The organism is Brevibacterium sp. NPDC056726 (genome assembly GCF_042790515.1).
In the GTDB taxonomy this organism is placed as follows: Bacteria; Actinomycetota; Actinomycetes; order Actinomycetales; family Brevibacteriaceae; genus Brevibacterium; species Brevibacterium sanguinis.
On record NZ_JBHTYZ010000004.1, the window covers coordinates 369,218 to 409,728 of the forward strand.

The window sequence follows — 40,511 nt, forward strand, 5'->3', positions numbered from 1 at the left end:
CAGCCGTCTTCCTCGAGCCCGTGCAGAACTCCGGTGGCTGCTTCCCGCCGCCTCCCGGATACTTCGAGCGGGTGCGCGAGATCTGCGACGAGAACGACGTCCTCCTCGTCTCCGACGAGACGATCTGCGCCTACGGCCGCATCGGCGACATGTTCGCGTGCAACGACTTCGGCTACGTCCCCGACATCATCACCTCGGCGAAGGGCATCACCTCCGGGTACGCCCCGCTCGGTGCGATGATCGCCTCGGACCGTCTCTTCGAGCCCTTCGGCCCCGACGGCGACGCGACGTTCTACCACGGCTACACCTTCGGCGGACACCCCGTCGCCTGTGCCGCCGCGATGGCGAACTTCGACGTGTTCGAGAAGGAGAAGCTCAACGACCACGTGCACGAGAACGCCGGTGCGTTCAAGTTCACGCTCGAGAAGCTCAAGGACCTCCCGATCGTCGGCGACGTCCGCGGTGAGGGCTTCTTCTACGGCATCGAACTCGTCAAGGACAAGGACACGAAGGAGTCCTTCACCGAAGAGGAGTCCGAGCGCATCCTCAAGAACTTCGTCTCGGCGAAGATGTACGAGAACGGCCTCTACTGCCGTGCCGACGACCGCGGCGACCCGGTCATCCAGCTCTCGCCCCCGCTGACCGTCGGTCAGAAGGAGTTCGACGAGATGGAATCGATCATCCGCAGCGTCCTCAAGGAAGCGTGGACGATGTTCTGATCGCCCACCTCGGCGCGTGACGCAGCGACAGCGGCCCCGACACCATGACCAGGTGTCGGGGCCGCTGTCGCTGCCGGTGGGGCGGGTGAGATCATCGATCGCCGAGGCGGACGGGCAGGGGCCTGGGACCGTGCCCGTCCGCTGACGCTGAAGTCTCAGTCGCCGTTGGGTCTCAGACGCCGATGGGTCTCAGACGCCGAGGTGCTCAGCGAGGTAGGCCTCGACCTGGTCGAGGCTCACGCGCTCCTGGCTCATGTCGTCGCGTTTGCGGATCGTCACCGCGCCGTCGTCGAGGGAGTCGAAGTCGTACGTGATGCACAGGGGCGTGCCGATCTCGTCCTGGCGACGGTAGCGGCGGCCGATGGCCCCGGCGTCGTCGAAGTCGATGTTCCAGCGCTTGCGCAGCTGTGCGGCGAGCTCCTTGGCCTGCGGGGTGAGCTTCTCGTTGCGGCTCAGCGGCAGCACCGCCGCCTTGACCGGGGCCAGGCGCGGGTCGAGGCGGAGGACGATGCGGGTGTCCGTGCCGCCCTTCGTGTTCGGCGCCTCGTCCTCGGTGTAGGCGTCGACGAGGAACGCCATCATCGACCGGGTGAGACCGAACGCGGGTTCGATGACGTACGGGGTGTAGCGCTCCCCGCTGGCCTGATCGAAGTACTGCAGCTTCGCGCCCGAGGCCTCGGAATGGGTGCCGAGGTCGTAGTCGGTGCGGTTGGCCACGCCCATGAGCTCGCCCCATTCCGACCCCTGGAAGCCGAAGCGGTACTCGATGTCGATCGTGCCCGCCGAGTAGTGGGCGCGCTCGTCCTCGGGGACGTCGAACCGGCGCATGTTCGCCTCGTCGATGCCGAGCCCGATGAACCAGTTCCAGCAGTCCTCGACCCAGGTGGAGAAGAACGAGTCGGCCTCGTCGGGGTGGACGAAGTACTCGAGTTCCATCTGCTCGAACTCGCGGGTGCGGAAGATGAAGTTGCCGGGCGTGATCTCGTTGCGGAAGGACTTGCCGATCTGGCCGATGCCGAACGGCGGCTTCTTCCGGGCAGCGGTGACGACGTTGTTGAAGTTGACGAAGATGCCCTGCGCGGTCTCCGGGCGCAGGTAGTGGAGGCCCGCCTCGGACTCGACGGGACCGAGGTAGGTCTTGACGAGCCCGGAGAACTGCTGCGGCTCGGTCCACTGACCGCGGGTGCCGCAGTCGGGGCAGACGATGTCGGCCATGCCGTTGGCCGGTGCCTTGCCGTGTTTGGCCTCGTAGGCCTCGACGAGGTGGTCCTCCCGGTGCCGGTGGTGGCAGTGGAGGCATTCGACGAGGGGGTCGACGAAGGTCTCGACGTGGCCCGAGGCCTCCCACACGCGCTTGGGCAGGATGATCGAGGAGTCGAGGCCGACGACGTCCTCACGTCCGCGGACGAAGGTCTGCCACCACTGCGACTTGATGTTGTCCTTGAGTTCGACACCGAGCGGACCGTAGTCCCATGACGACCGGGTACCGCCGTAGATCTCTCCGGCTTGGAAGACGAAGCCCCGGCGCTTGGCGAGGGCGATGACGGCATCCAGCTTGGACTGTGCCACGATTGACTCTCCTTGGTCTCCTTGCCGCCGACGGCCGGCTGCCGTGGCGCACGACTCCCCAGCCTATCGGTTCGCGCCCCGCCGCGGACACAGGCCGCTGGCGATGGAACTCACACTTTCTCTGCCCACTGGGGACCGCCTCGGCGCGGGACGGCAAGGTAGACTGGGGGCACACCCAAACCTATCTTCCGTACCGACGGCTGTGCATCGGCACAAGCCCTGGAGAATGACGCGTACGGTTCCGGCCCGGATTGCCAGACATGATCGCACAAGCGGCCGCAGGGTAGATCGCCACTTCAGTCATCTGCGATCAAGTGTGTGCCGCAAGTGAGAGTGAGACCTCATGTCCGAACAGTCCGCCGAATCCACCCCGACCTTCTCCGAACTCGGCCTCCACCCGGAGGTGCTGCGCGCCGTCGATGCGCTCGGCTACGAGTCCCCCTCCCCCATCCAGGCCGCGACCATCCCCGCCCTCGTCGACGGCCGCGACGTCATCGGCCTCGCCCAGACCGGAACGGGCAAGACCGCGGCGTTCGCGCTGCCGGTCCTCTCCCACCTCGCCGAGGCGGGGCGCGCCGAGGACGGCCCGTTCGCCCTCGTGCTCACCCCCACCCGTGAGCTCGCGCTCCAGGTCGCCGAGGCGTTCACCTCGTATGCGACGAACCTCGACGACTTCTCCGTGCTCCCGATCTACGGCGGGCAGTCCTACGGCCCCCAGCTGGCCGGGCTCAAGCGCGGTGCGCAGGTCGTCGTCGGCACGCCCGGGCGCGTCATCGACCACCTCAAGCGGGGTTCCCTCAAGCTCCAGAACCTCCAGCACCTCGTGCTCGACGAGGCCGATGAGATGCTCAAGATGGGCTTCGCCGAGGACATCGAGGAGATCTTCAACGCCACCGGCGACTCCCGCCAGGTCGCCCTCTTCTCCGCGACGATGCCGACCTCGATCCACCGCCTCACCGGCAAGTACCTCAACGATCCCGAAGAAGTCAGGGTCGCGGCGAAGTCGCAGACCGGGTCGAACATCCGCCAGCGCTACCTCATGGTCCAGCACTCCCACAAGCTCGACGCCCTCACCCGGATCCTCGAGGTCGAGGAGTACGACGGCATCATCATGTTCGTGCGCACGAAGCAGGCCACCGAGGAGCTCGCGGAGAAGCTGCGGGCCCGCGGGTTCAAGGCCTCGGCGATCAACGGCGACATCCCGCAACAGGCGCGTGAGCGCACCGTCGAGATGCTGCGCGAGGGCAAGATCGACATCCTCGTCGCCACCGACGTCGCCGCGCGCGGTCTCGACGTCGAGCGCATCTCGCTCGTCGTCAACTACGACATCCCGCACGACACGGAGTCCTACGTCCACCGCATCGGCCGCACCGGTCGTGCCGGCCGCTCCGGCGAGGCGATCCTCTTCATCACCCCGCGTGAGCAGCGTCTGCTCGGTTCGATCGAGCGCGCGACGAAGCAGAAGGTCGAACCGCTGACGCTGCCAAGCGTCGAGGAGCTGACGAACACGCGCGTCGAGAAGTTCACCAAGCGCATCGACGACGCCCTGGCGACGACCGAGCTCAGCGAGCTCGCGACCGTCATCGAGCAGTACGAGCTCAGCCGCAACGTGCCGGCCACGGACATCGCGGCCGCGCTGGCCGCGCTCCTCCTCGAGTCGAACTCGCTCAAGGCCGAGCCGATGCCCGAGCCCACCCGCGGCAAGCAGGGCCGTGACCGCGATCGCGACGGCAAGCCCGGCCGGGAGCGCGGGGCGCGCAGCCGCGAGGGCATGGTCACCTACCGTCTCGCAGTCGGGCGCAACGAGCGCGTGCAGCCGGGGTCGATCGTCGGTGCGATCGCGAACGAGGGCGGCATCACCTCGAAGCAGATCGGCCACATCGACATCCGGTCGAACCACACGCTCGTCGACCTGCCGCAGGATCTCGATCCGGGCGTGCTCAAGAAGCTCGCGCACACCGAGATCCAGGGTCGGCCGATCGACATCCGTCCCGATTCGGGTCGTCCGGGCCGCCCGTTCAAGAAGCGCAACTTCGACAAGCAGCCCGGCGACAACCGCAACTTCCGCGGCGACCGTCGTGGCGGCGGCAAGAAGTTCGGCGGGCGTGACCGCGATCGTTCGCGCGACCGCTACTGAGATTCGACCTCGAAGGGCCCGCAGCAACTGTGCTGCGGGCCCTTCGGGCATTCTGGAGGCGATTGCCTCGTCGACCGTCCGTTCGACATTCCGGCCCAACCGCCGTCCGTCCGACGCTCCGGCCCGAACGCCGTCCTCGCACTATCGGTTGCAGCACAGGTGAGTTTCGGGGGCTCAGTTCGTGAACAGGGCCCTCGACACCAGGGTGAGCCCGAACGGCCGGCCGGCAGCGAGCACCGGCCCGAGTCGACTCCCAGCACCGTCCCGACCGGGTTTGCGCCAGTCTGATCCGAGATGGCCAATGCAGGAACTGGCCATCTCGGCTCGAACTGGCGCAAAACGCAGAACCGCTGGTCTATGACGCGCCGGGTGCCTCGTAGCACCTCGGCCCGAACGCCGTCCGCGCACTATTGGTTGCGGCTCAGGTGAGTTTCGAGGGCTCAGCTCGTAAACAGAGCCGTGGAAACCAGGGTGAGCCCGAAACGTCGGCCGGCAGCGAGCACCTGCCCGAGTCGACTGTTCGAGTCCCCACAACGCCCTCCAAGCAGGATACGCCCCGCCCTCAGGCTCCCGCGGCCCCTCCTGGGCGGTCGATGGCGCCGCCGAAGCGCCGGTCGCGTCGTGCGTACTCCTCGATCGCCGTCCACAGGGTGCGCCGGTCGACATCAGGCCAGAGCACGTCCTGGAACACCATCTCGGCGTAGGCGGACTGCCAGAGGAGGAAGTTCGAGGTCCGCTGCTCCCCCGACGACCGGACGAAGAGGTCGACGTCGGGCACCTGCGGCGCGTAGAGCCGGGCGCGCAGGGTCTTCTCGCTCACCTTGCCGGGCTTGAGCCGGCCGGCGGCCACCTCGGCGGTGATCTCGTTGACGGCGTCGACGATCTCCGAGCGTCCGCCGTAATTCACGCAGAACTGGAGGGTCAGGCCCGTGTTGTGCTTCGTCATCTCGGCGGCGGTCTCGAGTTCGTCGATGACCGAGCGCCACAGACGCCCCCGCCGCCCCGACCACACGATGCGCACGCCCAGGGCGTTGAGCTCGTCCCGGCGCCGGCGGATGACATCGCGGTTGAAGCCCATGAGGAAGCGCACCTCCTCGGGTGAGCGCTTCCAGTTCTCCGTCGAGAACGCGTACGCCGACAGGTAGTCGACGCCGATCTCGATGGCGCCGTGGATGACGTCGAGGAGGGACGCCTCGCCGGCCTTGTGTCCCTCGGTCCGCGGCAGTCCGCGCTCGTTGGCCCAACGGCCGTTGCCGTCCATGACGACGGCGACGTGGCGGGGAACGAACTTCTCGTCGAGGCGCGGCGGCGTCGCCCCGCTCGGATGGGCGGGTGGGGCGGGATAGCTCACGTGCGCTCCAGGACTCTCAAGGATCGGATGTTGCGTTCGAGGTGCCACGACACCCAGTCGGAGACGAGCTTCGACCCGTCCATCTGGTCGTGGAGGTCTGAGGCCTCGGCGTGCGCCCAGTCCCCGGTGAGGAGGGCCGCGAGGTGGTCGAGGGCGTCGGTGTCGGGCAGCGCGGCACCGCTGGGCCGGCAGCCCGAGCAGACGGCCCCGCCGAGGGCCGCGGAGAACGCCCGGTGCGGTCCGGGCGCCCCGCACTGGGCGCAGTCGGCGAGGCTCGGGGCCCACCCGGCCACCGACATCGCCCGCAGCAGGTAGGCGTCGAGGGCCAGGCGCGGCGGGTGCTCGCCCTTGCACAGGGAGCGGATCGCTGCGACGAGGAGGAGGAACTGCGCCCGGGAGACGGGTTCGGCTTCCGTGATCCTGCTCGCCGTCTCCGCCATCACCGAGGCGGCCGAATAGGCATCGTAGTCCGCGCCGATGCCGCGGGCGAAGGGTTCGATGAGCTCGACCTGGGTGACGATGTCGAGGTTGCGCCCGACGTGGCATTGGACGTCGATGAGCATGAACGGCTCGAGGCGGGAGCCGAACCGGGACTTCGTGCGCCGCACCCCCTTGGCCACCGCGCGGACGAGTCCGTGGCTGCGGGTGAGCACGGTGACGATGCGGTCGGCTTCACCGAGCTTGTGGCCCGAGAGGACGATGCCCTCATCACGATAGTTGTGCACCGCACCATTATCGCAGAGCGCACCGTCAACCGCGCCGAGGCGGCCCGTGTCGCCCGCACTCCCGTGCCCGAGGCGGCCCGTGTCGCCCGTACTCCCGTGCCCGAGGCGGCCCGGCCGAATGCGAGGGGCACAGCCCACCACGCCCCACCGACCGGCCTGACCAGCCGGTCGACTGACGGTCAGTCGACCGGCTGACGGTCAGCAGATCGGCGAGAGGGTCAGCGGTCGGACTCGGCGTCGCGCGCGGCGCGGTTGACCGCGGAGATGACGGCCTTGAGCGAGGCCTTTGTGATGTTCGGGTGGAGACCTGCGCCCCAGCGCACCCGGTCCTCGATGGCGAGTTCGACGTAGGCGGCGGCCATCGTGTCCGCGCCCGAGCCGATCGCGTGCTCCGTGTAGTCCTGGAGACGCATGTCGATGTCGAAGTTGTCGTTGAGGACGCGGACGAGGGCGTCGATCGGGCCCTTGCCGCGGCCTTCGTAGGTCCGCTCCTGACCGTCCACGATGAGGTCGACCTCGATGCGCTCGGAGGCGCTCGTGTCGTCGACGGCGCCGGATTCGGTGCGCAGGCCCACGATCTGGAAGCGACCCCACGTGGCGTCGGGGTCGTCGCTCGGCAGGTACTCGTGGTTGAAGATGCGGCGGATCTCCTCGGCGGTGACCTCACCGCCGGCCTCAGTGTGCTGCTGGACGGCCTTGGAGAACTCCACCTGCATGCGGCGCGGCAGATCGAGACCGTACTCGCTCTTGAGCAGGTACGTCACTCCGCCCTTTCCCGACTGCGAGTTGACGCGGATGATCGCCTCGTACGAGCGTCCCAGGTCCTTCGGGTCGACGGGCAGGTAGGGCATGTCCCATTCCATGAGGTCGACGGGCACGCCGTCGGCCTTGGCGTTGCGCTCCCGGTCGGCGAAGGCCTTGTTGATCGCATCCTGATGCGACCCGGAAAACGAGGTGAACACGAGGTCACCGCCGTAGGGGTGACGCTCGTGGACGCCGATCTGGTTGCACTCGGTGACGGTGTGGATGACCTCGTCGATGTCGGAGAAGTCGAGTTCGGGGTCGACGCCCTGGGTGTAGAGGTTGAGGGCGACGGTGACGAGGTCGAGATTGCCGGTGCGCTCACCGTTGCCGAAGAGGCAGCCCTCGATCCGGTCGGCCCCGGCCATGATGCCGAGTTCGGCGGCCGCGACGCCGGTGCCGCGGTCGTTGTGCGGGTGGAGGGAGACGGCCACCTCGTCGCGGTAGGGCATGTTGCGGCAGAACCATTCGATCTGGTCCGCGTACGTGTTCGGGGTGCCGCGCTCGACGGTGGCGGGGAGGTTGACGACGGTTTCGCGACCCGCGCCGGGCTGCCACATGTCGAGGACGCTGCCGACGATGTCGAGGGCGAACTCCGGTTCGGTGTCGACGAAGATCTCCGGCGAGTACTGGTACCCGAAGTCCGAGCCGGACAGCAGCGTCTCGGCGTGCTTCATCACCGCCTGCGTGCCCTGCAGGGCGATGTCGCGGGTCTGGTCGAAGCCGTCGCCGTCGAACCCGAAGACGACCTTGCGGAAGACGGGGGCTGTCGCGTTGTAGAGGTGGACGGTCGGCATCTTCGCCCCGACGAGGGACTCGACGGTCCGCTCGATGAGATCCTCACGGGCCTGCGTGAGCACGGAGATGCGCACGTCGTCGGGGATCGCGTCGTCCTCGATGATCGAGCGCACGAAGTCGAAGTCGACCTGGCTGGCGGCGGGGAAGCCCACCTCGATCTCCTTGAAGCCGAGCTTGACGAGGAGATCGAACATCCGCCGCTTGCGGTCGGGGGTCATCGGGTCGATGAGCGCCTGGTTGCCGTCGCGCAGGTCGGTGCTCAGCCAGCGCGGGGCCTTCCGGATGACCTGGTCAGGCCAGGTGCGATCGTGCATGTCGAGCACGATCCGATCCTGGAACGACTTGTACTTCGTGAATGGCATGGGGGTCGGCTGCTGCAGGTTCATCATTCCTCATCATCTGTCGTCGGGGTTTACAGCATGAGAGCCTCCGCGACGAGGGCGCTGTCCGAATCAGGACTCGTCGCGGCACGGAAGGAGGAGGAACCTGTGAGCCACGCCTCCACCGTAGACCGTGATGAGCCGCAGGCGGACACGTTGTCCACATCTCAAGACAGGGACCCGGCGGTCGCAGACAGCGGAGACCACCCCGCGCAGGCGGTGGTCTCAATCGCCGAGGCGGTGCGCTCAATCGCCGAGGAAGTCGACCGAGGCCCGTCGCATCGTGAAGCCGACACCGGTGTCGTCGGCGGTGCACGTCATGCCGTCCTCGGCCGAGGTGCACGTCATCCCCGATGCGGAGATCGACTCACCGTAGCCGAGCACGCGCGCCGGGCCCGAGCTCGCCGGGGCCTCCCGGCACGAGAAGCCCGCGCCCTCGCCGTTGGCGACGACGACGGAGCCCCAGTTGTCCATCTGACAGTCCTCGGGCCTCTCCGGGGGCGTGTAGTCGAACGAGGCGATGACGCACCGCGCCCGGTCGGCGTCGATCGTGCATTCGATGTTGCCCGACGGCGACGCGAACGTCTCCACGGCCGCCGGCGGGCTCGAGGTCTCCGACCCCTGGCTCTCCGTCGGCGCGGGCGTGGGCTGGAGGGAGGGTGATTCCGGCGCCGAGGCGGTCTCCTCCGTGCTCTGCATCGAATCCCAGACGATGTAGCCGACGATCCCGATCGCGAGCACGAGGGCGATCGACGCGAGCACCCACAGCCAGGCGGGGACCTTCGCCGTCTCCGGTTCGCGCCGGTACGGTCCGCCCGGCCCGCCCGCGGAACCGGGCCCGCCGGGTCCTCCCGGTCCGGTCGGCCCGCCGGGCCCCGCCGGTCCACCGGGTCCCGGGTATCCGCCGTTCTGGTATCCCGCGGCGTACGCGGCTCCGGCCGGTGCCGGAGTCCCCCCGCGCGGAGTCCCACCGCGCGGTTGCCCCTGCTGGCTCACCTGCGGGGAGAACTGGCCGGGCGCCGCGGCGCCGAAGCCCTCAGCAGGTCGCGTTACGCCTTCGGAACCGCCGTAGTGCGGGGTGCCCTGCGGGTTCCACTGGCGGGGTGCCGCCGCTGCCTCGGCTTCGGCGAGGTCCGAGGAGTTGACCTTCCGGGGTGCCGCTGCGGGCTCATCGACCTCCGGGTCACCGCCTTCGGCGGCCGCGATGGCGCGGAGCTCCTCGAGACTGAGGACCTCGGTCGCCGCGGCGCCGTCGGCGGAGACCATCGACTTCAACCGGTCGATCTCCTCGGCGCTGAGCGCCTGCGTCGAGCCGTCGGCCTGCGGCGACTTGTCCTGGCCGATGAAGAGCTGCGTGGTGATCGAATCCGGAGTCTCCTCGGCCGGTTTCCGGCGCCCGGGGCGCGGAGGATGATTCGGCACGGGTGGAATACTCATGAGCGCCATTTTCTCACAGCCCCCGGCCTCCCCCTTTTCAGGTTCGTGAGAGGATGACCTCATGTTCAGTCGTCGCACCCGCGCAGGCGCGGGCCTCGTCGGACTCGCCGTCACCGTCTCCCTGGCGTCGTGCGGGCCCGCAGACGACTCCCCCGACCGCGCGATCGCGGCACCCGCTCAACAGGGTCCGACCGGTGACTTCGCCGTTCCGGTCCAGCACGACCCCGGGACCGCCTCGGCGACGAGATCCGGGGAACGGGAAGGGGAGGCATCCGGACAGGACCCGGCTCCGGCGCTGCCGGGACTCGGACCGGAGACCTCGGCCCAGATCCCGGCCGAAACGACTCAGGCGCTCGTCGTCGCCAGCCCGTACGCGGACTCCGAGTCCGGGGAGCTGCGCGTCTACCGGCGCACCGGCGACGAATGGGAGAAGGTGAAGACCTTCGCCACGCACAACGGGTCGGCGGGATGGCTGGCCGACCGCCGCGAAGGGGACAAGACGAGCCCGATCGGCGTCTTCACCCTCAGCGATGCCGGCGGCTATGCCGAGAATCCCGGCACCAAGCTGCCGTACACGCGGGACAAGGGCCTCTCCGCCTCGGCGAGCGTCGCGTACGGACCCGAGTACGAACGGGTCTTCGACTACGTCATCGCCATCGACTACAACCGCACGCCCGGCACTCCCCCGACCGATCGCACGCGTCCGCTGGGCAAGGACCGGGGCGGCGGGATCTGGCTCCATCTCGACCATGATTCGGGGACGAACGGCTGCGTCACCCTGAAGAAGGACGATCTCGTGTGGCTGCTGGAGAACCTCGACCCGGAGGCGCATCCGCGGATCGCGATGGGTCCGGCCGCAGAACTGGCGAAATAGGAGGCGAGCGCATGCGAGAGGTCATCATCTCCCTCGTGCAGTCGATCAACGGCGCATATGCCCAGGACGGGTGGTCGACGGGGGTGTCGACGCCCACGGACTTCACCTACTTCGTCGGCCTGCGGAGGCGGGCCGGGGCGATCCTCATCGATCGCCGCACGGCGCTCAACCCGCAGCTGCCGATGATCAACGCGCCCGGCAAGGTGCTCGAGCACACCCCCGTCTACGTGCTCACGGAATCCGACGCTGAGGTCCTGTCCCAGCAGCTCGCGGAGCGCGGCCTCGACTACCGTGCCGTCCACTTCACCCCCGACACCCTGCCCGAGGTGATCGCGGGACTCGAGACGACCGGCGACATGCTCCTCTGCGAATCCGGCCCCAACCTCGCCTACCGTCTCCTCGACCACGGCCCGGGCGTCGAACTGCATCTGAGCATCTCCCCGCGCTACCTCAAGGATGCCGGCACGCACTTCTCCGCCCTCGACGCCGACATCCCGCTGCGAGTCCGCGGCGTCGAACAGCGCGACGACCAGGTCATCATCCGCTACGTGCGCGCGTGACCTCGGCGTCGTCCATGGAGTGACCCCGCCGAGGCGGTCGGTCGTCCCGTCCGCGCCGACGCAGTCGACACACGCCACCGGGCGCGCGATCACCGCCCCGGTGAGAGGAAGGTGACGATCTCCTCGCCACCCGACGAATCCGCGCTTGCCGACGAGCCCTCTCCTCCCGGCGAACCCGTGCGCCCGGACTCATCGGAGGCGATCCCGCCACGCTCGAGGATCGCTGCCGCGGCGGCGCTCACCTCGGCGATGTCGATCGTCTCCACTCCCCCGGTGAGGTCGTTGCGGTCATCACCGGAGACGGGGGCGAGGATCGTCAGCTCCCGGAACCGGACGTCGGCGGTCTCGGCATCGGCGACGCGGATGAGCATCGACTGGGCGGCGCCGAAGACGCTGATCGCCCCCGATCCGCTCAGGGCCTCGATGCTCGCGACCCCGTTGAGGGCGAGATGCGTCCCCACGCCCAGGTCGGCCGAGATCTTCGCAGCGGTGAAGTGTCCGCGCAGGTGAGAGGCATAATCCTCGTCGAACGCGGCCAGCCCGCGGGCGAGCACCGGGTCACCGACGGACCAGCCGCCGATCGCCGCGATCACGGCGTCCGCCTCAGCGCCGAGGTCGGCCAGCCCCGCCTTGACGGTCTCGGGATGATCGACCCAGTCCGGGCACACGAGCGGGGTGTAGGCGACGGGACCGTCGGGCAGCGAGCGGACGACGCCGATGATTTCGTGCGCGGCGCCGAGGTGGGCGGACAGATGCGTGCCGACCCAACCGGAGGCACCGAAGAGGAGGATGCGCATCGGCCCAGTCTATGACCCCGGCGCACCGAGACGACTGCGCGGACACGACCGCCCAGACACGACTGTCCAGCGACGATCGCGCAGGCCGCGCCGAATCGGAGACCCGACCGCGCCCCGCTCAGTTCGAGTAGAAGACGCGCACGCCCTCGCTCGCGGTGAACGTCATGTACCCGCCTTCGAAGTTCTGGCGGGTCTTGCCGCCGGAGGAGAACTCGCCGGTCGTCGGCAGTCCGAGCCGGCTGCGCTCCCACCCGAGTTCCTTCCACTTGCTCAGCATCCCGTAGCTGAGCGGCTGGCCCTTCGTCGCCGCCGAGTACGTGATGATGCCGTGCTCGAACCCCTGGTAGACGGCATCGGAGCGGTACGTGAACGTCACCTCGTCGGTCGTGGGGAATCCGAGCAGCCCCTTCTCGTACTTCAGCGCCGCGTACGCGGAGCGGATGCCGCCCTTGTTGAGGTGGGCGCCGGTCGACTTCGACCAGTAGACGACGCCCTTCTGGAAGAACTGGTACGCCCCGTCGGGGTTCGACAGGGACCGCTCGGGGCCCGTGGGCTCACCGGTGGCGGCCTTGTTGGCGCGGTAGTACGACCCGATCGCCCCGCCGACGGAGTAGCCGAGGTCGTCCTGGAGCGCCGCGGCATTCGTTCTCATCGCCCCGAGCCGGGAGTAGAACGCCCCGCCCGGACAGTCCGTGTAGCTCGTGTCCCGATGCCCGGAGACGGTCTTGAGCGTGACCTTCTGCCCTGCCGGGTACTTGGCCGTCCCGCCTCCGCCGGAGGTCAGGGTCATCGATCCGGTCGGGGAGAATCCGTACGTGTTCGCCTTCCACGCGATGACGCGCTCGACGGCCTTCTGCGCGGCCGAGCTCGGCGCCGATCCCGTGTACGTGCCGAGCACGCTCACCCCGATCGTCGAGGAGTTGAACCCGGACGCGTGCGCTCCGGTGATCGCCTTGTCGATGCTGCCGGCCCGGCCTTCGTAGATGTTGCCGAACCGGTCGACGAGGAAGTTGTAGCCGATGTCGCACCAGCCCCGCGACTGCGTGTGGTAGGCGAGATAGCCGCGGATGATGCCCGGCGCCTCGGCCTCGGAGTACGAGTTCGACCCGGCGGTGTGGTGGACGAAGACGCCCTTCGCGCTCGACGTCTGATCCGACTGGCAGCGCACGAGGCTCTCATCCGCACCCCATTCGGCGCGGGTGATGATGTTGGCCTTGAGCCCCTCGTTGTACTTCTGCGGGGACAGGCCCGACGGCGATCCCGGATCGGGTCGCTTCGCCAGCGATTCGTCGGCGTCGGTGACCGGGGTCGCGGCGGTCGTGATCGTCAGATCCGTCGTCGCCGCACCGGCGGCGGAGGCGCGGACCTCGACCGCGGTCGAGTCGAGGACGGGAACGGCCTCGGACTCCCCGGCCGCGTCGGTGGACTGTGCGGCCTCCGGCGAGGACTCATCGGGGCCCGGGTCATCTGCGGCCGGCAGGTCCTCCCAGCCGGTCCAGGCTCCGTTCGTCTCCGAACGGAACTCGAGTCCGGGGTCCTCACCGTTCCAGCGGGCGCCGAGGATCGTCACCTCGGCGGGGTCGAGGGCGATCCGTTCGACGTCGCTGACGGCAGCGGAGTACGTGTCGACGGCCGTTCCCCCGCCTGCCGTGGAGCCGGTGGAGGAGTCCGGGGAGGATGCATCCGGCGCCGAGGCGGGCGCCGAGGACGGCGCGGATGTGGGGTCGGGAGATGGCGCGGAGTCGTCCTCGCCGCCCGCCGGAGCACTGCTCGGCGGCGCACTGCTCGACGGCGCGGAGCCGAGTCCGGGATCGGGGGCGTCGGCGGCGAGCGCCGGCACGCCGATCGACGCGGCGATGAGGGTGGTGGTCACGGCGGTCACGGTCAGGGAGAGAGCTCTCATGGGCATCCTGCTTCCTCGCTCGGTCACGGCTGCGACGATACCTCAGCTGAGAGTGACTTGTGAACCCTCTCACACCGAATCCGCGCAGGTTCGCCGCCCGAAATGACCGCGCGGTAGGCTTCTGTGGTCCCCTCCCGCCCGATCCGTGAGAGTCCTCCATGCCCCAGCCCAGCGACCCTCAGCGCAGTCGTGAGCTCACGCGGCTCGAAGCGCTCCTCGACACCGTCGCCAATCGCTGGCTCATCCGTGTCCCCGCGGGGCTGCGCGAGTTCCTCGCCTTCGGGATCAAGCAGGCCTGGGCGTGTCTCTTCGGGGCGCTCATGCTGACCGCCATCATCCTCACCTCGTGGTGGTATCCCGCCGATGCGCCGGTCGCCCGCAACGACGTCCTCGTCATCATCGCCGTGCTCATCCAGATCGGGATGCTCGCCTTCCGGCTCGAGACCGGTCGCGAGTTCCTCGTCATCGTCCTCTTCCACATCTTCGGCACGGTCATGGAGCTCTTCAAGACCGCGGTGGGCTCGTGGAACTACGCCCCCGGCGGCGTCCTCCACATCGGCGCGGTGCCGCTGTTCACGGGGTTCATGTACGCGGCCGTCGGCTCCTACATCGTCCGCGTGTACCGGCTCTTCGACCTCCGGTTCAGCCACTACCCGCCGAGGTGGATCACCGCTCTCATCGCCGTGGCCATCTACGTCAACTTCTTCGCCCACCACTTCGTCATCGACATCCGCCTGTTCCTCGTCGCGGCCACCGTCATCGTCTACTTCCGCTGCGTCATGCACTTCCGCGTCCACACCCGCACCCTGCGCATGCCGATCCTCCTCGCCTTCGTCCTCGTCGCGTTCTTCATCTGGATCGCGGAGAACATCGGCACCGCGGCCGGCGCGTGGCTCTACCCCTCGCAGGCCGAGGGCTGGGAGCTCGTGCCCGTGACGAAGCTCGTCGCGTGGTTCCTCCTCATGATGATCTCCGTCGTCCTCGTCACGTTCGTCTACCCGCCCCGGCCCCCGGAGACGACGGCGCACCGCGGTTCCGCCGACCGCCCCTCCTGATCAGCGCCGCCGGCCCGGTGAGCACCTATACTCGGGACCAACGACGTCGAAGGGGACTTCATGGCTGCCGCGGAACCGGACGCGCCGAGCGCACTCGAATCGGCCATGCGCCCGCCGTCGGGCACCTATCTTCACCTGAGCAGGAGAATCGTCCTCCGCGTCCTCGCCGGTCTCGTCGTCCTCGCCCTCCTCGCCGTCCTCCTCGGCATCGTCGTCGTCCGCCGTTCCTTTCCCACGACCGACGGTGAGATCAGCCTGCCGGGTCTCGACGCGCAGGTCACCGTGACCCGCGACGGCAGCGGCATCCCGACGATCGAGGCCTCGACCTCCCACGACCTCTTCCTCGCCCAGGGATTCGTCCACGCCCAGGACCGGTTCTGGGAGATGGACTTCCGTCGCAAGGTCACGGCGGGGCGGCTCTCGGAGTACTTCGGTCCCTCGCAGTACGGCACGGATGCCTTCATCCGCACGCTCGGCTGGCGCAAGGTCGCCGAGGAGGAGGTCGCCCAGCTCGATGCGACGACGCTCGGCTATTACGAGGCCTACGCCGAGGGGGTCAACGCCTACCTCAAGGATCGCTCCCCCACCGAGGTCTCCCTCGAATACGGGATCCTCGGTCTCCAGGCCGGACCGATCGAGATCGAGGAGTGGACCCCGGCCGACAGCGTCGCCTGGCTCAAGGCGATGGCGTGGGACCTGCGGTCGAACCTCGAGGACGAGATCGACCGGGCGATCACCAGCGCGGCGCTCACCGAGGAGCAGATGGCCGACATCTACCCTGACTACCCGTACGACGAGCGACCGACGATCATCGACGGCCCGCCCGGTGACGCCCCGGCGGCCCCCGCCGACGATCCCCCCGACGGCCAGTCCGCAACCGGCGGGACCACAGACTCCGGCGACGACCCAGCCACCACCTCGGCGGGACGATCCGGGGACCCGACCACCACCTCGGCGGGACGATCCGGGGACCCGACCACCACCTCGGCGGGACGATCCGGGGACCCGACCACCACCTCGGCGGGGAGATCCGACGACCCGGCCACCACCTCGGCGGGAAACGACAGCGCCCCGAAGGCCGGCGGGTCCCTCACCCCTGACAGCGGGCCCAACGCCGGCCCCGCGTCCAACGGCCCCGCGTCCAACGGCACCCTGCCGGAGGACCTCGGCGAACTCGATGCCCGCCTGCGGGAGATCCCGGGCCTGCTGGGGATGAACAGCCGCGACATCGGATCGAACTCGTGGGTGGTCTCCGGTGCGCTCACGGACACGGGTGCGCCCCTGCTCGCCAACGATCCGCACCTGTCCCCGGCGATGCCCTCGGTCTGGTACCAGGTCGGGCTGAGGTGCTCCCAGGTCACGCCCGCGTGCCCGTTCGACGTCTCGGGATTCTCGTTCTCGGGTCTGCCCGGGGTCGTCATCGGGCACAATCAGTCGATCGCGTGGGGCATGACGAATCTCGGCCCCGATGTCACGGACCTCGTCGTCGAGAAGATCGACGACGCCGACGCGATCTACGACGATGAGAGGGAGCGCGTCGTCACGCGACAGGAGACGATCCGGATCGCGAAGGAGGAGCCGCGGACGATGACGATCTGGGAGACGAAGCACGGCCCGATCGTCTCCGGCCTCGACGACACTTATCGCACGGTCCTCGACTCGACGACCGGAGCGGAGTCCCCGTCGGCCGACAGCGGGTTGGCCGGTGCCCGCTACCAGCTCGCCCTCGAATGGACGGCGCTCACCCCCGGCCGCACCGCCTCGGCGATCTTCGCGCTCAACAAGGCGACGAACTGGGAGGAGTTCCGGGCCGCCGCCGAACTCTTCGACGTGCCCTCCCAGAACCTCGTCTACGCCGACGTCGAAGGCAACATCGGTTACCAGGCGCCGGGGAAGATCCCCCGCCGCGGCACCGCCGACGGCATGCTCCCCCGCCAGGGGTGGGACTCGGACCAGGACTGGCAGGGCTGGATCGGCTTCGACGAGCTGCCCTCGGCCCTCAACCCCGAGCGCGGGTGGATCGTCACCGCGAACAACCCCGTCACCCGACCGGGCGAATCCGTGCGCCTCGGCGACGACTACGACGACGGGGACCGGGCGACCCGGATCACCGATCTCCTCACCGAGGCGATCGCGGCGGGCCCGGTGAGCGCCGACGACTTCGCGGCGATCCAGGGCGATGATCGCAATCCCCTCGCCGACACGCTCGTGCCCCGGCTGCTCGCGCTCGAGGCGAACGGCGACCCCGACATCGAAGCCGCCCAGGAGATGCTGCGGACCTGGGACGGCCGGGATTCCGCAGACAGCGCGGGGGCCGCGTACTTCAACGTCGTCGTCTCGACGATCCTCGCCGAGGTGTTCGCCCCAAAGCTGCCGGCGGAGGTCCGTCCCTCCGGGGGCAGCCGCTGGTATCTCGTCATCGACGATCTGCTCGCCGAACCGGAGTCGCCGTGGTGGACGGACGCCGACGTCACCGGCCGGGACGAAGCGCTCACCCGGGCGCTCGGGTCGGCGTGGACCCGGACCGCCGACCTCCTCGGGCCCGAACCGGTGACCTGGCGATGGGGCACCCTGCACGAGCTGACGATCAAGAACGCCAGCCTCGGCGAATCGGGGATCACCGCGGTGGAGAAGCTCTTCAACCGCGGGCCCTTCGAGGTCTCCGGCGGCTCGGGCGTCGTCAACGCCACCGGGTGGGACGCCGCGGTCGGCTTCGAGACGGACTGGGTGCCGTCGATGCGGCAGATCATCGACGTCGGGGACTTCGACCGCTCGCGGTGGATCAATCTCACCGGGGCCTCGGGTCATGCCTTCAACCCGAACTACGCCGATCAGACGGAGGACTGGGCGGCGAATCGGACCCGGCGGTGGGCGTACTCACCGGCGGCGGTGGCCGCAGCCGCGGAGGACACGCTCGTCCTCACGCCGTGACGGGTGCCGGTGAGGTGCCCCCAGTCGTGGCCCTCAGTCGTGCGGGAGGACCTTCGTCTCGAGGAAGTTCGCGACATCGTCCTCCCAGCGGACGGGGTCGACGTTCCATTCCTTCGTGTGCCGGGCCTTGACGTACGGGGGCATCGTCACGAGGTCGCGCCGGACGGAGGCGAGGGCGTGCGAGGGTGAGGACGGAACGAACTCGTCGTCGTCGGAGTGGATGAGGAGGACGGGCACATCGAGTTCCGCGGCCCGGGTCACCCAGTCCATCCGCCCGAGGTCGAGCGGAGTCTCGAGGCCGGTGATCGGGCGCGCCCACGGCTGAGTGATCATCTCGAGCGTGAGCTTCGCGACCGGGGTCGGGAGCATGTTCTTCTTCGCCTGGCCGTCGAGGACGTTGATCCAGTCGACGACGGGACCGTCGAGGACGAGGGCGGCGATGTGCTCGCGGTTGCGTCCGCGCGAGGCCGCCTGGAAGGCGATCGCCCCGCCCATCGACCAGCCGAAGAGGACGACGTTGCGGGCGCCGTGGGCGAGCGCGAAGTCGATCGCGGCGTCGACGTCGATCCATTCGGTGTCGCCGAGGCCGTAGCGCGAGGAGGACTCGATGCGCACCTCGGCGTCGTTGCGGTAGGACATCGCGATCGCCGGCACGCCGAGCGTGTTGAGCACGGGGGCCGCCCGCAGGCCCTCGGCGCGCGTGCTTGCGCGCCCGTGGATGAGGATCGCCCACGTGTCGCGGGGTTCGGGATGGTCGGTGGGAAGGTGCCAGGCCGGCAGCGTCCCGGCGTCGGATTCGAGGTCGATGTCCTCGAACTTCACCCCCGCCGCGAGCGGGTCCGGGTAGACGACGCCCGTCCAGCGGCCGTGCCGGGCGCGGCGGATGTCGCCCTTGGTCACGCTGACGACCTCACGGGAGACGGTGCGCGAGCGCGGATCGTATTCGACGATGTCGCCGATCACCGCGTGCCCGGCCCCCTGGTTGAAGTAGAGGCCGTAGAGGCCCGGCACCGTCGTCTCCTCGTCGGCCGGGAGGTGGATGCGCATGTTCGGGGAGAAGCCGTCGATGTGGAGGATGTCGAGCTCTTCGGGGGCGTTCTCGGGAACGACGATGCGACGGGCGAAGTACGCGGCGAGTCCCGAGGAAGCCACTGAGATCACAGCGCCGATGCCGGCGCCGACGCCGACTGCGGCCAGCAGCAGGCGCGTGGGGAACTGAGAGTCGCGTGCCATGGTGTCATTCTCTCCCACGGAATGAGATCTCTCCAAACGCTGTTGACCTCATGGAAGAGTCGTGGGCGCCGCAGCGTCGGGCCCGGACCGTCCCGGTGGTGGGACAATGGACACCACCGCACCGAGCAATGAGACCGGAGGTCACCATGAGCCACACTCCCACCCCCGCCGCTGACGGCACCGAGGAGGTCCGCTGGCAGGACGTGCTCACCCCCGAGGAGTTCGCCGTCCTCCGTCAGGGTGCCACGGAGCGTCCGTTCACCGGCGAGTACAACGACACGACGACGGTGGGCATGTACCAGTGTCGGGCGTGCGGGGCCGACCTGTTCCCCTCGGACACGAAGTTCGCCTCGCACTGCGGGTGGCCCTCGTTCTACGCTCCGCTCGCCGAGGATCGGGTCCGCTACATCAGGGACACCTCGATGGGCATGGAGCGCGTCGAGGTCCGCTGCGCGAACTGCGACTCCCACTTGGGCCACGTGTTCTCCGGTGAGGGCTACGACACCCCCACCGATCAGCGCTACTGCATCAACTCGATCTCGCTGCGGCTCAACGAGGACGCGCAGGACGCGTAAGTGAGCGGGCTCGTCATCAAGCCGTTCGCGGAGCTGACGACGGCCGAGCTCTACGGCATCCTCCAGCTGCGCTCCCAGGTCTTCGTCGTCGAGCAGGACTGCGTGTTCCTCGACCTCGACGGGGTCGACACCCTGCCGGGCACGCTCCATGCGTTCCATCCCGGCGACGGCGGGACGGTCCCCGACTCCCACGGCGCCGAGGCGGGGGTGAGCCTGATGCCGCGCGCGTACGCCCGCATCCTCCCGGAGGGATTCGCCGACGGGCCGGCCGCGGTGCCGGGGGCGCGCAGCATCGGCCGGGTCGTCACGGATCCGGCCGCCCGCGGTCAGGGGTGGGGCAGGCGGCTCATCGCCGAGGTGGTCGCCGAGTTCGCGCATCTGCCGCTCACGCTCAACGCCCAGTCCCATCTCGAGGGGTTCTACACCGAGTTCGGCTTCGCCCCGAACGGTCCCCGCTTCGACGAGGACGGCATCGAGCACACGCCGATGTCGCGGCCTCAGACCCCGGCTCACTGACGGTTCGTCGCCCTGGGGCCCTGGACCGCCCGGGCCGGAAGTCTACGAGGCCGCTGAGGAATCCCTCGCGTTCGAGGCGTCGACGGCGGCGATGATCCGGGTCATCGTCGCATGGAGATCGCGCACCCCCGCCTCGTCGATGTCGAGCTTGGCCATCATCTGGCCGGGAATCGCCTCGGCGGCCCGGCGCAGATCGGCACCGGTCGGGGTGAGCGTGACCTCGACGACGCGCTCGTCGCTGGCGCTGCGCGCACGCGTGACGTAGTCGAGGGCCTCGAGTCGCTTGACGAGCGGTGAGACCGTCGCCGGTTCGAGGCGGAGCAGCTCGGCGATGCGGCGGACCGGCAAGCTGCCGTGCTGCCAGAGGGCGAGCATGACGAGGTACTGCGGGTGGGTGAGGCGCAGCGGCTCGAGCACCGACCGATACGCGGAGATCACCCCGCGCGAGGCGACGGCGAGTGCGAAGCAGATCTGGCTCTCGAGAGCCAGCGGATCGTCCAGGTCCATGAGTGTCCTCCCACAATTAGTTAGCGCACTAATCTTCAGTGTACTATTGAGTTATCAGTTTCGTCGCATCCACCGGGACCGTCCCGGCGCGATCCTGTCGAGGAGGACCTCCATGACCGAGCACCACGATCCCCAGCGCCGCGTCGCCTGGCTCAACTCCTTCTTCCGCCGCATCGTCGGCCCTGCGCAGGTCGACAGCTCGCGCCCCGGCGGGTACTTCGAGGACGAGCACCTGCGCCATGAGCGCCTCGACGCCCTCGGCCTCGAGATGCGCACCGACGCCGCCGGTCACTCCTACGTCGTCGCGAAGACCCCGCAGCCGCCGACCGACGACTGAGGCCCGGCTCCCCCGCCAGCCCGGCGCGCACACGGCGCCGCTCCCCGCCTGCCCCCGCGCCAACGCTCCCCCGCACCGACGCGCATAAGCGCTCAAGCAAACAAGCGCACAAACACCGACGCGCATGAGGCCGACACTCCTATCGAGTGTCGGCCTCATGCGCGTCTGCGGTGCTCAGCGCCAGTCGGTGATGATGTCGACGAGCTCGCGGCGCGGTCCCGTGTAGAACGGGATCTCCTCGCGCACGTGCCGCCGCGCCTCGGTGTTGCGCAGGTCGCGCATGAGGTCGACGATGCGGTGGAGCTCCTCGGCCTCGAAGGAGAGCAGCCATTCGTAGTCGCCGAGGGCGAAGGCCGAGATCGTGTTCGCCTTGATGTCCTTGTAGCCGGCCGCCGCGATCCCGTGGTCGCGCAGCATCGTCGACCGCTCGCCCGGGTCGAGGAGGTACCAGTCGTAGGACCGGACGAACGGGTAGACGCAGATGTAGGAGCCGGGCTGGTCGTCGGTGAGGAGGGCCGGCAGGTGGGCCTTGTTGAACTCGGCGGGACGGTGGAGTCCGACGACCGACCACACGGGTTCGAGGATCCCGCCGAGCAGGGTCCGGCGGATCGCCGAGTACGCGGCCTGGATGAGCTCGATCGTCGGGGCGTGGTACCAGAACATGACGTCGGCGTCGGCGCGCAGGGCGGAGACGTCGTAGACGCCGCGGACGACGAGCCCCTGCTCGATGAGCGGGGCGAGCGCCTCGTCGACCTCGGCGGCCAGCGGCGCCCGGTCGGCGTCGCCGAGCTCACCGGCGGCGGCGAAGACCGAGTACGCGATGTAGCGGATCTCCTGGTTGGCCTGCTCGATCTGTTCCTCGGTGGGTTGCGTGTAGTCGCTCACAGCGTCTCCTTCGTCTCGGTTGGGTGGTGGTCTGCTGGCCGGCTCAGCCTCTGCGCGACGGTCTCGGCGCGGGCGAGGCAGGCGGGGATGCCGACTCCGGCGTACGTCGAGCCGACGACTTCGAGGCCGGGGATCGTCCCGATATCGGCGTCGAGGTCCGCCATCGCGCCGAGGTGGCCCGGCAGGTACTGCGGCAGCGCATCGTCCCAGCGCTGCACCTGGCTGACGATGATCCGATCGCCGGAGCGTCCGGTGATCTCCTGCCAGTCGGCGAAGGCGCGGTCGCGCAGCGCCGTGTCGTCGAGCTCCTGCCACGTGCCGGGGGCGTCGCCGAAGCGTCCGACGCTCATCCGGATGAGCGCGGTGCCCTCGGGGAGGCGGTCGGCGAGCCACGGCCATTTGTTCGACGCGAACGTCGAGGCCTTGATGAACGTGTCCGCCGCCGCCGGCACGAGGAATCCCGAGCCCGTCAGCGGTCCGTCGCCGAGGTCGAGGAGGGCGACGACGAGCGCGGTCGAGGCGTAGGGCACCGCACGGAGCCGGCGGGCGGGACCGGGGGCCGCCTCGGCGAGCAGTCCGGCCGTGACCGGCGCGGGCGTGGCGAGGACGACGGTGTCGGCGGTGTGTGCACCGTCCGGTGTCGTCACCGTCCAGGTCCCGTCGTCGCGGCGCTCCACGGCGGTGACCGGGGAGTGCGTGCGGATCCGCCCGCCGGCCGCGGTGATCGCAGACTCGAGGGCGGGGATGAGGCGGCTGATGCCGCCGACGAGGGACATGAACACCGGTGCGGCGGCGTCGGACGCCGCGGCCTGCTCGTCGCGGGCGGCAAGCAGGGCGGTGACGAGATCGAGCACCGAGGTGCCCGCGGCGGCCGCGGGCAGGAGCGCGGGCACCGTGGCGGCCAGCGACAGGTCGCGGCACCGGCCGGCATAGACCCCGCTGAGCAGCGGATCGACGAGCGTGTCGACGAGGTCGTCGCCGAGGCGGGCGGCGAGGAACTCCCCCACCGAGGTGTCGGGGTCGGCCAGCGCGGGGGTGAGAACTTCGGCGGCGATGCGCGCGGTGGCGGCGTCGCCGAGGAGGTCGCGGACGACCTCGGGGTCACCGGGCACGCCCATGATCGTGCGCTTCGGGATCGCCTGGAGGCGACCGGCGGCGAGCACCTGCGAGGAGTGGTGGGGCGAGGGGAACTCGAGGTCGAGGCCGAGTTCGGCGGCGAGCTCCCGGGTCTCGGGACGGCGGACGAGGCTCGCCTCGGCGCCGAGGTCGAGACCGACCCCGACGTGGCCGCCGAGCGTCGTCGACTTCAGGCATCCGCCGAGGCGGTCGCCGGCCTCGAGCACGGTGACCTCATGTGCGGCGGCAAGGCGGTGAGCGACGGCGAGCCCGGAGATGCCCCCGCCGACGATCGTCATCCTGCTCATCGGGTGCCTGCCGCCTCCTCGGCGATGAGCTGCTGCGAGAGACGGTGCACCTCGGCGACGATCCGACCGGGCACCTCCGGGTCGGTGTCGGGCAGGACCCCGTGCCCGAGGTTGAAGACGAAGCCCGCATCGTGGGCGAGACCGGCGCGGACGATGTCCTCGACCCGCGGGGCCAGGGCCTCCCACGGAGCGAAGAGCAGCGCCGGGTCGAGGTTGCCCTGGAGGGCCTGGCCGGGACGCACCCGGGTCGCGGCATCGGCGAGGTCGACGCGGAAGTCGACGCCCATCGCACTCGACCCGGCCTCGGCCATCGAGGAGAGCAGCTCACCGGTCTGGACGCCGAAGTGGATGCTCGGGACCTCGTGGGCGGCCAGGGCGGAGAACACTGCGGTCGAGTGCTCGAGGACGTGGTCGACGTAGTCGCGGCGGCTGAGGTAGCCCGCCCACGAGTCGAAGAGCTGGAAGGCACTGGCCCCGGCGGACAGCTGGACGTCGATGAACGTCGCGGAGATGCGGGCGAGCTTCTCCAGCAGCCGGGAGAACGTCTCCGGGTCGGAGATCATCAGCGACTTCGTCTTCTCATGGTTCTTGCTCGGGCCGCCCTCGATGAGATAGCTCGCGAGAGTGAAGGGGGCGCCGGCGAAACCGATGAGCGGCGTCGCCTCCCCGAGTTCGGCGGTGATGCGCCCGATCGATTCGGCGATGTCGGGAATGTCGGCCGGATCGAGCTCCGGCAGCGCGTCGACATCGGCGCGCGAACGGATCGGCGAGGCGAGGACGGGCCCGCGCCCGGCGACGATCTCGACGTCGACGCCGGCGGCCTGGAGCGGCACGACGATGTCGGAGAAGAAGATCGCGGCGTCGACTCCGTGCCGGCGCACCGGCTGCAGCGTGATCTCCGTGACGAGTTCCGGGTCGCGGCACGAGGCGAGCATCGAGGTGCCCTGGCGCAGCTCACGGTACTCGGGCAGCGACCGCCCGGCCTGACGCATGAACCAGACGGGGGTGTGGTCGACAGGCTCTCCCCGGAGAGCGGCGAGCAAGGTTGAGGTCATGGGCCCATCCTCCCATTCCCGTGCCCCGCACGCCCAACCGGGAACGGTTTCAAGACGGCGCGTCTTGCGGATTCTTCGCCGCCTGCGCGGCGTGGATGATTCCCCCACAGCATCCGCTGTTCTATCGTGACCAGTGTGGTCAACACCTCACCTCTCAACCGGATTCCGGCGGAGTTCTCCGCCGTGACAGCGGTCCTGCGCGAAGCGCGGAACACGAACAACGTCTCGATCTCGGAGATCCCCGCGCCGGCGAAGCTCGCGCCGTACTCGTACGCCCTCGGCGCCGAGGTCACCGCCGATGAGACCTTCCTCTCCGCGAGCGGGGAGTCCATCGAGGAGCTTGCGACCGGACGCATCGTCGTCCTCTTCGATCCCGAGTCCCCCGCGGAATGGGAAGGCAAGTTCCGGATCGTGTCCTACATCCGGGCGGAGCTCGAACACGAACTCGGCAATGAGACGATGCTCGGCCATGTCGCCTGGTCATGGCTCGAGGACGCGCTCGATTCCAATGACTGCGAGGTCGTCGCGGCGGGCGGGACGACGACGCGAGTGCTCTCGGAGAGCTTCGGCACCCTGGCGACGAGGCCGGCGACGATAGACTTGGAGCTGCGCGCCTCGTGGACCCCGATCATCGGCCGCCCCGATGAGATCGGCAACCACCTCGAGGCGTGGATCGATCTGCTGTGCACAGTCGCCGGACTGCCGCCTCTGCCTGAAGGAGTATCAGCCCTGCCCGGGCGCCGTCGATGACTACCGAACCACCGCTCCTGACCGCCCCCGCCCACGGGGTCCCCCCGCTCACCGACACCGCCGCGGGACTCGCCGATGCCGCGACCGCGCTGTCAGCGGTGACCGGGCCGATCGCCATCGACGCCGAACGCGCCTCGGGGATCCGCTATGGCCAGCGCGCCTTCCTCGTCCAGCTGCGCCGCGAGGGTGCGGGCACGTTCCTCCTCGACTCCGAGGTCCTCGGCGACCTCTCCTCGCTCAACCCCGCGCTCGGATCCGATGAGTGGGTCATCCACTCCGTCACCCAGGATCTGCCGTGCCTCCAGGAGCGGGGCATGGTGCCCGCCGCCCTCTTCGACACCGAGCTCGCCGCCCGTCTCCTCGGGTGGGAGAAGTTCGGCCTCGCCGCGGTCGCCGAGGCCACCCTGGGGATCCGGTTGGCCAAGGAGCACTCCGCGGCGGACTGGTCGACGCGCCCTTTGCCGGAGGAATGGCTCAACTACGCCGCCCTCGATGTCGAGGTGCTCGTGCCGATCCGCGACATCCTCGCCGAGGAGCTGCGGCAGGCGGGCAAGTGGGAGTTCGCGCAGCAGGAGTTCGCACACCTGCTGTCGTTCACGCCGAAGGTCCACGCCGAGCCGTGGCGGCGCACGAGCGGCGTCGCGAAGCTGGGGTCCCGGGCGGAGCTCGCGAAGGTGCGCGCCCTCTGGGAGGCCCGGGACGCGATGGCCGCCGAGACCGATCTCGCCCCGTCGAAGGTGCTCCGCGACCGTGAGCTCATCGATCTCGCACGGGCGCGGGTGCGCTCGAGCGATGACATCCTCGACCGCTGGCCGCGCCTGTCCCGCACGGAGTCGGTGCGCCTCTTCCGCGCGCTGCGCCGGGCCGGACAGCTGACCCCGGAGGAGCTGCCGCCGAAGCGGGAGCGGAGCAGCCTGCCGCGTTCGCCGTTCAGCCACACGGAGCTCAAGGAGCGCACCGCCGCCCTGCGGACCGCTGTCGCCGAGGTGGCCGCGGCACACACGATGCCCCACGAGGTGCTCCTCCAGCCGGCGATCGTCAAGTCGCTCGCGGCCTCGGGCCGCACCGACGTCGCGGAGTTCCTCACGGAGCACGGGGCGCGGCCGTGGCAGGTCGAGCTGACGACTCCCGCGCTGAGCGCGGCGCTCGCAGCGCTTCCGCTGCCGTGAGCGCACCCGAGCTCGTCCTCATGGTCGGGCAGGTCGGGGCCGGGAAGACGACACGGGCCAAGGAGCTCGCGGCGGCGCTGCCGGCGGTGCGGCTGACCCCCGATGAGTGGATGCGACCGCTCTTCGGCGACCCGGAGGCCGACGGGATGCGCACCGTCGTCGAAGGCCGACTCATCACCACGGCCGTCGAGATCCTGCGCGCCGGGGCCTCCGTCGTCCTCGACTTCGGACTGTGGACCCGTGACGAGCGGATCGCGCTGAGCTGGCTTGCCGGCACCGTCGGGGCACGGACTCGCACGGAGTACCTCGCCATCGATCCCGCGCAGCAGGCGGCCCGCGTCGCGGAGCGCGGCAGGAGCGACAGCACCGCGTGGCCGGTCACGCAGGACGCGCTCGATGAGTGGCGGACTCTGCTCGAGGAGCCCACCCCGGCCGAGGCCGCCGGCGATTTCGGACCGCGGGCGACAGCGGACTGGGGCGACTGGATCGCCCGGAAGTGGCCGAGCGCCCTCGCCGAGGTCTAGCGGGTCGGCTCACGCGCCTCGGCGGGTGCCCCGTTCTGCCCGACTGCGCACCTCGGCGGGGAGGATGTTGACGATCTCGGCGACCATCGAATCGACGTCGAGGCCGACGTATTCGAGGATCTCGTCGCGGGTGCCCTGCGGCAGGAATTCGTCCGGGGCCCCGAGTTCGACGACGCCGATCCGGGAGTCCGCAGCCCGCAGGTCGCTGCGGATGCGGGAGCCGATGCCGCCGAGGCGCACTCCGTCCTCGATGACGGCGACCTGGGAGTGCTCCATCGCGAGGTCGATGACGTCGGTGGGCACCGGCAGGACCCAGCGGGGGTCGATGATCGTCGCGGTGATGCCCTCGGCGGCCAGCGCCTCGGCGACCTCATGGGCGCGGGAGGCGAAGGGGCCGACGGAGACGATGAGGACGTCCTTGGGCTCGCCCTCGGGGATCTCGCGGAGGACGTCGACGCCGCCTGTGGTCCGGCGCACCGCGGGCACGTCGGCGCCGACGCTGCCGCGGGGGAAGCGGATGACGGTCGGTGCGTCGGAGACGGCGACGGCTTCGCGCAGCTCCTCGGTCAGCCGGGCGCCGTCGCGGGGGGCGGCGAGCTGGAGGCCGGGGACGATGCGCAGCATCGCCATGTCCCACACCCCGTGGTGGCTCGCCCCGTCGGGTCCGGTGATGCCGGCCCGGTCGAGGACAAAGGTCACGCCCTGTCCGTGGAGGGCGACGTCCATGAGGATCTGGTCGAAGGCGCGGTTGAGGAACGTCGCGTAGATGCAGACGATGGGGTGGAGTCCGCCGTACGCGAGTCCCGCCGCCGAGGTGACGGCGTGCTGTTCGGCGATCCCGACGTCGAAGACGCGCTCGGGGTAGGTTTCGGCGAACTTCGCGAGTCCCACCGGCAGGAGCATCGCGGCGGTGACGGCGACGACGTCGTCGCGGTCGCGGGCGATCTCGAGGACCTCGTCACCGAAGACGGAGGTCCACGAGGTCTGCTTCGACGGGGTCGAGCGGCCGGTCACGGGATCGATGACCCCGACGGAGTGGAACTGGTCGGCGTCGTCGTTGACGGCCGGGTCGTAGCCCTGCCCCTTCTGCGTGATCATATGGACGATGACGGGACCGCCCTCGTACTGCTTGGCCCGGGCCAGGGCCTTCTCGACGCCGGCGAGGTCGTGACCGTCGACGGGGCCGAGGTATTTGATGCCGAGTTCGTCGAACATGCCCGTCTGCTCGGCGCTGACCATGTCCTTGAGGCCGCGCTTGACGCCGTGGATCGCGGAGTAGGCGGCGCGGCCGGGTGCACCGGACTGCTGGAGCGTCGACTTGCCCCACGAGAGGAGCTTCTCGTAGCTCGTCATCGTCCGCAGGTCGTCGAGGTGGGCGGCGAATCCGCCGACGGTCGGGGCGTAGGAGCGCCCGTTGTCGTTGACGACGATGATGAGCTTGCGCGGCGGCGTCGAGGTGTCGGCGGCGATCGTGTTGAGCGCCTCCCAGGCCATGCCGCCGGTCAGGGCCCCGTCGCCGATGACGGCGACGACGTGGCGGTCGCTCTCCCCCTTGAGCTGGTGGGCCTTGGCGATGCCGTCGGCCCACGACAGGGACGCCGAGGCGTGGGAGTTCTCGATGACGTCGTGGTCGCTCTCGGCACGGCTCGGGTACCCGGAGAGGCCGTGCCGCTGGCGCAGCGTGCCGAAGTCGGCCATCCGGCCGGTGAGCAGCTTGTGGACGTACGTCTGGTGGCCGACGTCGAAGAGGATCGTGTCGCGCGGGGAGTCGAAGACCCGGTGCAGTCCCATCGTGAGTTCGACGACGCCGAGGTTGGGGCCGAGATGGCCTCCCGTGCCGGCGACCGTGGTGACGAGGAAGTCCCGGATCTCCTTCGCGAGCACCTCGCACTCGGCCGCATCGAGTCCGCGCAGATCCGCAGGACTCTCGATCGACTCAAGGAATGTCATGCGGCCTCGCTTTTGGGATGTGACGACGGACGATGCGCATCGTCCGCCGAGGGTACGGCTGTTTCCACTCGGAACATTTTAGCGCGTTCCCAAGCCGCAACCCAGCTTGTGGGTGAGGATGTTCCGTCGGTCACAGCTCTCGACGCGAACGTCCCCCGTCACGACTCCGGGAAGGAGTCGGGACGGGGGACGCTGCCAGCGGACAGATCAGGCCGTCGCGAGCTGCCGCAGCACGTACTGCAGGATGCCGCCGTTGCGGTAGTAGTCGGCCTCACCCGGGGTGTCGATGCGGACCACGGCGTCGAAGTCGACGGTCGTGCCGTCGTCCTTCGTCGCGGTGACCTTGACTGTCTTCGGGGTGGTGCCCTCGTTGAGCTCGGTGACACCGGAGATCGAGAACGTCTCGGTGCCGTCGAGGCCCAGCGAGTCCGCGGACTCTCCGGCGGGGAACTGGAGCGGGAGGACGCCCATGCCGATGAGGTTCGAGCGGTGGATGCGTTCGAAGCTCTCGGCGATGACCGCGCGGACGCCGAGCAGCTTCGTGCCCTTGGCCGCCCAGTCGCGCGAGGATCCCGAACCGTACTCCTTGCCGCCGAGGACGACGAGCGGAATGCCGGCATTCTGGTAGTTGACCGACGCGTCGTAGATCGTCGTCTGCGGGGCGCCCTCCTGCGTGAAGTCACGCGTGAAGCCGCCCTGGACGCCGTCGAGGAGCTGGTTGGCCAGGCGGATGTTCGCGAACGTGCCGCGGATCATCACCTCGTGGTTGCCGCGGCGCGAGCCGTAGGAGTTGAAGTCCTTGCGCTCGACGCCGTGGTCGATGAGGTACTTGCCGGCCGGGGTGTCGGCCTTGAAGGAGCCGGCGGGCGAGATGTGGTCGGTCGTCACCGAGTCGCCGAGCTTCGCGAGCACCCGGGCGCCCTCGATGTCGGTGACCGGCACGGTCTCGAGCGTCATGCCGTCGAAGTAGTTCGGCTTGCGCACGTAGGTCGACTTCTCGTCCCATTCGAAGATCGCGCCCTCGGGCGTCTGCAGCGCCTGCCAGCGCTCGTCGCCGTCGAAGATCCGCCCGTACTCGGTGTCGAACATATCGGTCGAGATCGAGGAGTCGATGACCGCCTGGACCTCTTCCGGCGAGGGCCAGAGATCCTTGAGGTAGACGTCGACGCCGTCCTTGTCTTGGCCCAGGGGCTGGTTCTCGAAGTCGAAGTCCATCGTCCCGGCCAGCGCGTAGGCGATGACGAGCGGCGGCGAGGCGAGGTAGTTCATCTTCACATCGGGGCTGATGCGGCCCTCGAAGTTGCGGTTGCCCGAGAGCACCGCGGTGACGGCGAGGTCGTTGTCCTGGATGCTCTCGGAGATCTCGGCATCGAGGGGGCCCGAGTTGCCGATGCACGTCGTGCAGCCGTAGCCGACGACGAAGAAGTTGAGCGCCTCGAGGTCCTCGATGAGCCCGGCCTTCGTGTAGTAGTCGGTGACGACCTTCGAGCCCGGGGCGATCGACGTCTTCACCCACGGCTTCGAGTTGAGTCCGCGCTCCCGGGCGTTGCGGGCGAGCAGACCCGCGGCGAGCATGACCGAGGGGTTCGAGGTGTTCGTGCACGAGGTGATCGAGGCGATCGCCACGGCGCCGTTGGCAAGTTCGAAGTTCCGTCCGTCGCCGGTCGACACGGGAGCCGACTTCGACTCCTCGCCGGGAGCGGCGTAGTTGTGGATGTCCTTGGCGAACTGGCTCTTGGCGTCGGAGAGCTCGATGCGGTCCTGCGGGCGCTTCGGACCCGAGATCGAGGGCACGACGGTGGAGAGGTCGAGCTCGAGGTACTCGGAGTAGGCGACCTCGTTGGCCGGATCGTGCCAGAGTCCCTGGGTCTTCGCGTAGTCCTCGACGAGCTGGATCTGCTCGGGCGAGCGACCCGTGAGCTTGAGGTAGTCGATCGTCACGTCGTCGATCGGGAAGATCGCGGCGGTTGAGCCGAACTCGGGGCTCATGTTGCCGATCGTCGCACGGTTGGCCAGCGGCACCGAGGCCACGCCCTCACCGTAGAACTCGACGAACTTGCCGACGACACCGTGCTGGCGGAGCATGTCGGTGATCGTGAGGACGACGTCGGTGGCGGTCACGCCCGAGGGGATCTCCCCGGTGAGCTTGAAGCCGACGACGCGGGGGATGAGCATCGAGACGGGCTGGCCGAGCATGGCCGCCTCGGCCTCGATGCCGCCGACGCCCCAGCCGAGGACGCCGAGGCCGTTGACCATCGTCGTGTGCGAGTCGGTGCCGACGAGCGTGTCGGGGTAGGCGCGCAGCACCCCGCCGACCTCACGCGGCATGACGACGCGGGCGAGGTATTCGATGTTGACCTGGTGGACGATGCCCATGCCGGGGGGAACGACCTTGAAGTCGTCGAACGCGGTCTGGCCCCAGCGGAGGAACTGGTAGCGCTCGCCGTTGCGCTGGTATTCGATGTCCATGTTGCGCTCGATCGAATCGGCGGTGCCGAACGAGTCGATCTGGACGGAGTGGTCGATGACGAGTTCGGCCGGGGCGAGCGGGTTGACCTTGTCCGGGTCTCCGCCGAGCTCGGCGACCTTCTCGCGCATCGTGGCGAGGTCGACGATGCAGGGCACACCGGTGAAGTCCTGCATGACGACGCGGGCGGGGGTGAACTGGATCTCCGTGCTCGGATCGGCGCCCGGATCCCAGCTCGCGAGGGCCTTGATGTGGTCCTCGGTGATGTTGGCACCGTCTTCGGTGCGCAGCAGGTTCTCGAGCAGCACCTTGAGGCTGAAGGGAAGCTTCTCCGAGCCCTCGACCTGATCGAGGCGATAGATCTCGTAGTCCGTATCGCCCACGGTCAGGGTGCTCTTCGATTTGAACGTATCGACGTTGCTCATCGTGATTCTCCTGTTTCATTCGACACTCATCCAAGAAACCGGGCGTTCGGCCCTGCGCGCGCACCGATTTACGCGACACAAATGTTTCCAAAAGTATCTTGACGTCAAGATAAATTCTAGCGCATTCGACCGCGCTTGACCACCACCGCGACACCCCACCGCCTCGGGTTTTCCACCCGTCGGTCTCCGGTTGGCACCACAGCGCCGCGGACGTCCGCGATCCTATTCTGGAGGCGGACATCACCCATCTCCGCGCCTGTCGCGGACCACGTCAAGGAGTCCCCATGGACCCGTTCACACTGGGCGCCGGCTTCGGCTTCGGCGCGCTCCTCGTCGGCATCATCTTCGCCGTCATCTGCAATGCGCTGGCGAAGGAGAAGGGCCGCTCCGCCGGCTGGTGGGGCCTGCTCGGCTTCCTCACGACCTTCCTCGCCCTCATCGTCCTCGTCCTCCTGCCCGCGAGGACCCGGATCGCCTGAACCGCGCCGAGGCGGTCGCTCGGTGCCGCTGTGAGCACCGTCTGCTCAGCGCCGGAGCACCGTGACGGTCTCGACGTGCGCGGTGAGCGGGAAGAGGTCGTGACCGACGAGGCTCTCGATCGCGTAGCCGCCGGCGCTCAGCTGCCCGAGATCGCGGGCGAGCGTCCCGGCATCGCACGAGACGTAGACGATCGTCTCGGGACCGTCGGCGATGAGCCGGTCGGTCACCGCCTTCCCGGCGCCGGCGCGCGGCGGGTCGAGGAGGAGGACATCGGAGCTCGGGAAGTCGGCCGTATCGACGCGACCGGCGACGAACTGCGCGTCGATGCCGGCGGCGTTGATCCGGGCGTTCTCGATAGCCGGACCGACTCCTTCGACGCCGAAGAGCCTCGCCCCGGTCGCCTCGGCGGCCGTGATGCCGAGCAGCCCGACCCCGCAGTAGAGGTCGGTGAGCGTGCGCGCATCGGCCGGCACGGCCGCCCGCACCGCCTCGGTGAGGACGTCCGGCGCGTGAGCGTGCACCTGCCAGAAGCCGTCGGCGGCGACGCGGAAGTCCCGTCCCGCCGCGGTCTGGAGAAGATGGTCGGTCCCCCGGATGACCTCGAGCACCGGCGCCGAGGCGGTCGACCGTCCCGCACCCCGGTGACGGCGGCCTCCCCTCCCCTGGCCCCGGCCGTTTCCACCGCGACCGGCACCGGACCGACCCGTGGGGCGGGCAGGTGCAGCGGGGCCGGCGAGGATCGACCACTGCTCGGGCAGGGACTCGGCGAGTGCGTCGAGTCCGGCTCGGTCGGTCTCCCCGCGGACGATGACCGCGCCGGTGCTGCCCGCCCACGCGAACTCCACCCGTTCGGCACCGGGCAGGCGCAGGGACCTCAGGTCCGCCTCGGCGATCGCGGGCACGGCGAGCGGGGCACGGGTGACGGGGATGACGTCGTGGCTGCGGGAGCGCAGCATCCCGAGCTCGCCGGTGCCGCTCACCGCGAGCTGGATGCGGGTGCGCCACTCGAGCCCGGTCTCCTCCCCCGGTGCGGCGGTGACGGCGACGTCCCGGTCGATGCGGCCGATGCGGGAGAGCTGATCGGCGATGACCTCGGCCTTGAGTTCGCGGCAGTGGGCGAGGTCGACGTGGGCGTACTCCATGCCGCCGAAGAGCCCGTCGTCCGTTTCGGCGAGGAAGCCGGTGCGCCGGTCGGGCACGCGGTGCACCGACGGCTCGAGCACCTCGGTGACTTCGGCGCGCAGGACCTTCCCGGTCTCGGTGAGCCGGGCGCGGACCAGCTCACCGGGCAGGGCGCCGGCGACGAAGACGACGCGACCGTCGAGGCGGGCCACGAAGGTCCCACCCGCGGCCGGTCCGGCGATGCGCAGCTCGACCGAGTCACCGGGGGCGAGCGAACCGGACGTCATGGCTTCGGCACCTGACCGTAGAGCGGGGCCTCCGAGTCCGGGCCGTCACCGCTGTGGGCGCGCGAGTACGAGCGCAGCCGCCACGGGACGGAGACGACGACGACGTTGGGAACGAGGAGCAGGCGGGTGCGCAGCTTGATCGCGATCTGATTGTGGAGAAGGTGCTCCCACCAGCGTCCGACGATGTACTGCGGGATGTAGACGATGACGAGGTCGCGCGGTGAGCGCCGCCGGATCGCGAGGACGTGGGCGATGAGCGGGCGGACGAGTTCGCGGTAGGGCGAGGCGAGGACCGTGAGCGGGACGGGCAGCTCCATCTCGTTCCACCGCTTCTGCAGCTTCTCCGCCGCCTCCTCGTCGACGGCGACGGTGACGGCTTCGAGCTGGGTCGACCGGGCCACCCGCGCATACGACAGCGCCCGCAGGGTCGGCTTGTTGATCTCGTTGACGACGACGATCGCGTGCGTGTTCGACGGGATCGTCCGCGAGTCGACGTTGGCCTCGGGGGCGAGTTCGCTCGCGACCCGCGAATAGTGGCGGTGGATGGCACCCATGACGAGGAAGAGCCCGGCCATCGCCGTCACCGCGATCCACGCCCCGGCGAGGAACTTCGAGACGATGACGACGATGAGGACACCGGCGGCGATGACGCAGCCGACGGTGTTGACCGCCCGGTTGAAGCGCATCCGCATCCGCGCCTTGGGGTCGATGACGAGCCGCAGGCGCTTGTTCCAGTGGAGCACCATGCCGAGCTGGCCGACGACGAAGCTCGCGAAGACGCCGACGAGGTAGAGCTGGATGAGGGTCGTCGCCGAGGCGTTCGTCGCGACGACGAGGACGATCGCGGCGACGGCGAGGAGGAGGATGCCGTTGGAGAACGTCAGCCTGTCGCCCTTCGTCGCGAGCTGCCGGGGCAGGAAGCCGTCGCGGGCGAGCCGGGAGGCGAGTCCCGGGAAGCCCTCGACCGCGGTGTTCGCGGCGACGATGAGGACGAGGGCGGCGACGAGGACGACGAGGAAGAACATCAGGGGCGTGTCGGCGAAGATCGTGTGGGCGAGCTGCCCGAGGACCGGCTCCTGCTCGTATTCGGCCGAGACGGGACTGCCGTCGGGGCGGACGAGGTAGAGGTGCGGGTCGTCGACGTACTTCACTCCGGTCACCGAGGCGAGATACGTCAGTCCGGTGAGCATGACGGCGGCGAGCAGTCCGGAGAGGACGAGCGTGTTGCCGGCGTTCTTCCCGCGCGGCTTCTTGAAGGCCGGCACCGCGGTGGCCACGGTCTGGACGCCGGCGAGGGCAACCGACCCGGAGGAGAACGCGCGGAGGACGATGAGCACGGTCGCGAGCCCGAGCGTCGCCTGATCCGTCACCGCATCGTGGACGATCGTGTAGTTCGCGGTCTCCGCCTGCGGGATGTCCCCGAGTCCGACCTGGACGAGGCCGACGATCATCGTGAGGAACACCGCGCCGAGGAAGAGGTACGTCGGGATCGCCAGGAGCACCGGGGTGGCCCGGGACCCGCGCAGACCCGCGAGGCAGATGACGAGGATGCCGACGATCGCAACAGGCACCCGGTAGGGCGCGAGCAGGGGGAACGCCGTCGTGATGTAGGCGGCGAAGACCGTCATCGACACGGCCAGAGTCAGGACGTAGTCGACGAGGAGGGCGGCGGCGACGATGAGGCCGGCACGAGGGCCGAGGTTCTTCGACGCGACCTCGTAGTCGCCGCCTCCGGATGGGTAGGCGCGCACGTTGAGGCGGTAGCACGCGACGATGACGAGGATGACCGCGCCGACGGCCGCGCCGATCCACGGGGCGGCGGTGATCGAGACGAGAGTCGTCAGGGACAGGGCCAGGAGGATCTCGTCCGGGGCGTACGCCACGGAGGAGAGCATGTCCGAGGCGAACACGGGCATCGCGATGCGCTTCTTCAGCGCAGGGGCACGCCTGTCCTCACTGCGGAACGGCCGTCCAACGAGTAGTCTTTTGACGGCATCAGAAAAACTGCTGGCCACGAGCACCAATGGTAGAGCAAATGTCGGAAGGGATGACCATGCACTTCGTCATCATGGGCTGCGGCCGAGTCGGAGCGACCCTGGCCAGGGCACTTGATGCCAACGGCCATTCCGTCGCCGTCGTCGACCGGGACCCCGATGCCTTCCTCAAGCTCGGGCCGGACTTCACCGGATCGACGATCACCGGCCTCGGATTCGACCGGGAGACCCTCACGCAGGCCCGCACCGCCGACGCGTTCGCGTTCGCCGCGGTCTCGAGCGGAGACAATTCCAACATCCTCGCCGCGCGTGTCGCCCGGGAGACCTTCGGTGTGCCCAATGTCGCGGCCCGCATCTACGATCCCGATCGGGCGCAGGTCTTCGAGCGCCTCGGCATTCCGACGGTGCCGACCGTGCGGTGGACGGCCGAGCAGGTGATGCGCAAACTCGTCCCGCAGGGGTCGATCACGGAGTACCGGGAGCCCTCGGGCAACCTCGTCCTCGCCGAGGTGCACCTCGATCCCAGCTGGGTGGCCCGTCCGATCGCGGAGATCGAGGAGGCCACGCAGGCCCGCGTCGCGTATGTCACGCGACTCTCGGAGGGCATCGTCGCCACCGACGACCTCCTCCTCCAGGACGGCGACCTCGTCCACCTCATGTGCCCCGTCGACCGCCTCGACGAGATCGCGCGCATCCTCGACAAGCCCGTGACCTCCAGGGAGGAAGAAGAATGAGAGTCGTCATCGCCGGAGCCGGGTCCGTGGGCCGTTCGGTGGCCAGGGAGCTGCTCGACAAGAACCACTCCGTCCTCCTCATCGACCAGAGCAAGGAGGCGCTCGCGCACGAGAAGATCCCCGGCGCCCAGTGGCTGCTCTCCGATGCGTGCGAACTCGCCGGCCTCGGAGAGGCGAAGCTCGAGGAGGCCGACGTCGTCGTCGCCGCCACCGGCGACGACAAGACGAACCTCGTCCTCTCCCTCCTTGCGAAGACGGAGTTCGGGGTGCCCCGCACGGTCTCGCGGGTCAACAATCCGAAGAACGAATGGCTCTTCGACGACAACTGGGGCGTCGACGTCGCGGTGTCGACGCCGCGGCTGATGACCGCGCTCGTCGAGGAGGCCGTCGAGGTCGGCGGTCTCGTCCACCTCATGAGCTTCGAACGCGGTCAGGCCGGGCTCATGGAGTTCACCGTCAACGAGTCCTCGGACCTCGTGGCGTCCCGGATCGGGAACATCGCGTTCCCCGTCGACACCGTGCTCGTCGCGATCATCCGCAACGCCCGCGCCTTCGCGCCGAGCGCCGATGACGTCATCGAGGGCGGGGACGAGCTCTTCTTCCTCTCCTCCCCCGATCAGGAGGGGGCGCTGCTCAGCCTGCTCCAGGCCGCGGCCAAGGCCGACAGCGCGGACTGAGCGCTCTCACGCGGTGGAAACCGAGCGCTTACGACCAGTGCGCGCTCACTCGCGGTGGCGCAGATCGCTCACTCGTGCTCGTCCTTGGGGGCGACGAGTTCGTAGACGGGGTTGTGGGCGGCGAGCACACCGTCGCGGTCGCAGAACCGGCCTTCGAGGACGAGAAGCGCGCCGGGTCTGATGCCGCTGATCTCGCGGCGGCCGAGGAACTGCGCCTCGACGTCGCCGGTGCCGTCGGAGACGGTGATCGTCAGGCGCGGGTTGTCAGCGTTCGTCGACCGCGTCACGGCGCTGACGACCCCGGCGATGCGGACCATCGCCCGCGGGGCGACGTCGCCGATGCTCACGACGCCGGGAATCCGGCTGGCCATCCGCAGGTCCTCGCGGGCGTCGTCGTCGCGGGAGCCGAGGCTCTGCGTGAGCCGGCTGAGAAGATCGAGCATGGCGATCAGCGGACCTCGGTGATCTCGGGTCCGCGGGCGAACGGGTTGATGTCCTCGGTCTCGTCCTCGGGCTCGGGAGCCGCATCGACCTCGGGGGCGGTGAGGGCGATGAGCTCGCGAGGAGCCATCGCCTCGTCGCCGCGGTCGACGACGACACCGCGCACGAGCGCACTGAGCTCTGCGCGCACCTCGGCGTCGGTGACGGCCTTGCCGGAGAACACGGCGCGGACGAACCAGCGCGGACCGTCGACGCCGGCGAACCGCATCGCGCGCTTGCCGGGACGTCCGTCTTCGGTCTTCGCGGGCACCTCGACGGCGAGCTCGCGGCCGAGCCCGGTGTGGAGCTCGGTGCACTCCCCGCCCTGGGATTCGACGGATTCGGTGAGCTGCCGGCGCACCGTGTTCCACAGCCCCTCGGATCGCGGGGTGGCGAACGCCTGGAGCTGGACTCCCCCACCGTCGTGGATGAGGGTCACGGCGAGCACGCGCTGCGAGTCGTCGTCGGTGTCGAGGCGGATCTGCATGCCGTCGACGACGGGCACCTTGAGCGCACCGAGGTCGAGGCGGTTGAGCTCGGGGTAGTCCTCGGCCGCGTCGAAAGGGCCCTTCTCCGCCCGGTCGAGCGGTGCGGACTTCTCCAGGACCGCTTCGTCGTCGAGGTCCTCGGTCTCCGCCTCGGTCTCGGCGACCGCCTCGGCGTCGTCATCGCTGTCATGATCGTCAGCGACGTCCTCGTCAACGAGTTCGTCGTCGACGATCTCCTCGTCGGTGCTGCGGTCGGTCGCGGACTCCTCGTCCGCGGCCGCTGACTTCTTCGAAAAACGTGAGAACAGTCCCATTGTCCTTCACTCCACTTCTGCGTTGAGACCGGAGACGACTCCGCCGGTGGAGCCGAATCCGCCGGTGCCGCGGTCGCTGTCGTCGAGGGTGTCGACGACGGTGAACGCGGCCTGTCGGATCTCCTGAATGATGAGCTGGGCGATCCGGTCACCGCGGGTGATGCGCAGCGGCACGGTCGGGTCGAGGTTGATGAGCGGCACCTTGATCTCGCCGCGGTATCCGGAGTCGATCGTCCCCGGGGCGTTGACGACGGTGACGCCGTGCCTGCTCGAGAGTCCCGAGCGGGGGTGGACGAAACCGGCGTGGCCGGGCGGGAGGGCGATCGCGATCCCGGTGGGCACGGTGCGCCGTTCGAACGGTTCGAGGGTGAAGTCGATCGCCGAGCACAGGTCCGCGCCGGCGTCGGACGCGTGGGCGTAGCTCGGCGGGGCCATTCCGTCGTCGACGAGGGTGATTTCGATGCGCAAGCCTTCTGTCACAAGGTTGCACTCTAGTGCCCAAGCCTGAGCGCTTCAAACATGCGCGCTGTGGGAGAATGGAGGACATGGCTCAGACTCATACCGATTCGCAGGTGACCTACCGGGAGAAGGTCAGCCCCTCGCCCGCCATGTGGGTGCTCATCGCGGTCGCCGCCGTCTCGACGGCGGCCATGGTCCTCCCCGTCTGGACGCTCGGCGCCTTCATCCTGCCCGTCGTCACCTTCGCCCTGCTCGCATGGTGGCTGCGCTCGCTGGGGATCACGATCATCGTCACCGGCCGCCAGCTCTTCGTCGGCGACGCCCACATCGATCGGGCATTCCTCGGCGGCGTCGAGGCCCTCGGCATCGAGGCGGCCCGCGAGGCCCGCGGCACCGGGCTCGACGCCCGCGCCTTCCTCGTGCTCCGCCCCTGGGTGAAGACCGCAGTGCGCATCGACATCGACGATGCCTCCGACCCCACCCCGTACTGGCTCGTCTCGAGCCGGCACCCCGAGGAGCTCGCCGCCGCCCTGCGCGCCTGAGCACGACCCCGCCCGACGCCGGCCGCAGCGCCCGACTCCGGGCCCAGCGCCAGACGCCGAGCAACGAAAAACGCGCCCTCGAAGGGGCGCGTTCGTCTTGGTGGGGATGTCGCGACGCTCAGCCTGCGCAGTCCGTGCAGATGAGGATTCCGCCCTCATCGCTCGCCAGCTGCGAACGGTGACGGACGAGGAAGCACTCCATGCAGGTGAATTCGTCGTTCTGCTTCGGAAGCACGCGCACCGAGAGCTCTTCGTTCGACAGGTCGGCGCCGGGAAGTTCGAACCCTTCGGCCGCTGCCGTCTCGTCCTCGTCGATCTTGCTGGCCTGCGCCTGCGAGCGCTGCGCCTTGAGCTGCTCGATCGAGTCGCTCTTGATTTCGTCGTCGTGCTTGCGAGGTGCGTCGTAGTCGGTTGCCATATGGCCTCATCGCTCTCTGTCGGGTGTGCTGAAAAGGAGTTTCAGCCCCTGTCGCCTATCGTGTCCCCAGCATTGTGCACTGCCCAGTACCCTTTGGCAAGAGCAGATGGTACCCTGTCACGGTGATTCTCGTCACGATGACGAAGGACACACATACGACTCTCGAAAAGCTCTGCGAGAATGCAGGAGACGATGCTGAGCGAGCATGCCGGCCTCGGAGAGAAACGACCACACGTCGGCGATGACTCGACCTCATCCCCGGCGGCCTATTGTCGGAAGGACGGATGCACGATGAGTGAATTCGCAGATCAGCTCGATAACAGAATCGACGATGTCCGTCATCGCTTACACGACGCCAGGGATGCCGGCGACGACTTCCTCGTCGAGAGCCTCATCGACGACCTCGAGAACCTCCTCGAACTCGCCGACCGCAACGACGTCGACACCGGCCCGATCGCCGAGGTCATCAAGGCCGAGACCGGCGCCATCCCGGTCATCCCCGAACCCAGAGAATCCTGACCCGAGCAGCCTCGCCTCAAGCACACAGACCTCAGACACACGGACGCGGGGGCACGCCAATGACTGCGGGGGGGGGCCGGGCGGGGGGTGGGGGGGTGGTGGGCCGCGGGTGCAGCGAGGGGCCAGAGAGGAGGGTGGGGGGC

The 40,511-nt window shown here is 69.2% G+C and carries 38 protein-coding genes (1 of these 38 cut by a window edge); 18 read left to right on the forward strand and 20 right to left on the reverse strand.

Annotated elements, in window-relative coordinates; translation table 11 throughout:
- On the forward strand, positions 1-719 hold the 3' portion of the coding sequence (locus ACFQ91_RS10615) for an aspartate aminotransferase family protein (protein ID WP_198498950.1). It extends 673 nt beyond the left edge of the window; only the last 719 of its 1,392 coding nucleotides appear in the window; its start codon lies off the left edge, out of view; it ends in the stop codon at positions 717-719.
- Between the two features lie 189 nt (positions 720-908).
- On the opposite strand, the gene ACFQ91_RS10620 is transcribed toward ACFQ91_RS10615, so the two are convergent.
- Positions 909-2,291, reverse strand: a complete 1,383-nt coding sequence (locus tag ACFQ91_RS10620) for a glycine--tRNA ligase (protein ID WP_198500985.1) — start codon at positions 2,289-2,291, stop codon at positions 909-911.
- 340 nt (positions 2,292-2,631) lie between these two features.
- Here ACFQ91_RS10620 and ACFQ91_RS10625 point away from each other — a divergent pair, with 340 nt between their 5' ends.
- Positions 2,632-4,425 (forward strand): DEAD/DEAH box helicase, encoded by a 1,794-nt coding sequence (locus tag ACFQ91_RS10625; protein ID WP_198498951.1) that lies wholly within the window; start codon positions 2,632-2,634, stop codon positions 4,423-4,425.
- Positions 4,426-4,987: 562 nt separating this feature from the next.
- Here ACFQ91_RS10625 and ACFQ91_RS10630 read toward each other — a convergent pair.
- Positions 4,988-5,776 (reverse strand): isoprenyl transferase, encoded by a 789-nt coding sequence (locus ACFQ91_RS10630; RefSeq protein ID WP_198498952.1) that lies wholly within the window; start codon positions 5,774-5,776, stop codon positions 4,988-4,990.
- On the reverse strand, positions 5,773-6,501 hold the full coding sequence (gene recO, locus ACFQ91_RS10635) for a DNA repair protein RecO (protein WP_198498953.1): 729 nt from the start codon (positions 6,499-6,501) through the stop codon (positions 5,773-5,775). The genes ACFQ91_RS10630 and recO overlap by 4 nt, the downstream gene beginning before the upstream one ends.
- Between recO and ACFQ91_RS10640 the strand changes: the two genes are divergently transcribed.
- Entirely contained in the window at positions 6,496-6,696 is a 201-nt protein-coding gene (locus tag ACFQ91_RS10640) for a hypothetical protein (protein ID WP_198498954.1), read from the forward strand. The genes recO and ACFQ91_RS10640 overlap by 6 nt on opposite strands.
- A 23-nt stretch (positions 6,697-6,719) precedes the next feature.
- Here ACFQ91_RS10640 and leuA read toward each other — a convergent pair whose 3' ends face one another.
- Both leuA and ACFQ91_RS10650 read right to left on the reverse strand, forming a co-directional pair.
- Positions 6,720-8,489, reverse strand: coding sequence for a 2-isopropylmalate synthase (gene leuA, locus ACFQ91_RS10645; RefSeq protein WP_198498955.1), 1,770 nt, complete (start codon positions 8,487-8,489; stop codon positions 6,720-6,722).
- A gap of 237 nt (positions 8,490-8,726) precedes the next feature.
- Positions 8,727-9,917, reverse strand: a complete 1,191-nt coding sequence (locus ACFQ91_RS10650) for a DUF6636 domain-containing protein (RefSeq protein ID WP_198498956.1) — start codon at positions 9,915-9,917, stop codon at positions 8,727-8,729.
- 61 nt (positions 9,918-9,978) lie between these two features.
- Here ACFQ91_RS10650 and ACFQ91_RS10655 point away from each other — a divergent pair, with 61 nt between their 5' ends.
- Together ACFQ91_RS10655 and ACFQ91_RS10660 are read left to right on the forward strand one after the other, a co-directional pair.
- A complete protein-coding gene (locus ACFQ91_RS10655; RefSeq protein ID WP_198498957.1) occupies positions 9,979-10,791 on the forward strand; it encodes a L,D-transpeptidase family protein in 813 nt (270 codons plus the stop codon).
- A gap of 11 nt (positions 10,792-10,802) precedes the next feature.
- Positions 10,803-11,351, forward strand: a complete 549-nt coding sequence (locus ACFQ91_RS10660) for a dihydrofolate reductase family protein (RefSeq protein ID WP_198498958.1) — start codon at positions 10,803-10,805, stop codon at positions 11,349-11,351.
- A gap of 89 nt (positions 11,352-11,440) precedes the next feature.
- Here the strand turns inward: ACFQ91_RS10660 and ACFQ91_RS10665 are convergent, their stop codons facing one another.
- Positions 11,441-12,148, reverse strand: a complete 708-nt coding sequence (locus ACFQ91_RS10665) for an NAD(P)-dependent oxidoreductase (RefSeq protein WP_198498959.1) — start codon at positions 12,146-12,148, stop codon at positions 11,441-11,443.
- A 118-nt stretch (positions 12,149-12,266) separates the two neighbouring features.
- Positions 12,267-14,051: an N-acetylmuramoyl-L-alanine amidase gene (locus tag ACFQ91_RS10670; RefSeq protein ID WP_198498960.1), complete on the reverse strand. Its 1,785-nt coding sequence runs from the start codon at positions 14,049-14,051 to the stop codon at positions 12,267-12,269.
- 158 nt (positions 14,052-14,209) lie between these two features.
- Here ACFQ91_RS10670 and ACFQ91_RS10675 point away from each other — a divergent pair, with 158 nt between their 5' ends.
- Positions 14,210-15,106, forward strand: a complete 897-nt coding sequence (locus ACFQ91_RS10675; RefSeq protein WP_198498961.1) for a DUF817 domain-containing protein — start codon at positions 14,210-14,212, stop codon at positions 15,104-15,106.
- 60 nt (positions 15,107-15,166) lie between these two features.
- Positions 15,167-18,037 (forward strand): penicillin acylase family protein, encoded by a 2,871-nt coding sequence (locus ACFQ91_RS10680; RefSeq protein ID WP_198498962.1) that lies wholly within the window; start codon positions 15,167-15,169, stop codon positions 18,035-18,037.
- A 33-nt stretch (positions 18,038-18,070) separates the two neighbouring features.
- Here ACFQ91_RS10680 and ACFQ91_RS10685 read toward each other — a convergent pair whose 3' ends face one another.
- The gene (locus ACFQ91_RS10685) at positions 18,071-19,270 is read right to left on the reverse strand and encodes a S9 family peptidase (protein WP_198498963.1); all 1,200 of its coding nucleotides are present in this window, start codon (positions 19,268-19,270) and stop codon (positions 18,071-18,073) included.
- 146 nt (positions 19,271-19,416) lie between these two features.
- On the opposite strand from ACFQ91_RS10685, the gene msrB reads away from it, so the two are divergent.
- Positions 19,417-19,845 (forward strand): peptide-methionine (R)-S-oxide reductase MsrB, encoded by a 429-nt coding sequence (gene msrB / locus ACFQ91_RS10690; protein ID WP_198498964.1) that lies wholly within the window; start codon positions 19,417-19,419, stop codon positions 19,843-19,845.
- Positions 19,846-20,361: a GNAT family N-acetyltransferase gene (locus ACFQ91_RS10695; RefSeq protein ID WP_198498965.1), complete on the forward strand. Its 516-nt coding sequence runs from the start codon at positions 19,846-19,848 to the stop codon at positions 20,359-20,361. It begins immediately after the preceding gene.
- A gap of 42 nt (positions 20,362-20,403) precedes the next feature.
- Here the strand turns inward: ACFQ91_RS10695 and ACFQ91_RS10700 are convergent, their stop codons facing one another.
- Complete coding sequence (locus tag ACFQ91_RS10700) at positions 20,404-20,868, reverse strand: MarR family winged helix-turn-helix transcriptional regulator (RefSeq protein ID WP_198498966.1); 465 nt, start codon at positions 20,866-20,868, stop codon at positions 20,404-20,406.
- A 112-nt stretch (positions 20,869-20,980) separates the two neighbouring features.
- Here ACFQ91_RS10700 and ACFQ91_RS10705 point away from each other — a divergent pair, with 112 nt between their 5' ends.
- Positions 20,981-21,205 carry a hypothetical protein gene (locus ACFQ91_RS10705; RefSeq protein WP_198498967.1) on the forward strand — a complete coding sequence of 75 codons (225 nt, stop codon included), beginning with the start codon at positions 20,981-20,983 and terminating at the stop codon, positions 21,203-21,205.
- A gap of 174 nt (positions 21,206-21,379) precedes the next feature.
- Here the strand turns inward: ACFQ91_RS10705 and hemQ are convergent, their stop codons facing one another.
- Genes hemQ through hemE form a run of 3 tightly spaced genes read right to left on the reverse strand, consistent with a single transcriptional unit; the run spans position 21,380 to position 24,569 of the window.
- The gene (gene hemQ, locus ACFQ91_RS10710; protein ID WP_198498968.1) at positions 21,380-22,090 is read right to left on the reverse strand and encodes a hydrogen peroxide-dependent heme synthase; all 711 of its coding nucleotides are present in this window, start codon (positions 22,088-22,090) and stop codon (positions 21,380-21,382) included.
- A complete protein-coding gene (gene hemG, locus ACFQ91_RS10715; RefSeq protein ID WP_198498969.1) occupies positions 22,087-23,514 on the reverse strand; it encodes a protoporphyrinogen oxidase in 1,428 nt (475 codons plus the stop codon). The genes hemQ and hemG overlap by 4 nt, the downstream gene beginning before the upstream one ends.
- The gene (gene hemE, locus ACFQ91_RS10720; protein WP_198498970.1) at positions 23,511-24,569 is read right to left on the reverse strand and encodes a uroporphyrinogen decarboxylase; all 1,059 of its coding nucleotides are present in this window, start codon (positions 24,567-24,569) and stop codon (positions 23,511-23,513) included. Before hemE ends, hemG begins: the two co-directional genes overlap by 4 nt.
- Positions 24,570-24,704: 135 nt before the next feature.
- Between hemE and ACFQ91_RS10725 the strand changes: the two genes are divergently transcribed.
- The 3 genes from ACFQ91_RS10725 to ACFQ91_RS10735 are packed head-to-tail and all read left to right on the forward strand — an operon-like array spanning position 24,705 to position 27,012.
- Positions 24,705-25,319, forward strand: a complete 615-nt coding sequence (locus tag ACFQ91_RS10725) for a DUF3000 domain-containing protein (protein WP_198500986.1) — start codon at positions 24,705-24,707, stop codon at positions 25,317-25,319.
- On the forward strand, positions 25,316-26,488 hold the full coding sequence (locus tag ACFQ91_RS10730) for an HRDC domain-containing protein (RefSeq protein WP_198498971.1): 1,173 nt from the start codon (positions 25,316-25,318) through the stop codon (positions 26,486-26,488). Before ACFQ91_RS10725 ends, ACFQ91_RS10730 begins: the two co-directional genes overlap by 4 nt.
- A complete protein-coding gene (locus ACFQ91_RS10735) occupies positions 26,485-27,012 on the forward strand; it encodes an ATP-binding protein (protein ID WP_232623617.1) in 528 nt (175 codons plus the stop codon). Before ACFQ91_RS10730 ends, ACFQ91_RS10735 begins: the two co-directional genes overlap by 4 nt.
- A 9-nt stretch (positions 27,013-27,021) precedes the next feature.
- On the opposite strand, the gene dxs is transcribed toward ACFQ91_RS10735, so the two are convergent.
- Together dxs and acnA are read right to left on the reverse strand one after the other, a co-directional pair.
- Positions 27,022-28,962, reverse strand: coding sequence for a 1-deoxy-D-xylulose-5-phosphate synthase (gene dxs, locus ACFQ91_RS10740; RefSeq protein ID WP_198498972.1), 1,941 nt, complete (start codon positions 28,960-28,962; stop codon positions 27,022-27,024).
- Positions 28,963-29,169: 207 nt separating this feature from the next.
- Entirely contained in the window at positions 29,170-31,854 is a 2,685-nt protein-coding gene (gene acnA, locus ACFQ91_RS10745; protein ID WP_211979152.1) for an aconitate hydratase AcnA, read from the reverse strand.
- A gap of 284 nt (positions 31,855-32,138) precedes the next feature.
- Here acnA and ACFQ91_RS10750 point away from each other — a divergent pair, with 284 nt between their 5' ends.
- Positions 32,139-32,333, forward strand: a complete 195-nt coding sequence (locus tag ACFQ91_RS10750; RefSeq protein WP_198498973.1) for a hypothetical protein — start codon at positions 32,139-32,141, stop codon at positions 32,331-32,333.
- A 45-nt stretch (positions 32,334-32,378) separates the two neighbouring features.
- Here ACFQ91_RS10750 and ACFQ91_RS10755 read toward each other — a convergent pair whose 3' ends face one another.
- Both ACFQ91_RS10755 and ACFQ91_RS10760 read right to left on the reverse strand, forming a co-directional pair.
- Positions 32,379-33,743, reverse strand: coding sequence for a class I SAM-dependent RNA methyltransferase (locus ACFQ91_RS10755; protein ID WP_198498974.1), 1,365 nt, complete (start codon positions 33,741-33,743; stop codon positions 32,379-32,381).
- Entirely contained in the window at positions 33,740-35,659 is a 1,920-nt protein-coding gene (locus tag ACFQ91_RS10760) for an APC family permease (RefSeq protein WP_376872711.1), read from the reverse strand. Before ACFQ91_RS10760 ends, ACFQ91_RS10755 begins: the two co-directional genes overlap by 4 nt.
- 137 nt (positions 35,660-35,796) lie before the next feature.
- On the opposite strand from ACFQ91_RS10760, the gene ACFQ91_RS10765 reads away from it, so the two are divergent.
- Both ACFQ91_RS10765 and ACFQ91_RS10770 read left to right on the forward strand, forming a co-directional pair.
- Positions 35,797-36,471 carry a TrkA family potassium uptake protein gene (locus ACFQ91_RS10765; RefSeq protein ID WP_137825789.1) on the forward strand — a complete coding sequence of 225 codons (675 nt, stop codon included), beginning with the start codon at positions 35,797-35,799 and terminating at the stop codon, positions 36,469-36,471.
- Positions 36,468-37,148, forward strand: a complete 681-nt coding sequence (locus ACFQ91_RS10770; RefSeq protein ID WP_198498976.1) for a TrkA family potassium uptake protein — start codon at positions 36,468-36,470, stop codon at positions 37,146-37,148. Before ACFQ91_RS10765 ends, ACFQ91_RS10770 begins: the two co-directional genes overlap by 4 nt.
- 68 nt (positions 37,149-37,216) lie before the next feature.
- Here the strand turns inward: ACFQ91_RS10770 and ACFQ91_RS10775 are convergent, their stop codons facing one another.
- The 3 genes from ACFQ91_RS10775 to dut are packed head-to-tail and all read right to left on the reverse strand — an operon-like array spanning position 37,217 to position 38,910.
- A complete protein-coding gene (locus ACFQ91_RS10775) occupies positions 37,217-37,591 on the reverse strand; it encodes an OB-fold nucleic acid binding domain-containing protein (protein ID WP_198498977.1) in 375 nt (124 codons plus the stop codon).
- A 5-nt stretch (positions 37,592-37,596) separates the two neighbouring features.
- Positions 37,597-38,430, reverse strand: a complete 834-nt coding sequence (locus ACFQ91_RS10780; protein ID WP_198498978.1) for a DUF3710 domain-containing protein — start codon at positions 38,428-38,430, stop codon at positions 37,597-37,599.
- 6 nt (positions 38,431-38,436) lie between these two features.
- On the reverse strand, positions 38,437-38,910 hold the full coding sequence (gene dut / locus ACFQ91_RS10785) for a dUTP diphosphatase (RefSeq protein ID WP_137825761.1): 474 nt from the start codon (positions 38,908-38,910) through the stop codon (positions 38,437-38,439).
- 65 nt (positions 38,911-38,975) lie between these two features.
- Between dut and ACFQ91_RS10790 the strand changes: the two genes are divergently transcribed.
- Complete coding sequence (locus ACFQ91_RS10790; protein WP_198498979.1) at positions 38,976-39,431, forward strand: DUF3093 domain-containing protein; 456 nt, start codon at positions 38,976-38,978, stop codon at positions 39,429-39,431.
- Between the two features lie 118 nt (positions 39,432-39,549).
- Here ACFQ91_RS10790 and ACFQ91_RS10795 read toward each other — a convergent pair whose 3' ends face one another.
- Entirely contained in the window at positions 39,550-39,849 is a 300-nt protein-coding gene (locus tag ACFQ91_RS10795) for a DUF4193 domain-containing protein (RefSeq protein WP_009376994.1), read from the reverse strand.
- 291 nt (positions 39,850-40,140) lie between these two features.
- Between ACFQ91_RS10795 and ACFQ91_RS10800 the strand changes: the two genes are divergently transcribed.
- On the forward strand, positions 40,141-40,368 hold the full coding sequence (locus ACFQ91_RS10800) for a hypothetical protein (protein WP_137825759.1): 228 nt from the start codon (positions 40,141-40,143) through the stop codon (positions 40,366-40,368).
- The last annotated feature ends 143 nt before the right edge of the window (positions 40,369-40,511 follow it).

What these genes read in the sequence shown, in the direction of transcription:
- ACFQ91_RS10625 (WP_198498951.1), top strand. Translation starts at nt 2,632, where the DNA reads ATGTCCGAACAGTCCGCCGAATCCACCCCGACCTTCTCCGAACTCGGC.
- hemG (WP_198498969.1), bottom strand. Translation starts at nt 23,514, where the DNA reads ATGAGCAGGATGACGATCGTCGGCGGGGGCATCTCCGGGCTCGCCGTC.
- ACFQ91_RS10775 (WP_198498977.1), bottom strand. Translation starts at nt 37,591, where the DNA reads ATGCTCGATCTTCTCAGCCGGCTCACGCAGAGCCTCGGCTCCCGCGAC.
- ACFQ91_RS10660 (WP_198498958.1), top strand. Translation starts at nt 10,803, where the DNA reads ATGCGAGAGGTCATCATCTCCCTCGTGCAGTCGATCAACGGCGCATAT.
- ACFQ91_RS10650 (WP_198498956.1), bottom strand. Translation starts at nt 9,917, where the DNA reads ATGAGTATTCCACCCGTGCCGAATCATCCTCCGCGCCCCGGGCGCCGG.
- ACFQ91_RS10700 (WP_198498966.1), bottom strand. Translation starts at nt 20,868, where the DNA reads ATGGACCTGGACGATCCGCTGGCTCTCGAGAGCCAGATCTGCTTCGCA.
- ACFQ91_RS10760 (WP_376872711.1), bottom strand. Translation starts at nt 35,659, where the DNA reads ATGCCCGTGTTCGCCTCGGACATGCTCTCCTCCGTGGCGTACGCCCCG.
- ACFQ91_RS10770 (WP_198498976.1), top strand. Translation starts at nt 36,468, where the DNA reads ATGAGAGTCGTCATCGCCGGAGCCGGGTCCGTGGGCCGTTCGGTGGCC.
- ACFQ91_RS10675 (WP_198498961.1), top strand. Translation starts at nt 14,210, where the DNA reads ATGCCCCAGCCCAGCGACCCTCAGCGCAGTCGTGAGCTCACGCGGCTC.
- ACFQ91_RS10780 (WP_198498978.1), bottom strand. Translation starts at nt 38,430, where the DNA reads ATGGGACTGTTCTCACGTTTTTCGAAGAAGTCAGCGGCCGCGGACGAG.
- ACFQ91_RS10795 (WP_009376994.1), bottom strand. Translation starts at nt 39,849, where the DNA reads ATGGCAACCGACTACGACGCACCTCGCAAGCACGACGACGAAATCAAG.
- msrB (WP_198498964.1), top strand. Translation starts at nt 19,417, where the DNA reads ATGAGCCACACTCCCACCCCCGCCGCTGACGGCACCGAGGAGGTCCGC.
- ACFQ91_RS10800 (WP_137825759.1), top strand. Translation starts at nt 40,141, where the DNA reads ATGAGTGAATTCGCAGATCAGCTCGATAACAGAATCGACGATGTCCGT.
- acnA (WP_211979152.1), bottom strand. Translation starts at nt 31,854, where the DNA reads ATGAGCAACGTCGATACGTTCAAATCGAAGAGCACCCTGACCGTGGGC.
- ACFQ91_RS10765 (WP_137825789.1), top strand. Translation starts at nt 35,797, where the DNA reads ATGCACTTCGTCATCATGGGCTGCGGCCGAGTCGGAGCGACCCTGGCC.
- ACFQ91_RS10705 (WP_198498967.1), top strand. Translation starts at nt 20,981, where the DNA reads ATGACCGAGCACCACGATCCCCAGCGCCGCGTCGCCTGGCTCAACTCC.
- ACFQ91_RS10755 (WP_198498974.1), bottom strand. Translation starts at nt 33,743, where the DNA reads ATGACGTCCGGTTCGCTCGCCCCCGGTGACTCGGTCGAGCTGCGCATC.
- hemE (WP_198498970.1), bottom strand. Translation starts at nt 24,569, where the DNA reads ATGACCTCAACCTTGCTCGCCGCTCTCCGGGGAGAGCCTGTCGACCAC.
- leuA (WP_198498955.1), bottom strand. Translation starts at nt 8,489, where the DNA reads ATGATGAACCTGCAGCAGCCGACCCCCATGCCATTCACGAAGTACAAG.
- ACFQ91_RS10680 (WP_198498962.1), top strand. Translation starts at nt 15,167, where the DNA reads ATGGCTGCCGCGGAACCGGACGCGCCGAGCGCACTCGAATCGGCCATG.
- ACFQ91_RS10790 (WP_198498979.1), top strand. Translation starts at nt 38,976, where the DNA reads ATGGCTCAGACTCATACCGATTCGCAGGTGACCTACCGGGAGAAGGTC.
- ACFQ91_RS10685 (WP_198498963.1), bottom strand. Translation starts at nt 19,270, where the DNA reads ATGGCACGCGACTCTCAGTTCCCCACGCGCCTGCTGCTGGCCGCAGTC.
- ACFQ91_RS10665 (WP_198498959.1), bottom strand. Translation starts at nt 12,148, where the DNA reads ATGCGCATCCTCCTCTTCGGTGCCTCCGGTTGGGTCGGCACGCATCTG.
- ACFQ91_RS10670 (WP_198498960.1), bottom strand. Translation starts at nt 14,051, where the DNA reads ATGAGAGCTCTCTCCCTGACCGTGACCGCCGTGACCACCACCCTCATC.
- ACFQ91_RS10655 (WP_198498957.1), top strand. Translation starts at nt 9,979, where the DNA reads ATGTTCAGTCGTCGCACCCGCGCAGGCGCGGGCCTCGTCGGACTCGCC.
- ACFQ91_RS10730 (WP_198498971.1), top strand. Translation starts at nt 25,316, where the DNA reads ATGACTACCGAACCACCGCTCCTGACCGCCCCCGCCCACGGGGTCCCC.
- dxs (WP_198498972.1), bottom strand. Translation starts at nt 28,962, where the DNA reads ATGACATTCCTTGAGTCGATCGAGAGTCCTGCGGATCTGCGCGGACTC.
- ACFQ91_RS10750 (WP_198498973.1), top strand. Translation starts at nt 32,139, where the DNA reads ATGGACCCGTTCACACTGGGCGCCGGCTTCGGCTTCGGCGCGCTCCTC.